This window comes from Streptomyces sediminimaris (assembly GCF_047049295.1).
Taxonomy (GTDB): domain Bacteria; phylum Actinomycetota; class Actinomycetes; order Streptomycetales; family Streptomycetaceae; genus Streptomyces; species Streptomyces sediminimaris.
The window spans coordinates 1,950,001-2,004,761 of the sequence record NZ_JBJWOT010000001.1 but is presented as its reverse complement, the minus strand read 5'-3'; the positions used below and the strand labels follow the sequence as shown (position 1 = coordinate 2,004,761).

Annotated in this window: 56 protein-coding genes and 1 rRNA gene (2 of these 57 only partly in view); 34 read left to right on the top strand and 23 right to left on the bottom strand. The window is 72.4% G+C overall.

The annotated features are described in order from the left end of the window. The 6 genes from ACJ9NR_RS09340 to ACJ9NR_RS09315 all read left to right on the top strand — a co-directional run. Window positions 1-648: the 3' portion of a class II aldolase/adducin family protein gene (locus ACJ9NR_RS09340; protein ID WP_412491776.1), read on the top strand. The gene continues 84 nt to the left of window position 1, outside the view; 648 of the gene's 732 nt are visible here — the last part of the coding sequence; its start codon lies beyond the left edge, outside the window; the stop codon is at window positions 646-648. A gap of 113 nt (window positions 649-761) precedes the next feature. Further along, on the top strand, window positions 762-1,880 hold the full coding sequence (locus ACJ9NR_RS09335; RefSeq protein WP_412491775.1) for an alpha/beta hydrolase: 1,119 nt from the start codon (window positions 762-764) through the stop codon (window positions 1,878-1,880). A 191-nt stretch (window positions 1,881-2,071) separates the two neighbouring features. Next, window positions 2,072-3,469, top strand: coding sequence for a hypothetical protein (locus ACJ9NR_RS09330; protein ID WP_412491774.1), 1,398 nt, complete (start codon window positions 2,072-2,074; stop codon window positions 3,467-3,469). Window positions 3,470-3,656: 187 nt separating this feature from the next. Then, on the top strand, window positions 3,657-5,255 hold the full coding sequence (gene abc-f, locus ACJ9NR_RS09325; RefSeq protein WP_412491773.1) for a ribosomal protection-like ABC-F family protein: 1,599 nt from the start codon (window positions 3,657-3,659) through the stop codon (window positions 5,253-5,255). Between the two features lie 335 nt (window positions 5,256-5,590). Then, window positions 5,591-5,809, top strand: a complete 219-nt coding sequence (locus ACJ9NR_RS09320) for a helix-turn-helix domain-containing protein (protein ID WP_019758351.1) — start codon at window positions 5,591-5,593, stop codon at window positions 5,807-5,809. A 118-nt stretch (window positions 5,810-5,927) separates the two neighbouring features. After that, complete coding sequence (locus ACJ9NR_RS09315) at window positions 5,928-6,731, top strand: enoyl-CoA hydratase/isomerase family protein (RefSeq protein ID WP_412491772.1); 804 nt, start codon at window positions 5,928-5,930, stop codon at window positions 6,729-6,731. Between the two features lie 59 nt (window positions 6,732-6,790). Here ACJ9NR_RS09315 and ACJ9NR_RS09310 read toward each other — a convergent pair whose 3' ends face one another. Further along, on the bottom strand, window positions 6,791-7,495 hold the full coding sequence (locus ACJ9NR_RS09310) for a nucleopolyhedrovirus P10 family protein (protein ID WP_412491771.1): 705 nt from the start codon (window positions 7,493-7,495) through the stop codon (window positions 6,791-6,793). Between the two features lie 87 nt (window positions 7,496-7,582). Between ACJ9NR_RS09310 and ACJ9NR_RS09305 the strand changes: the two genes are divergently transcribed. The 5 genes from ACJ9NR_RS09305 to amaP are packed head-to-tail and all read left to right on the top strand — an operon-like array spanning window position 7,583 to window position 9,959. Further along, complete coding sequence (locus ACJ9NR_RS09305) at window positions 7,583-8,077, top strand: Asp23/Gls24 family envelope stress response protein (RefSeq protein ID WP_412491770.1); 495 nt, start codon at window positions 7,583-7,585, stop codon at window positions 8,075-8,077. Window positions 8,078-8,120: 43 nt separating this feature from the next. Further along, window positions 8,121-8,306 (top strand): hypothetical protein, encoded by a 186-nt coding sequence (locus tag ACJ9NR_RS09300; RefSeq protein ID WP_412491769.1) that lies wholly within the window; start codon window positions 8,121-8,123, stop codon window positions 8,304-8,306. Beyond that, window positions 8,303-8,722 carry an Asp23/Gls24 family envelope stress response protein gene (locus ACJ9NR_RS09295; protein WP_412491768.1) on the top strand — a complete coding sequence of 140 codons (420 nt, stop codon included), beginning with the start codon at window positions 8,303-8,305 and terminating at the stop codon, window positions 8,720-8,722. Before ACJ9NR_RS09300 ends, ACJ9NR_RS09295 begins: the two co-directional genes overlap by 4 nt. Further along, window positions 8,719-9,375: a DUF6286 domain-containing protein gene (locus tag ACJ9NR_RS09290; RefSeq protein WP_412491767.1), complete on the top strand. Its 657-nt coding sequence runs from the start codon at window positions 8,719-8,721 to the stop codon at window positions 9,373-9,375. Before ACJ9NR_RS09295 ends, ACJ9NR_RS09290 begins: the two co-directional genes overlap by 4 nt. Beyond that, window positions 9,372-9,959 (top strand): alkaline shock response membrane anchor protein AmaP, encoded by a 588-nt coding sequence (gene amaP, locus ACJ9NR_RS09285; RefSeq protein ID WP_412491766.1) that lies wholly within the window; start codon window positions 9,372-9,374, stop codon window positions 9,957-9,959. Before ACJ9NR_RS09290 ends, amaP begins: the two co-directional genes overlap by 4 nt. Before the next feature lie 21 nt (window positions 9,960-9,980). Here the strand turns inward: amaP and ACJ9NR_RS09280 are convergent, their stop codons facing one another. From ACJ9NR_RS09280 to ACJ9NR_RS09260, 5 genes are all read right to left on the bottom strand, one after another. Beyond that, a complete protein-coding gene (locus ACJ9NR_RS09280; protein WP_412491765.1) occupies window positions 9,981-10,736 on the bottom strand; it encodes an SDR family oxidoreductase in 756 nt (251 codons plus the stop codon). Between the two features lie 5 nt (window positions 10,737-10,741). Then, window positions 10,742-12,529, bottom strand: coding sequence for a glycoside hydrolase family 15 protein (locus ACJ9NR_RS09275; protein WP_412491764.1), 1,788 nt, complete (start codon window positions 12,527-12,529; stop codon window positions 10,742-10,744). A gap of 83 nt (window positions 12,530-12,612) precedes the next feature. Next, a complete protein-coding gene (locus tag ACJ9NR_RS09270) occupies window positions 12,613-13,401 on the bottom strand; it encodes an SURF1 family cytochrome oxidase biogenesis protein (RefSeq protein ID WP_412491763.1) in 789 nt (262 codons plus the stop codon). 64 nt (window positions 13,402-13,465) lie between these two features. Further along, on the bottom strand, window positions 13,466-13,699 hold the full coding sequence (locus ACJ9NR_RS09265) for a hypothetical protein (protein ID WP_412491762.1): 234 nt from the start codon (window positions 13,697-13,699) through the stop codon (window positions 13,466-13,468). A gap of 64 nt (window positions 13,700-13,763) precedes the next feature. Beyond that, complete coding sequence (locus ACJ9NR_RS09260) at window positions 13,764-14,744, bottom strand: DEDDh family exonuclease (protein ID WP_412491761.1); 981 nt, start codon at window positions 14,742-14,744, stop codon at window positions 13,764-13,766. Window positions 14,745-14,926: 182 nt separating this feature from the next. On the opposite strand from ACJ9NR_RS09260, the gene ACJ9NR_RS09255 reads away from it, so the two are divergent. The 5 genes from ACJ9NR_RS09255 to ACJ9NR_RS09235 are packed head-to-tail and all read left to right on the top strand — an operon-like array spanning window position 14,927 to window position 19,863. Further along, window positions 14,927-15,727, top strand: a complete 801-nt coding sequence (locus ACJ9NR_RS09255) for an acetoacetate decarboxylase family protein (protein ID WP_412491760.1) — start codon at window positions 14,927-14,929, stop codon at window positions 15,725-15,727. Then, window positions 15,727-16,611, top strand: a complete 885-nt coding sequence (locus ACJ9NR_RS09250; RefSeq protein WP_412491759.1) for an SDR family NAD(P)-dependent oxidoreductase — start codon at window positions 15,727-15,729, stop codon at window positions 16,609-16,611. The genes ACJ9NR_RS09255 and ACJ9NR_RS09250 overlap by 1 nt, the downstream gene beginning before the upstream one ends. 10 nt (window positions 16,612-16,621) lie before the next feature. Further along, on the top strand, window positions 16,622-17,905 hold the full coding sequence (locus tag ACJ9NR_RS09245; RefSeq protein ID WP_412491758.1) for an amidohydrolase family protein: 1,284 nt from the start codon (window positions 16,622-16,624) through the stop codon (window positions 17,903-17,905). Then, window positions 17,902-19,128, top strand: coding sequence for an amidohydrolase family protein (locus tag ACJ9NR_RS09240; RefSeq protein WP_412491757.1), 1,227 nt, complete (start codon window positions 17,902-17,904; stop codon window positions 19,126-19,128). The genes ACJ9NR_RS09245 and ACJ9NR_RS09240 overlap by 4 nt, the downstream gene beginning before the upstream one ends. A 24-nt stretch (window positions 19,129-19,152) precedes the next feature. Continuing rightward, window positions 19,153-19,863 (top strand): VIT1/CCC1 transporter family protein, encoded by a 711-nt coding sequence (locus ACJ9NR_RS09235; RefSeq protein WP_412491756.1) that lies wholly within the window; start codon window positions 19,153-19,155, stop codon window positions 19,861-19,863. A 275-nt stretch (window positions 19,864-20,138) separates the two neighbouring features. Here ACJ9NR_RS09235 and ACJ9NR_RS09230 read toward each other — a convergent pair whose 3' ends face one another. Together ACJ9NR_RS09230 and ACJ9NR_RS09225 are read right to left on the bottom strand one after the other, a co-directional pair. Beyond that, on the bottom strand, window positions 20,139-21,146 hold the full coding sequence (locus ACJ9NR_RS09230; RefSeq protein WP_412491755.1) for a CopD family protein: 1,008 nt from the start codon (window positions 21,144-21,146) through the stop codon (window positions 20,139-20,141). 255 nt (window positions 21,147-21,401) lie between these two features. After that, the gene (locus ACJ9NR_RS09225) at window positions 21,402-22,928 is read right to left on the bottom strand and encodes a S8 family peptidase (RefSeq protein ID WP_412491754.1); all 1,527 of its coding nucleotides are present in this window, start codon (window positions 22,926-22,928) and stop codon (window positions 21,402-21,404) included. Between the two features lie 441 nt (window positions 22,929-23,369). Between ACJ9NR_RS09225 and moaA the strand changes: the two genes are divergently transcribed. After that, entirely contained in the window at window positions 23,370-24,359 is a 990-nt protein-coding gene (moaA, locus tag ACJ9NR_RS09220; RefSeq protein ID WP_412491753.1) for a GTP 3',8-cyclase MoaA, read from the top strand. A 75-nt stretch (window positions 24,360-24,434) separates the two neighbouring features. On the opposite strand, the gene ACJ9NR_RS09215 is transcribed toward moaA, so the two are convergent. Beyond that, window positions 24,435-24,653 (bottom strand): hypothetical protein, encoded by a 219-nt coding sequence (locus tag ACJ9NR_RS09215; RefSeq protein ID WP_412491752.1) that lies wholly within the window; start codon window positions 24,651-24,653, stop codon window positions 24,435-24,437. 215 nt (window positions 24,654-24,868) lie between these two features. Continuing rightward, entirely contained in the window at window positions 24,869-25,267 is a 399-nt protein-coding gene (locus tag ACJ9NR_RS09210; RefSeq protein WP_412491751.1) for a DUF3099 domain-containing protein, read from the bottom strand. A 246-nt stretch (window positions 25,268-25,513) separates the two neighbouring features. Here ACJ9NR_RS09210 and ACJ9NR_RS09205 point away from each other — a divergent pair, with 246 nt between their 5' ends. Then, a complete protein-coding gene (locus tag ACJ9NR_RS09205; protein WP_412491750.1) occupies window positions 25,514-25,792 on the top strand; it encodes a GlsB/YeaQ/YmgE family stress response membrane protein in 279 nt (92 codons plus the stop codon). An 88-nt stretch (window positions 25,793-25,880) separates the two neighbouring features. On the opposite strand, the gene tyrS is transcribed toward ACJ9NR_RS09205, so the two are convergent. The 3 genes from tyrS to ACJ9NR_RS09190 are packed head-to-tail and all read right to left on the bottom strand — an operon-like array spanning window position 25,881 to window position 30,138. Continuing rightward, window positions 25,881-27,149 carry a tyrosine--tRNA ligase gene (tyrS, locus tag ACJ9NR_RS09200; RefSeq protein WP_412491749.1) on the bottom strand — a complete coding sequence of 423 codons (1,269 nt, stop codon included), beginning with the start codon at window positions 27,147-27,149 and terminating at the stop codon, window positions 25,881-25,883. A 56-nt stretch (window positions 27,150-27,205) separates the two neighbouring features. Then, window positions 27,206-28,618, bottom strand: coding sequence for a metallopeptidase TldD-related protein (locus ACJ9NR_RS09195; RefSeq protein WP_412491748.1), 1,413 nt, complete (start codon window positions 28,616-28,618; stop codon window positions 27,206-27,208). Beyond that, complete coding sequence (locus tag ACJ9NR_RS09190) at window positions 28,615-30,138, bottom strand: TldD/PmbA family protein (protein ID WP_412491747.1); 1,524 nt, start codon at window positions 30,136-30,138, stop codon at window positions 28,615-28,617. Before ACJ9NR_RS09190 ends, ACJ9NR_RS09195 begins: the two co-directional genes overlap by 4 nt. A gap of 254 nt (window positions 30,139-30,392) precedes the next feature. On the opposite strand from ACJ9NR_RS09190, the gene fabG reads away from it, so the two are divergent. From fabG to ACJ9NR_RS09175, 3 genes are all read left to right on the top strand, one after another. Beyond that, the gene (gene fabG, locus ACJ9NR_RS09185; protein WP_412491746.1) at window positions 30,393-31,097 is read left to right on the top strand and encodes a 3-oxoacyl-[acyl-carrier-protein] reductase; all 705 of its coding nucleotides are present in this window, start codon (window positions 30,393-30,395) and stop codon (window positions 31,095-31,097) included. A 5-nt stretch (window positions 31,098-31,102) separates the two neighbouring features. Continuing rightward, window positions 31,103-31,870, top strand: coding sequence for an enoyl-ACP reductase FabI (gene fabI / locus ACJ9NR_RS09180; protein ID WP_412491745.1), 768 nt, complete (start codon window positions 31,103-31,105; stop codon window positions 31,868-31,870). Between the two features lie 176 nt (window positions 31,871-32,046). Next, the gene (locus ACJ9NR_RS09175; RefSeq protein ID WP_412491744.1) at window positions 32,047-32,394 is read left to right on the top strand and encodes a hypothetical protein; all 348 of its coding nucleotides are present in this window, start codon (window positions 32,047-32,049) and stop codon (window positions 32,392-32,394) included. On the opposite strand, the gene ACJ9NR_RS09170 is transcribed toward ACJ9NR_RS09175, so the two are convergent. Further along, a complete protein-coding gene (locus tag ACJ9NR_RS09170; RefSeq protein ID WP_412491743.1) occupies window positions 32,375-33,064 on the bottom strand; it encodes a FadR/GntR family transcriptional regulator in 690 nt (229 codons plus the stop codon). The genes ACJ9NR_RS09175 and ACJ9NR_RS09170 overlap by 20 nt on opposite strands. 70 nt (window positions 33,065-33,134) lie before the next feature. On the opposite strand from ACJ9NR_RS09170, the gene ACJ9NR_RS09165 reads away from it, so the two are divergent. From ACJ9NR_RS09165 to ACJ9NR_RS09150, 4 genes are all read left to right on the top strand, one after another. Beyond that, complete coding sequence (locus ACJ9NR_RS09165; RefSeq protein WP_412491742.1) at window positions 33,135-34,448, top strand: CynX/NimT family MFS transporter; 1,314 nt, start codon at window positions 33,135-33,137, stop codon at window positions 34,446-34,448. A gap of 52 nt (window positions 34,449-34,500) precedes the next feature. After that, window positions 34,501-34,617 (top strand): SGM_5486 family transporter-associated protein, encoded by a 117-nt coding sequence (locus ACJ9NR_RS09160; RefSeq protein WP_412491741.1) that lies wholly within the window; start codon window positions 34,501-34,503, stop codon window positions 34,615-34,617. A 205-nt stretch (window positions 34,618-34,822) separates the two neighbouring features. Beyond that, window positions 34,823-35,029, top strand: a complete 207-nt coding sequence (locus tag ACJ9NR_RS09155) for a hypothetical protein (protein WP_412491740.1) — start codon at window positions 34,823-34,825, stop codon at window positions 35,027-35,029. A 65-nt stretch (window positions 35,030-35,094) separates the two neighbouring features. Beyond that, on the top strand, window positions 35,095-35,613 hold the full coding sequence (locus ACJ9NR_RS09150) for a SixA phosphatase family protein (protein WP_412491738.1): 519 nt from the start codon (window positions 35,095-35,097) through the stop codon (window positions 35,611-35,613). A gap of 203 nt (window positions 35,614-35,816) precedes the next feature. Here ACJ9NR_RS09150 and serB read toward each other — a convergent pair whose 3' ends face one another. Together serB and ACJ9NR_RS09140 are read right to left on the bottom strand one after the other, a co-directional pair. Beyond that, entirely contained in the window at window positions 35,817-37,031 is a 1,215-nt protein-coding gene (serB, locus tag ACJ9NR_RS09145) for a phosphoserine phosphatase SerB (RefSeq protein ID WP_412491737.1), read from the bottom strand. 285 nt (window positions 37,032-37,316) lie between these two features. Then, the gene (locus ACJ9NR_RS09140; protein ID WP_412491736.1) at window positions 37,317-39,302 is read right to left on the bottom strand and encodes a streptophobe family protein; all 1,986 of its coding nucleotides are present in this window, start codon (window positions 39,300-39,302) and stop codon (window positions 37,317-37,319) included. A 252-nt stretch (window positions 39,303-39,554) separates the two neighbouring features. Here ACJ9NR_RS09140 and ACJ9NR_RS09135 point away from each other — a divergent pair, with 252 nt between their 5' ends. Next, complete coding sequence (locus ACJ9NR_RS09135) at window positions 39,555-42,065, top strand: ABC transporter ATP-binding protein/permease (protein ID WP_412491735.1); 2,511 nt, start codon at window positions 39,555-39,557, stop codon at window positions 42,063-42,065. 85 nt (window positions 42,066-42,150) lie between these two features. Here ACJ9NR_RS09135 and ACJ9NR_RS09130 read toward each other — a convergent pair whose 3' ends face one another. From ACJ9NR_RS09130 to ACJ9NR_RS09120, 3 genes are all read right to left on the bottom strand, one after another. Next, window positions 42,151-42,927: a transglycosylase SLT domain-containing protein gene (locus ACJ9NR_RS09130; protein ID WP_412491734.1), complete on the bottom strand. Its 777-nt coding sequence runs from the start codon at window positions 42,925-42,927 to the stop codon at window positions 42,151-42,153. Between the two features lie 303 nt (window positions 42,928-43,230). Further along, window positions 43,231-44,382 carry an S-adenosylmethionine:tRNA ribosyltransferase-isomerase gene (locus ACJ9NR_RS09125; protein WP_412491732.1) on the bottom strand — a complete coding sequence of 384 codons (1,152 nt, stop codon included), beginning with the start codon at window positions 44,380-44,382 and terminating at the stop codon, window positions 43,231-43,233. Beyond that, complete coding sequence (locus tag ACJ9NR_RS09120; RefSeq protein WP_412491731.1) at window positions 44,379-45,077, bottom strand: SDR family NAD(P)-dependent oxidoreductase; 699 nt, start codon at window positions 45,075-45,077, stop codon at window positions 44,379-44,381. Before ACJ9NR_RS09120 ends, ACJ9NR_RS09125 begins: the two co-directional genes overlap by 4 nt. Before the next feature lie 225 nt (window positions 45,078-45,302). Between ACJ9NR_RS09120 and ACJ9NR_RS09115 the strand changes: the two genes are divergently transcribed. From ACJ9NR_RS09115 to chpE, 3 genes are all read left to right on the top strand, one after another. Next, the gene (locus ACJ9NR_RS09115) at window positions 45,303-46,448 is read left to right on the top strand and encodes a GAF domain-containing sensor histidine kinase (protein WP_412491730.1); all 1,146 of its coding nucleotides are present in this window, start codon (window positions 45,303-45,305) and stop codon (window positions 46,446-46,448) included. Further along, on the top strand, window positions 46,441-47,082 hold the full coding sequence (locus ACJ9NR_RS09110; protein WP_412491729.1) for a response regulator: 642 nt from the start codon (window positions 46,441-46,443) through the stop codon (window positions 47,080-47,082). The genes ACJ9NR_RS09115 and ACJ9NR_RS09110 overlap by 8 nt, the downstream gene beginning before the upstream one ends. A gap of 174 nt (window positions 47,083-47,256) precedes the next feature. Next, window positions 47,257-47,499 carry a chaplin ChpE gene (gene chpE, locus ACJ9NR_RS09105; RefSeq protein WP_412491728.1) on the top strand — a complete coding sequence of 81 codons (243 nt, stop codon included), beginning with the start codon at window positions 47,257-47,259 and terminating at the stop codon, window positions 47,497-47,499. A 341-nt stretch (window positions 47,500-47,840) separates the two neighbouring features. On the opposite strand, the gene ACJ9NR_RS09100 is transcribed toward chpE, so the two are convergent. After that, entirely contained in the window at window positions 47,841-48,629 is a 789-nt protein-coding gene (locus tag ACJ9NR_RS09100) for an Rv1486c family protein (protein ID WP_412491727.1), read from the bottom strand. 147 nt (window positions 48,630-48,776) lie between these two features. Between ACJ9NR_RS09100 and ACJ9NR_RS09095 the strand changes: the two genes are divergently transcribed. The 3 genes from ACJ9NR_RS09095 to ACJ9NR_RS09085 all read left to right on the top strand — a co-directional run bounded on the left by ACJ9NR_RS09095 (window position 48,777) and on the right by ACJ9NR_RS09085 (window position 51,178). After that, window positions 48,777-49,574 (top strand): ABC transporter ATP-binding protein, encoded by a 798-nt coding sequence (locus ACJ9NR_RS09095; protein ID WP_412491726.1) that lies wholly within the window; start codon window positions 48,777-48,779, stop codon window positions 49,572-49,574. Window positions 49,575-49,667: 93 nt separating this feature from the next. Continuing rightward, window positions 49,668-50,099 (top strand): NfeD family protein, encoded by a 432-nt coding sequence (locus ACJ9NR_RS09090; RefSeq protein WP_412491725.1) that lies wholly within the window; start codon window positions 49,668-49,670, stop codon window positions 50,097-50,099. Window positions 50,100-50,230: 131 nt separating this feature from the next. Then, window positions 50,231-51,178, top strand: a complete 948-nt coding sequence (locus ACJ9NR_RS09085) for an SPFH domain-containing protein (protein ID WP_412491724.1) — start codon at window positions 50,231-50,233, stop codon at window positions 51,176-51,178. Window positions 51,179-51,301: 123 nt separating this feature from the next. Here the strand turns inward: ACJ9NR_RS09085 and ACJ9NR_RS09080 are convergent, their stop codons facing one another. From ACJ9NR_RS09080 to ACJ9NR_RS09070, 3 genes are all read right to left on the bottom strand, one after another. Further along, window positions 51,302-51,808, bottom strand: a complete 507-nt coding sequence (locus ACJ9NR_RS09080) for an HNH endonuclease (protein WP_412491723.1) — start codon at window positions 51,806-51,808, stop codon at window positions 51,302-51,304. A 144-nt stretch (window positions 51,809-51,952) separates the two neighbouring features. Then, window positions 51,953-52,492, bottom strand: a complete 540-nt coding sequence (locus ACJ9NR_RS09075) for a YbhB/YbcL family Raf kinase inhibitor-like protein (protein WP_412491722.1) — start codon at window positions 52,490-52,492, stop codon at window positions 51,953-51,955. 42 nt (window positions 52,493-52,534) lie between these two features. After that, window positions 52,535-53,317 (bottom strand): sporulation protein, encoded by a 783-nt coding sequence (locus ACJ9NR_RS09070; protein WP_412491721.1) that lies wholly within the window; start codon window positions 53,315-53,317, stop codon window positions 52,535-52,537. Window positions 53,318-53,455: 138 nt separating this feature from the next. Here ACJ9NR_RS09070 and ACJ9NR_RS09065 point away from each other — a divergent pair, with 138 nt between their 5' ends. Both ACJ9NR_RS09065 and ACJ9NR_RS09060 read left to right on the top strand, forming a co-directional pair. Then, the gene (locus tag ACJ9NR_RS09065; protein ID WP_412491720.1) at window positions 53,456-54,097 is read left to right on the top strand and encodes a DNA-3-methyladenine glycosylase; all 642 of its coding nucleotides are present in this window, start codon (window positions 53,456-53,458) and stop codon (window positions 54,095-54,097) included. Window positions 54,098-54,590: 493 nt separating this feature from the next. Next, window positions 54,591-54,761 (top strand): 16S ribosomal RNA (locus ACJ9NR_RS09060) (it continues 1,355 nt past the right edge of the window).

Genomic DNA, 54,761 nt, shown 5'->3' with positions numbered 1-54,761 from the left:
GTGCTCGCCGAGGAGGCGCAGGCCTGGGCGGACCTCGTCGCCACGGCCCGCCGCACCGTGTCCGACGGACTGGTCGTCGGCACCTCGGGCAACGTCTCGGTGCGGGTCGGCGACACCGTGCTGGTCACGCCGTCGGGCGTGCCCTACGACCGGCTCACGCCCGACGACGTGACCGGCGTCGGGCTCGACGGCCGCCAGGTGCTCGGCACGCTCGTCCCGACCAGCGAACTGCCCATGCACCTCGCCGTCTTCCGCACCACCGACGCCCGCGCCGTCGTCCACACGCACGCCGTGCACGCCACGGCCGTCTCCACGCTCGTCCCCGAGCTCCCGGTGATCCACTACATGACGGCCGCCCTCGGCGGCCCGGTCCGGGTCGCCCCCTATGCGACGTACGGCAGCGAGGAGTTGGCCGAGAACATGCTCCGCGCCCTCGACGGCCGCACCGGCTGCCTGCTGCAGAACCACGGCACCCTCACCCACGGCGCCACCCTGGACCGGGCCTACGACCGCACCGCGCAGCTGGAGTGGATGTGCCGGCTGTGGCTGACGGCGTCGTCCGTGCCCGGCATGTCGCCGTCGCTGCTGTCCGGCGGACAGCTGGCGGAGGTGGCGGAGAAACTGCGGGGCTACGGGCAACGCGGGTGACCGCGCGGGGTACCCGCGAGGGGATGAGCAGACCACAGAACCGCCGGCACCCCGCGTCACCCCACGCCCTCCTCCCGCTGGCCGGTCCCCCGGTCCGCCGGGACACTGGACGGGTGCGCACAGTCAGAGCGACGGCCGCGGCCGTCACCGTAGCCCTGGCGGCCGGCGCGGCGAGCGTGGCGGCCGGCCGGTTCGCGAGCGACGCGGCGCTCAAGGCGCCCCCGGGCGGACCGCTGCCCACCGAGCCACGGCTCACCGTGCACGCCACGGCGGCCGGCCAGATCGCCCTCACCCGTCACCTGGCGGCCCTGCGCCCGGGCGTCTACGGGCTCGTCGGCGACGGCGCGCACGCGGTCGTCGGCCCGGTGCTCGACACCGCCACGCACTCCGCCGACTCCGTCGTGCGCCGCCTGGAGCGGGTCACCCGGGGGACGCTGAGGCCGGGGGACAAGGTGTGGCTGACACCGGCCGTGCACGTCGGCGACCCGCGGTCCGCCCTCGGCCTCGACCACCGCGACGTCGACATCGCCGGGGAACTCGGCCCCCTGCCCGCCTGGTTGCTGCCCGGCGCCCGCGACACCTGGGTCATCACGGTGCACGGCCTCGGCACCACCCGCGAACACCCCATGAACGTCATGGAGTTCCTCAGCCGCCAGCGCTTCCCGGTGCTCGACCTCGCCTACCGGGGCGACCGCGGCGCCCCCCGCTCCCCGGACGGCCTCAGCCATCTGGGCGACACGGAGTGGCGCGACGTGGACGCGGCGATCCGGCACGCCGTCGACAACGGCGCCCGGCAGGTCGTGCTGCACGGCTGGTCCACCGGCGCCACCATGGCGCTGCGCGCCGCCGTGCGCTCCGCGCTGCGCGAGCGGATCTCGGGGCTCGTCCTCGACTCCCCGGTGCTCAGCTGGCCGGCCACGCTGCGCGCCCTCGCGTCGGCGCGCCGCACACCGGGCGCCCTGCTGCCGCTCGCCGTACGGGCCGCCCAGGGGCGCACCGGCCTGGAGCGCGACCGCACCGCCGAGGCGGCGCGGCTGAGGGTGCCGGCGCTGGTCTTCCACGGCCCGGACGACACCCTCGCGCCCTGGGAGCACTCCCGCAGGCTCGCGAACGCCCGCCCCGGCCTGATCGCCCTGCACACCGTCGCGCGGGCCCCGCACGGCGCGATGTGGAACGCCGACCCGCAGGGCTACGAGGAGGCGCTGCGCCGCTTCCTCACCCCGCTCATGTGACCCGCGGCCGGGCCCCGCCCGCGGGGCCCGGCCGCGCGCACCGGTACGGCCGGCGCCGTTCCGTTTGCGGCCCTGCCAGTGGCCTGTTCCCGGCGCCGAGCCGCCCGCCGGACCCCATGCGTTGGCCAGCCCCGTCGCCGCCCGTGACATTCCGTTTGGGTTTTCCGACCGTCAACCGGAAGACTGCACCCGTGACGTCCCGTATCCCGCGCGACTCCAGGCTCCGACTCGTCCGCCCGCGACCCCTGGCCGCCGCCCCCTCAGCCGTGAACCAGCGGCGCCCACGGCGCCCCGCGCCGCGCCCCCCGGAGGGCACACCGGCGCCCGCGGAGCTGGCCAGAATGGCGCGCTCCGGTCTGGCCGCCGCGGCCCGCGTCGCCCGCTGGGCCGACGCCGCGCTCGGCCCGGGCGGCGACGGCGCGACAGCGGACGGCAAGGCGACCCTCTCCGACCGGACCGCCGAACGCGCCGCGGCGGAACTGGGCCTGAGCGTGGCCCAGATCCGCGCCGACTGGGACACCGCCCGCCTCGCCGGCCTCATCGAGGTGCACGGCGACAGCGCCCGCCCCGGCTGGCGGCTGCGCGCCTGGAACCGCGACGACAGCGCCGTGCTGCGCGGCTGGGTCGCCCTCTTCGACGCCTGGTCGCTGGCCCACCCCGAGCCCGCCGACCACGGGCCCGCCGCCGTCGCCGAGGTCGTCTCGGCCATGCCGCAGGTGCTCTCCTTCCTCCAGCTGTCCGCCGGGCCCGTCCCGGTCGACCAGCTGCTCGACCTCCTGGAGCAGCGGGTCACGGAACTGCGCACGGCGCGTTGCGAGATCCCCTACGGCCCGCAGCCGGAGCCCGCCGCGCGGCCGGAGCCCGACGACACCCCGCTGGCCCCGCTCCTCGACTGGGCCCTGTGCGCCCTCGCCGCCGTGGGCGCGCTGACCTACGACGAGGCGCACGCCACCCTCACCCCGCTCGGCAGCTGGGCGGTCTGGGTCAAGCTGGAGCAGATCTGCGTCGCCGCGCAGAGCCCGGCCGGGAACATCGAGCAGGCGGCCGAGGACATGCTGCGCGGCTGCGCCCAGCTGCGCCCGAACGCCGCCCGCGCCGAGTACCGCGCCTGGCTGGCCGCCCGCCCCGTCGGCAGCGCCGTCACCGAGCTCATCGACGCCGCGCGCGGCGACGACGCGCTGCTGCGCGGCCTCGCCTTCGAGGCGCTGCGCGTGGTCGGCGCCCCCGCCGAGGCCGACGTCAGCGCCGTGGTCGACGAGCCCGCGCTGCGGCCGTACGCGCTGCTGTGGCTGGCCGAGCACGACGGCGTCGACCCCGAGGACGCCCACGAGGTGCTCACCCGCGAGGAGGCCACCTGGCTGTGGGTCGACACCGCCGCCGCCGTCGCCGACCACGGCGAGGCCCCGATGCTCGTACGGCACCTGGAGTCGGCCGTGCAGCCGACGGTGCCCTCGCTGCTGGAGGAGGTGCGCGCCGTCGGCCACCCCCGCACCGTGCAGGTGCTGGTCGCGCTCGCCGCGGCGCACCCCGACCCCGCCCTGGCGAAGGCCGTGCGCCGCGCCGCCTTCCAGGTGCACAACGGCGGCTGACGGGCAGGGGCGCACGCGCGCCCGGGCGTGCCGTTCGTCACGCCCGGGCGACCGAACACGCGAACCAAGAAAAAGTGGTTGCACCGCCCCGTTAGACTTGGCCCCATGGCCATTCTCCTCGCGCATTAGACGGCGGGAACGCCCTCAGCCGCCCACCCGCCAACCCTGTCTGCCCTGGAGCCTGTCCGTGATCTCCGCCTCCGGTATCGAGCTGCGCGCCGGTGCCCGTGTCCTCATCGAGTCCGCCACCTTCCGGGTCGCCAAGGGCGACCGCATCGGCCTGGTCGGCCGCAACGGCGCGGGCAAGACCACCCTGACCAAGTGCCTGGCCGGGGAGGGCATCCCGGCGGGCGGCACCATCACCCGCTCCGGTGAGGTCGGCTACCTCCCGCAGGACCCGCGCACCGGCGACCTCGACGTCCTCGCCCGCGACCGCATCCTCTCCGCGCGCGGTCTCGACGTGCTCATCCGCAAGATGCGCGAGAACGAGGAGCGCATCGCGAACGGCAAGGGCAACACCCGCGAGAAGGCGCTCAGGCAGTACGAGCGCCAGGAGACGGAGTTCCTCACCAAGGGCGGGTACGCCGCGGAGGCCGAGGCCGCCACCATCGCCGCCGCGCTCAACCTGCCCGACCGGGTGCTCGGCCAGCCGCTGCACACCCTCTCCGGCGGTCAGCGCCGCCGTATCGAGCTGGCCCGCATCCTCTTCTCGGACGCCGACACGCTGCTGCTCGACGAGCCCACCAACCACCTCGACGCGGACTCGATCATCTGGCTGCGGGACTACCTGAAGAGCTACCGCGGCGGCTTCATCGTGATCTCCCACGACGTGGACCTGGTCGAGACGGTCGTCAACAAGGTGTTCTACCTGGACGCCAACCGCGCCCAGATCGACATCTACAACATGGGCTGGAGGCTCTACCAGCAGCAGCGCGAGGCGGACGAGAAGCGGCGCAGGCGCGAGCGGGCCAACGCGGAGAAGAAGGCCGCCGCGCTGCACTCGCAGGCGGACAAGATGCGCGCCAAGGCCACCAAGACGGTCGCCGCGCAGAACATGGCCCGCCGTGCCGACAAGCTGCTCGCCGGCCTGGAGGCCGTGCGGCAGTCCGACAAGGTCGCCAAGCTGCGCTTCCCGGAGCCCGCGCCCTGCGGCAAGACCCCGCTGATGGCCGAGAGCCTGTCGAAGTCCTACGGCTCGCTGGAGATCTTCACCGATGTCGACCTGGCCATCGACAAGGGCTCCCGCGTCGTCATCCTCGGTCTCAACGGCGCCGGGAAGACGACCCTGTTGAGGCTCCTCGCGGGTGTCGAGCAGCCCGACACCGGCGCGGTCGTCCCCGGCCACGGCCTCAAGCTCGGCTACTACGCGCAGGAGCACGAGACGCTGGACGCCGACCGCACGGTTTTGGAGAACATGCGCTCGGCCGCCCCCGACATGGACCTCGTCGAGGTCCGCAAGGTGCTCGGCTCGTTCCTGTTCTCCGGCGACGACGTCGACAAGCCCGCCGGGGTCCTCTCCGGCGGTGAGAAGACCCGGCTCGCGCTCGCGACCCTCGTGGTCTCCGCCGCCAACGTCCTGCTGCTGGACGAGCCCACCAACAACCTCGACCCGGCCAGCCGCGAGGAGATCCTCGGCGCCCTGCGCACCTACAAGGGAGCGGTCGTTCTCGTCACCCACGACGAGGGCGCCGTCGAGGCGCTGCAGCCGGAGCGCATCATTCTGCTTCCGGACGGGGTCGAGGACCTGTGGGGTTCGGACTACGCGGATCTGGTCGCCCTGGCTTGATCGAAAGCGTGATCCACGGCGTATGGATCATTCGGCCCATCGGTGATCCACCATCTGTGTGAGATCTCCTCGTACCGAGGTGTGTCCTACATCGAATGCGCGGCCGGGCCCTTTATCCACCAGGGTCCGGCCGTCGTACGTCGCTGACCTGGTGCTTCGCGGAACAACCCGTTCGGCGGTACGAACGCCACCGGGTGGAATCCCTGATTCCTCTTGTGGGGACGCGCTCCCGTCGTCACATCCCTGTCTCACGGACCTTGCCGAATGGGTGGCCATGGAGCCCCGGAGGGGTGATCATGAGGAGACCAGAGCGCACTTCCCATGAGGAGGCACGGGTGGCCGAGACTCTGAAGAAGGGCAGCCGGGTGACCGGCGCCGCGCGCGACAAGCTCGCGGCAGACCTGAAGAAGAAGTACGACTCCGGTGCGAGCATTCGGGCGCTGGCCGAGGAAACCGGCCGCTCGTATGGCTTCGTACACCGGATGCTCAGCGAGTCGGGCGTCACGCTTCGTGGGCGTGGCGGGGCGACGCGCGGAAAGAAAGCCGCAGGCTGACCCCCGGGCGGCCCCTCGGCTTCGATGGTGGCCACCCGGTCGGTCGGACGATCGGCCGGGTGGTTACTGTGCAGTCACTTAGCTCTGCTCTGCTGACCGCACCCATCGGAGGCGCCCCATGGCCACGCCCGCCCAGGACAGAGGTCCCGTACTCGACAAGGACGGCGTACGGCTCACCGTCGACGACGCGCTCGCCACGGTGACGCTGACCAATCCGGCCAAGCGCAACGCGCAGAGCCCCGCCATGTGGCGGACGCTCGCCGAGGCCGGGCGGGTCCTGCCGGGGTCGGTCCGTGTCGTCGTGCTGCGCGCCGAGGGCCAGTCCTTCTCGGCCGGGCTCGACCGGCGGATGTTCACGCCCGAGGGAATTCAGGGCGAGCCGACGTTCATCGACCTCGCGCGCAGCAGCGACGGTGAACTCGACGCGAGCATCGCCGGATTCCAGGAGGGCTTCACCTGGTGGCGACGCAGCGACCTCGTGTCCATCGCCGCCGTCCAGGGGCACGCCATCGGAGCGGGCTTCCAGCTCGCCCTCGCCTGTGACCTGCGCGTCGTCACCGACGACGTGCAGTTCGCCATGCGCGAGACCAGCCTCGGGCTGGTGCCGGACCTGACGGGCACGCATCCGCTCGTCGGCCTGGTCGGCTACGCCCGCGCACTCGAGATCTGCGTGACCGGACGCTTCGTGCAGGCCGAGGAGGCCGTCAGCACGGGCCTCGCCAACCTCGCCGTCCCGGCCGACCAGCTCGACGCCACCGTCCACGACCTGGCCTCCGCGATCCTGGCGGCGCCCCGCGACGCCGTGATCGAGACGAAGGCCCTGGTCCGGGGGGCGCGGGGCCGTTCCTACGACGAGCAGCGCACCGCGGAGCGGGCGGCCCAGGCCCGCCGCCTGCGGGACCTGGCCGGACTCGGCGACTGAGCGGACCGGGCGGAGGCCCCGGCGCGGCCCCCGGCCGTCCGGCCGGCGGCCGGCCGTTCTCATCCGGCGGCGGTCACGACCACCGCCACCGTCGGGCGGTCCGGCAGCGCCGCGTGGACCGCCGCACGGACCTGCCGGGCCACGTCCGAGGCCCGGTGGCCCGCGTCCACCGCGAACTCCACGCGCGCGTGGCGGTGGGGCAGGGCGCCGGCCTCGTGCCGCTGCTCCAGATGGACCGCCCGGCCCAGGCAGGCCGTCAGGCGGGTGACACCCGGGACGGACAGGGCGGCCGCCGCCACGCGGCCCTCGTCGCCGGGTCCGGGCCCGGTGGCGTGCGGCGGGTCGGGCCGCCGCGGCGGGGCGGAGTCCGGTTCCGCCTCCAGGAGGGCCGTGACCCGCAGGTCCACCTCCGCCACCCGCAGGCCGAGCCGCTCCCCGGCCGCGGCCGCCAGCGCCGTACGCACCAGGGCCGCCGTCGCCGGCAACGGCACGGCGGCCGTCGCCGCGAACTCCGCCGTCACCCGCAGCGGTCCGGGCGGCAGCGCGCCCGGCGGAGGCGGCACCGGCGGATCGCAGACGTCCTCCGGGTCGGCCAGGGCGACGCGCAGGACGTCCAGCCGTACCCCCCGCGTCTTCCCGGCCGCACCGCGCAGAGCCGCCGCGGCCGCCTCCTCCGAGATCCACGCGCCGTCGCGCGGCCCGCCCAGGGGCAGCAGCCTGCCCGGAGCCGGCCGATGCCGCACAGCCCACCGTTCCGCCGTCATCGCTCCAGCCTGCCGCATCCCCGGCGCGCGGGACCGCAACCCCACATACCGTGGTGCGAGGAGGACGAACCGAAGGGACGTACGGCGATGACCGACATGACGGAGCAGAACCGGACGAGGACCCCCCAAGGAGAGAATGAGGTGCCGGAGACCCCCGCGACCGTGCGCAAGAGCACCCGCCGCGGCGGCGGGGACCCGGCCACCCGGGGACGGACGACGATCGCCGACGGCGTCGTCGAGAAGATCGCGGGTCTTGCCGCGCGGGACGTGGTCGGCGTGCACGCCCTGGGCAGCGGGCTCAGCCGCACCTTCGGGGCCGTGCGCGACCGGGTCCCGGGCAGCTCGAAGTCCGTGACGCGCGGCGTCAAGGCCGAGGTCGGCGAGGTGCAGACGGCGCTGGACCTGGAGATCGTCGTCGACTACGGCGTCTCCATCTCCGACGTCGCCCGCGCGGTGCGCGAGAACGTCATCGTGGCGGTGGAACGCATGGCCGGCCTCGAGGTCGTCGAGGTCAACATCGCGGTGAGTGATGTCAAGCTGCCGGAGGAAGAAGAGGAGGAGCCGGAGCCCCGGATCCAGTGACGCGCCGGCAGACCTGCGACCGCACCGCTGAGGGGAGCGCACGATGAGCATGGCCGTGGTCGGCATGATCGCCGGCATGGCACTGGGCTTCGCCGGATACTTCGGCGGCTTCGGAGCCTTCTTGCTGGTGGCCGCGCTGGGCGCCATCGGTTTCGTCGCCGGCCGGTTCCTGGAGGGGGATCTGGAGGTCGGCGACTTCTTCCGCACGCGTGACGGCCGTCGGCGGTGACCTCGGTGGGCGAGGGCGTCGCCGAGCCGCGCAGACCCCTGGCCGCCGTCGCGCCGGGCGAACGGGGGGCCCTGCGGATCGCCGACCGGGTGGTCGCGAAGATCGCCGCCGAGGCGGCCCGCGAGGTGCTCTCCGACCGGCCCCCGGACGCGGCGCCCCCGTACGCCACCGTCGTGGTGCGCCCCCACTCCGCACCGGGTCCGGGCGGGGCGGCCCCCGTCGCCGCCGCGCACGTCCGCGTCCATGTCGAGCTCGGCTACCCCTGCGACATCGGCGCCCGCTGCGCGCGGGTGCGTCGGCATGTCGCTTCGCGGGTACGCGCGTTGGTGGACATGGAGGTGCCGGAGGTCGCCGTCCACGTGGATCGGCTGCACCTGACCCCGGCGCACGGCGCGGCACAGGGGAGGACGCGATGAGCGAGCCCCAGGGCTCCGAGGGCACCACGCAGCGACTGCCGGTCATCGAGAAGGCGCGGGGGGACGGCCTCGACCAGGGCCCGCCGCCCCCACCGGCCGAGGAGGGCGTCCACGAGGGCCGCTTCTGGTCCGCGCGCCGCGTCCCCGCGGGCATCGTCGCCCTCCTCGTCCTGGCCGTCGCCGGGCTCTTCCTCTACGACATCGCCGCCGTCCGCGCGCACCGTCCGGCGATGAGCTGGCGCCGCGAACTCGCCCGGCAGCTCGCCGAGCGCCACCTCGACGGCACCTGGGTGCTGCTCGGTGCCGGTGTCGCCGCGGCCCTCGGCCTCTGGCTGGTCGTGCTCGCCCTCACGCCGGGCCTGCGCGCCGTCCTGCCGATGCGGCGCCCGCAGGCCGACGTACGCGCCGGACTGCACCGCGAGGCGGCTGCCCTGGTGCTGCGCGACCGCGCCATGGAGGTGGCCGGCGTGCAGACGGCACGGGTGCGTGTGCGCCGCGGGCGCGCCGAGGTCTTCGCGCTCTCGCACTTCCGCGAACTGGACGACGTGCGCGCGGATCTGGACGCCACGCTCGGCGAGGCGGTCGGGGGCATGGGACTCGCCCGGCCGCCCGCGCTGACGGTGCGTGTGCGGCGGCCCGGACGGAAGGGGTGAGTGCGGTGCTCAGGACCGTCAACCGTGTGCTGATCGGAGTCGTCGGGCTGGTGCTGCTGGTGCTGGGCGGCGCCGTCCTGGCCGTGGGGCTCGGGGTGCGGCCGCCCTCCTGGTGGATCCACGACGGCCGGCACGACGTCCTGCTCAGCGACGCCGAACGCACCCACTGGCGGGACGCCGGCTGGTGGTGGCCGACCGTCATCGCCGCGCTGGCCGTGCTGGTCCTGACGGCCCTGTGGTGGCTGGCCGCGGTCCTGCGCCGGCGCCGGCTCACCGAGGTCCTGGTCGACACCGGCGACGGCGAGGGCGCGCTGCTGCGGGGCCGGGCCCTGGAGGGCGTACTGGCGGGCGAGGCGGGCCGGCTGGACGGCGTGGCGCACGCCGGGGCCCGGCTGACCGGCAGCCGGACCGCCCCCGAGTCGCGGCTGCGCCTCGAGCTGGAGCCGCACGTGGACCCGGGGACGGCCCTGTACCACCTGACCACCGAGGCGCTGACGCACGCACGCGACTCGGCCGGCCTCGCGGCCCTCCCCGCGGAGGTGCGGATGACGGCCGTCAAGCACCGGGCGGAGAGGGTCGGTTGAGCGCCGGCCGTCAGCTTAAGGTCAGAAGCCGTGGCGCATCCCGCCGTCGACCGGAACCATGATCCCGGTCAGATAGGAGGCGGCCGGGGACAGCAGGAACGCCGCCGTGCGCCCGAACTCGTCCGGCGTGCCGTAACGGCGCAGCGGGATACGGGACTCGTTCGCGGCGCGCGTCGCCTCCGGGTCGGCGGACATCCCGTCCAGCTCGCGCACGCGATCCGTGTCGATACGGGCCGGCAGCAGGCCGACCACCCGGATGCCGCGCGGCCCCAGCTCGTCCGCGATCGACTTGGCGAAGCCGGCCAGCCCCGGCCGCAGCCCGTTGGAGATGGTCAGCGCCGGGATCGGCTCGTGCACCGACCCCGACAGCACGAACCCGATCACGCCCCCGGCCTCGAGCTCCGCGGCCGCCGCCCGCGCGAGCCGGACCGCGCCCAGGAACACCGACTCGAACGCTGTACGCCACTGCTCGTCGGTGTTGTCCGCCACGAACCCGGCCGCCGGCCCGCCGACGCTGATGAGGATGCCGTCGAAGCCGCCGAACCGCTGCCGCGCGGTCTCGATGAGCCGCCCCGGCGCGTCCGGGTCGGCGTTGTCGACGGCGACTCCGGCCGCGTTCGGCCCCAGTTCGGCCGCGGCGTCCGCGGTCCGCTGCTCGTCCCGTCCCGTGACGACCACCTTCGCGCCGTCCGCGACGAGCTCGCGCGCCGCGGCGTTGCCGAGGCCGCGGGTGGCCCCGGTGACGACGTACACCCGGTCCTTCAGTCCAAGATCCATGGCCCCTATCCTGCCCTCCGGTCCCCGAACAGGGCGAGGGCGGTGTTCACCAGGCCGACGTGGCTGAAGGCCTGGGGGAAGTTCCCGAGCTGCCGGTTCTCCACGGGGTCGTACTCCTCGGACAGCAGGCCCACGTCGTTGGTGAGGCCCACCAGCCGTTCGAACAGCTCCCGTGCCTCCTTGCCGCGGCCCGTCAGGTGCAGGGCCTCCGCGAGCCAGAACGAGCACACCAGGAAGGTGCCCTCGCTGCCGGGCAGCCCGTCGACCGTCGTCCCGTCCGAGCTGTAGCGGCGCAGGAAGCCCCCTTGGCCCAGTTCCTCGCGGACCGCGTCGATGGTGCCGAGCACGCGCGGGTCGTCGGGCGGCAGAAAGCCGACGCGGGGGATGAGCAGGACCGCGGCGTCCAGCTCCCGCGAGCCGTAGGACTGCGTGAAGGTCCTGCGCTCCGGGTCGAAGCCCTTCTCGCACACCTCGCGGTGCACCTCCTCGCGCAGCGCGCGCCAGCCGTCGAGGTCGCCGCACAGCTCCGGGTTCTCCTCCAGGGTGCGGACCGCGCGGTCGGCGGCCACCCACACCATGACCTTGGAGTGGACGAAGTGGCGGCGGCCGCCGCGCACCTCCCACAGCCCCTCGTCGGGCTGCCGCCACTGCTCCCGCAGCCACTCCATCAGGGAGGCCTGGATGTCCCACATGTGCGGCTTGGCGGGCAGGCCCGCGCGCCGGGCCAGGTAGAGGGAGTCCATCACCTCGCCGTACACGTCCAGCTGGAGCTGGTCGACGGCCTCGTTCCCGGTGCGCACCGGCCGCGATCCGGCGAAGCCGGACAGCCAGGGCAGCTCGAGCTCCGGCAGCCGCCGCTCGCCCGCCAGGCCGTACATGATCTGCAGGTCGGCCGGGTCGCCCGCGACCGCGCGCAGCAGCCAGTTCCGCCAGGCCTCGGCCTCCTCCCGGTAGCCCGCCGACAGGCCCACGTTCAGGGTCAGGGTGGAGTCGCGCAGCCAGCAGTAGCGGTAGTCCCAGTTGCGGACGCCGCCCGGCTCCTCGGGGAGCGAGGTGGTGGCCGCGGCGACGATGCCGCCGGTCGGCCGGTAGGTGAGGGCCTTGAGCGTGATCAGGGACCGGACGACGGCGTCGCGGTACGGGCCCTCGTAGCGGCAGCGCCCCGCCCACTCCCGCCAGTCGCGGACGCTCGTGGCGAGCGCGTCGTAGGGGTCGACGAGCGGGGGGCGCGGTTCGTGCGAGGGATGCCAGGTGAGGACGAAAGCGACCTTCTCCCCCTCCTCCACCGTGAACTCCGAGTGCGTGGCGCGGTCCTCGCCCCAGGTCTCGACCGCGGGCTCGCTGCGCAGCCAGACCGCGTCCGGGCCGGCGACGGCCACCCGCTGCCCGCCGGATCCGCGCATCCAGGGGACGATCGAGCCGTAGTCGAAGCGGAGGCGCAGGGTGCTGCGCACGGTGACACGGCCGCGCAGGCCCTCCACGACGCGCACCAGATCGGGTGCGCGGTCGCGTTGCGGCATCAGGTCGGTGACCCGGATCGCGCCCTGGTCGGTCTCCCACTCGGTGTCCAGCACGAGGGTGTCCGGGCGGTAGGCGCGGCGGGTGCAGTGGCCCGGTGCCTGCCGGGGCGCGATGCGCCAGTGGCCGTTGTCCTCCTCGCCGAGCAGCCGGGCGAAGCAGGCCGCGGAGTCGAACCGGGGCAGGCACAGCCAGTCCACGGAGCCGTCCCGGCCGACCAGGGCGGCGGTCTGTTCGTCGCCGATCAAGGCGTAGTCCTCGATGCGGGGGTGCACGCAGGTGCGGATGCCCGGCCGGCCGCCGGGCAATCAGGGCCGGCGCCGCGAAAGTGACGGCCGGGCGGCGCGGGGCGCGCGGTTCAGACGGTGCTCGGTTCCGTCTCGGACTTCGCCCCGGCAGCGGCCTCCGCCCGCTCGCGGCCCTCGCGGCGGACCAGGACCCACCAGCCCACCGGCACGGCGGCGGCGAACAGCCACCACTGGATCATGTACGCGTAGTTCAGCGGGGCGTCCTCGCGGCCGGGGTCGGAGATCTGCTCGGGACTGCCGCCCTTCGCCTTCGGCGCCGTCTGCTCGACGTAGCCGCCGAGGACCGTGGCGCCGAGACGACGCGCCTGCTCCTCGCTGTTGATCAGCATGATCTGCCGGGCGGGCAGGCCCTTGATCTCCTTGATGCCGCTCGCCGCGGTCGTCTCGTCGGCCTTCAGCCGTCCCTCGATGGTGACCTTGCCGGCGGGCGGCGCGGGGATCTCGGGAAAGGTGGTCTGCGCCGCGTCCGCCGGGATCCAGCCGCGGTTGACCAGCAGCACTTTGCCGTCGGTGAGGTCGAGCGGGGTCAGGACGTGGTAGCCGACCTCGCCGTCGGAGTTGGTGCGGCGCCGGACGACGACCTGGTGGGCGGTGTCGAAGGTGCCCGTCGCGGTGACGGTGCGGTACTTCTCGGCGCTGGTCACCGTGTGTCCGGGCGACGTCAGCCGCTCCACGGGTACCGGCTTGGCGTGCAGCGCGGCGGAGACCAGGTCGTTGCGGGCGGTGCGCATCTCGTAGCGGTGCTTCTGCCAGATGCCCAGCCTGATCATGACGGGGATCAGGACGAGGGCGATCAGGGTGAGGATCACCCACTGCCGGGACAACAGGAAGCGGTACACCCCACGACCGTACATCTCGGGCGCGGGGTGTCATCGCGTGGGGTGGCGCCGGGTGGCCGGCGCGTCAGACCTTGTCGACGATCCCCGCCCTGCCGTCCGCCCGGGCGCAGTGCCCGCCGCAGTACCAGTGGCCCTCGGCCTCGACCCCCTGGCCGATGATCGGCACCCGGCACTGCTCGCACTGGGGTGCCATGCGATGGATCGCGCAGGAGAAGCAGTCGAAGACGTGCACCGCTCCCTGGGCGTGCACCTCGAAGGACATTCCGTAGTCATTGCCGCATACTTCACAGGTCGCCATGGGCCACAGGGTGAGCCCTCGGCCGTCGCATGGGCGAGCGGGCGCCGGGCGAGTCGCGCGGCAATCACCCGTCCGAGGGCTCCACGTTGCCCAGCAGCTGACCGAACGCCGCCTCGTCCACCACCGGCGTGCCGTACTGCCGGGCCTTGACCACCTTCGAGGTGCCCGAGTCCGGGTCGTTCGTGACGAGCAGGCTGGTCAGCCGGGACAGGCTCGTCGCGACGTGCAGCCCCGCCTCGGTCGCCCGGTCCTCCAGCAGCTCCCGCTCCACCGACGTGTCGCCGGAGAAGGCGACCCGCATGCCCTGCTTGAGCGGCTTGCCGTCCTCGTAGCGCCCGGGGTTGGGGTAGGGGCACGCCGGCCTCTTGCGGGCGGGGCGCCAACTGCCCGGCCGGTGGCCGCCGTAGCCCCCGGACTGGCGCGGCACGGGCCGGTCCGTCCACTCCGTCAGCGGGCGGCACTCCAGCAGCGGCAGCCGCACGCCCGCCTCCGCCGCGGCCCTGAGGCTCGGGCGGAACGCCTCCGCCAGCACGCGCGCGTCGTCCAGCGCGTGGTGTGCGCGCTGCTGCACGACGCCGAAGTGGGCGGCCAGCGACTCCAGCTTGTGGTTGGGCAGCGGCAGGCCCAGCTCCTTGGACAGGGCGATGGTGCACAGCCGCTGCCGCACCGGCGCCTGAAGCTTCACGCGCGCGTACTCCCGCGCGATCATCTGCCAGTCGAAGACCGCGTTGTGCGCGACGAGCACCCGGCCCTCGAGCCGGGAGGCGAACTCCTCGGCGATGTCCTGGAAGAGGGGCGCGTCCCGGAGCGTCTCGTGCGTCAGACCGTGGATCCACACCGGCCCCGGGTCACGCTCGGGGTTGACCGTCGTGTACCAGTGGTCCTCGACCTCGCCGCGCGCGTCCAGCCGGTAGACGGCCGCGGAGATGATGCGGTCGTCCCGGGCCAGGCCGGTGGTCTCCACGTCAACGACCGCGTATCCCAGCGGATACGCGGCCGGCCACGCTGCGGGGGAGGACGCTGCGGTCGTGCGGTCTTCGAGCATGGTCCATGAGGATACGGGCCGCCACTGACAGCCCTGACCGTCAGGTGGCCCTCCACGCCGGTCCGTTCGGGTGCCGCGAATGGCGCGAATGTCTGTGCCCGTGGCTATGGACCTTTTCGGTCCCGGATGCGACCGTGCTGCCCGCCCGGCGTGTGACCCCCGACGGAAGGGCGGTACGGCGTATGGCACGCGTACGGTACGGCGCACGGACCGAGGCGGAGACCGCCGCCGCGCGCACGGCGAGCGCGCGGCTTCCCGACATCTGGTCCACCGGGGTCGTCGCCCTGTGGGAGACCGACCCGGACGCGCTCGCCGCGGTCCTGCCACCACCGCTGAAACCCGCCGGCCGGCCACTGGTCCGGGTGAACATCAGCGAGGTCGAGCTGCCCGGACACCCCCTCGGCGCGGGCTCGTTCGCGGTCGCCGCCGATCACGCCGGCGTCGACGGCTGGTACCCGCTCGTCATGCCGATGACCCACGAGCGGGCCCTCATCGGCGGCCGCGAGGTCTTCGGGGAGCCGAAGAAGCTGGGCGAGGTGGTGGTCGAGCGGGACGGGCCCCTGGTTCGCGCCTGGATGGCCCGGCACGGCGTCTCGTTCGTCGAGGTGCGCGGCACGGTGGCCGGGGAGCTGCCCGTGCCCGGGCCGAGCCGGAAGACCGACTTCTACTTCAAGTTCCTGCCCGCGGTGGACGGTTCGGGCTTCGACGCCGGCCCGGTGCTGGTGCACTGCCTGCGCCACGAGAAGGTGCGCAGGCTGGAGCGGGTCACCGGTGACGTCGTCCTGCGCGAGTCCGGGCACGACCCGGTGGCCGACCTCCCGGTGGTGAAGCTCCTCGGCATCACCGTCGGCGAGAAGACCAGTGACCAGCGCGGCAGGGTCGTCGAACGGGTCGACGCCGAGGCCCTGTTGCCGTACGTCCACCAGCGGTACGACGACCCGCGGCAGGTCCACGACGCGCCGCCCGCCGAGGGGAGCGCCTGATGGAGCTCGGGGCCGGACAGGTCGCCGTCGTCACCGGCGCCGCGAGCGGGATCGGACTCGCGATGGCCCGGCGGTTCGCGGCCGAGGGGCTGAGGGTCGTCCTCGCGGACGTCGAGGAGGAGGCGCTGGGCAAGGCCGCGTCCTGCCTGCGCGCCGAGGGCGCCGACGTGTACGCGCGCGTGGTCGACGTCGGGGAGCGCCGGCAGGTCCTGGACCTCGCCGAGTCGGCGTACGACACCTACGGCGCCGTCCACGTGCTGTGCAACAACGCCGGCGTCGGCTCGGGCGCCGAGGGCCGGATGTGGGAGCACGAGCCGAACGACTGGAAGTGGGCCTTCTCCGTCAACGTGTGGGGCGTCTTCCACGGTGTCCAGGCATTCGTCCCACGCATGATCGCGTCGGGTCAACCCGGTCATGTCGTCAACACGTCCTCGGGTGACGGCGGCATCGCGCCGCTGCCCACCGCCTCCGTCTACGCCGTCACCAAGGCGGCCGTCGTCACGATGACCGAGTCCCTCTACGCCCACCTCAGGGCCGAGCACGCGCGCGTGGGCGCCTCGGTGCTCTTCCCCGGACCGCACATGCTGCGCACCGGCCTGTGGGAGTCGCACCGCAACCGGCCCGCCCGGTACGCCAAGGAGCGGCCGCGCAGGACGCCGTACCGCAGCCTCGGCCAGTGGGAGACCGCGATGCGCGCCGCGGGCGAGGAGGTGCGCTTCACACCCGTGGAGGAGGTCGCGGAGCTCGTCGTCGACGGCGTCCGCGCCGACCGGTTCTGGCTGCTGCCGCCGAGCGAGCACAGCGACGACCGGATCCGTGCGCGGGCCAGGTCGATGCTGGACCGCGCGAACCCGACCTACCTGGAGAGCTTCATCCTGGACTGAGGGGGCCGATGTGACCGACCAGGAGCCGTACCTGATCATCTCCTCCGACTGCCACGCCGGCCTGCCCACCGAGGAGTACCGGCCCTATCTGGACGCGCGCTTCCACCGGGACTTCGACGGCTTCCTCGCCGGGCGCGACCGCCGCCGTGCGGAGATGACCCGGCTCGGCATCCGCGACGAGGCGTTCGCGGCCAAGTGGTTCGAGGACAACGAGGAAGGGCTGCGGGGCGGTTGGGACGCCGCGCAGCGGCTGAAGGAACTCGACGGCGACGGCGTCGCGGCCGAGGTGGTCTTCCCGGACGCGGACGCGGTGGACAGCCGGACGGCCGCGCCCTTCGGCGTGGGCCTCGGCCTCTCCGGCGATCAGGACCCGGAGCTCGGCATGGCGGGCGCGCGGGCGCACAACAGGTGGCTTGCGGACTTCGTCTCGCAGCACCCCGAACGCCACTGCGGGGTCGCCCTGCTGCCGGTCACGGCCGAGCCGGACCGGGTCGTCGCCGAGGTGCACCGCGCCAGGGAGTCCGGCCTCGGCGCCCTGATGATCCCGTCCATGTGGGTCGACAAGGAGCCGTACCACGACCGCCGTTACGACCCGGTGTGGGCGGCGGCCGCCGAGTGCGCGATGCCGGTGCTGACGCACTCGGGCGCCGCCCCGCGCCACGAGTACGGCGACCACCTCGGCATCTACGTCTCCGAGGTCACCTGGTGGCCCGCCCGCCCGCTCTGGTTCCTGCTGTGGTCCGGTGTCTTCGAGCGCCATCCGGGCCTGCGGTTCGGGGTGGCGGAGTCGGGCTGCTGGTGGCTGCCGAACCTGCTGTGGTTCATGGACCGCCTCTACCTGGGCGCGCACGGCGGCAAGAAGCTCTCGCCCTTCCAGGAGCTGAGCCGCCCGCCGCACGAGTACCTGGACCGCCAGGTGTTCATCTGCGCGACCAACACCAAGCGCCGCGAACTGGCCCAGCGCTACGAGATCGGCGTCGACAACATCCTCTGGGGCAGCGACTTCCCGCACCCCGAGGGCACCTGGCCCGACACGCGCGCGTGGCTGCGGCGCACCTTCCACGACATCCCGGTGACCGAGACCCGCCGCATGCTGGGACTCTCGGCCGCCGAGGTCTTCGGCTTCGACACCGGGCAACTGGCCCCGCTGGCCCGCCGCATCGGCCCCACACCGGCCGACCTCGGCCAGCCGGACGGCCAGGCGGCCGTGGCGGCGTCCTGGGAACGCTCGCGCGAGGTGGGCCGGCACTGGCTGACCGGCCACGACTTCCCGGCCCTGGGGGTGACGCGGTGAGCGACCGGTACACGGTCATCTCGGCCGACTGCCACGCCGGAGCCGACCTGCTGGACTACAAGCCGTACCTGGAGAAGCGCCACCACGACGACTTCGACGTCTGGGCGGCGACGTACGTCAATCCGTACGAGGACCTGCTCGCCGACACGGCCGACAGGAACTGGAACTCCGAGCGCCGCCTGGCGGAACTGGAGCAGGACGGCATCGTCGCGGAGGTGGTCTTCCCCAACACGATCCCGCCGTTCTTCCCCTCCGGGTCCCTGATGGCGCCCGCCCCGGCCGCCGGGGAGCTGGAGCGCCGCTGGGCCGGACTGCGCGCCCACAACCGCTGGCTCGCGGACTTCTGCGCGGCGGCACCCGGCCGGCGGGCCGGCGTCTTCCAGATCCTCCTGAACGACGTGGACGCGGCGGTGCGGGAGATCGAGTGGGCGGCCGGGGCGGGCCTGAAGGGCGGCCTGATGCTGCCCGGCACGCCCCCGGGCTCGGGCCTGCCGGAGCTCCACTCGCAGGTGTACGACCCCATCTGGGCGGTCTGCGAGGACCTGGGCGTCCCGGTGAACCACCACGCGGGCTCGGCGTCCCCGCCGCTGGGCGACGAACCGGCCGCCCGCGCCGTCTTCATGGTCGAGACGACCTGGTTCTCCCACCGCGCGCTGTGGCACCTGGTGTTCGGCGGTGCCTTCCGCCGTCACCCCGGGCTGAAGCTGGTGCTGACCGAGCAGGGCTCGGGCTGGATCCCCGGGGTGCTCGACATGCTGGACTACTACCACGGCCGCCTGGTCGCGGCCGCGGCGCAGGCGGCCACCGCCGAGTCCAGGTTCGGCGCGGGCCTGGCCGCGGGGATGGGCGAACCGCCCTCCGTGGTGTGGCACGAGAACTGTTTCGTCGGCGCCAGCTTCATGCGCCCCCACGAGGTGCCCCTGCGGGACCGCATCGGCGTCGACAAGATCATGTGGGGCAGCGACTACCCGCACGACGAGGGGACCTACCCGTACTCCAGGGAGGGCCTGCGCACCGCCTACGCGGGCGTGCCGCGCGACGAGGTCGCGGCCATGGTCGGCGGGAACGCGGCCCGCGTCTACGGCTTCGACCTGGACCTGCTGGCCCCGGTCGCGGCAAGGGTGGGACCGACGCCGGAGGAACTCGCCGAGCCGCTGGAGAGGCCACCGGCGGACGCGACGAGCCCGGCGTTCGCGCGGGGGGCGTCGGTTCGGGTGTGGTGACACCCGGGATGAGATCCTTCCTGTGTGACGGAATCCACGCACGACGAGGCGCACGGAGGCGCTCTGGGTGAGCGCCTGAACTGGCTGCGGGCGGCCGTCCTCGGCGCGAACGACGGCATCGTCTCCACGGCGGGACTCGTCGTGGGCGTGGCCGGCGCGACCGACAGCCGCTCCGCGCTGCTCACCGCCGGGCTCGCCGGTCTGCTGGCCGGTTCGATGTCGATGGCCGCGGGCGAGTACGTGTCCGTGTCCACCCAGCGGGACTCGGAGATGGCCGCCCTCGCCCTGGAGCGGCGGGAGCTGCGCGAGGAGCCGGAGGCGGAGCTGGAGGAACTGACCCAGCTGCTGGAGCAGCGCGGGATGTCCCGGGAAGTGGCCAGGGACGCGGCCGAGCAGCTGACGGAACGGGACGCGCTCCGAGCGCACGCGCGCGTGGAGCTCGGCATCGACCCCGACGAACTCACCAACCCCTGGCACGCGGCGTGGGCGAGCTTCCTGTCGTTCACCGTGGGGGCGCTGCTGCCCCTGCTGGCGATCGTGCTGCCGCCGCCGGGCTGGCGGCTCGGCGTGACGGTGGTGTCGGTGCTGGCGGCCCTCGTCCTCACGGGCTGGAGCAGCGCGCGCCTGGGCGCCGCGAAGCCAGGGCCGGCCGTCGTCCGCAACGCGGTCGGCGGGGCCCTCGCCATGGGCGTCACGTACGCGGCGGGGGCGTTGCTGGGGGCCGTGGGGGTCTGAGCGGGCCGGGGCGGAGCCCACCACGGTCCGGCAGCGCACCGACCGGCAGCGCCCGGTGTACGGGCGGCCGGGAGCTGCCGCGAGCGTGCCGGGCGGGGTGCTCTGCGGGCCCGGTCGGCCGTCCGGTCCCCGGAACGGGCCTCATGCCCCGCGCGGCACCGATCCCGCCGGCCCTGCCACCCGTGCCGGGCGGCCCGCGGGGGTGGCGGGGCACGACGGATCGCGCCGCGTGCGGCGCGCGCGTGCGGGGCGTGTCCGCGCGCGCCGCACGCGGCTCACCATCTGATCGGCAGCGGCAGTGCGGTCAGCAGCCCCGACACCACGACCACCACTGCCAGCACGGCGACCTCCGCGCGCGCGGGGGAGCAGGCGGTCAGCGGGTCGGCGGCGCGGCTCAGCCGGAGCCGTGCCCACAGGGCGAGCAGAGCGACGCCGGCCACGAGGATCACCTTGGCGAGCAGGACCCGTCCGTACGCCGTCGAGGTCAGCTGGTCGAGGACGGTGTGCGGCGGCATGCGGCGCAGCGAACTCCACACCCCCGTCGCGGTGACGGCGGCGAGCAGCACGGCCGCCGTGCGCGCGTAGAGCCCCAGCAGCGCGGGGCCCGCCGGGGCGGGGCCCCAGCGGCGCAGCGTCCGCAGCGTGTGCAGCAGACCTCCCGCCCACAGGGCGGCGCACGTCAGGTGCACCAGCGTCAGCCCTGACCCGAGGAGCGGGTTGTGCTCGGGGGCGGGGTGTGCGCGCAGGGCCTCCGCCACGATCACCGCGGCCAGGGGCCACATCCGGGCCGCCGGGCGGCGCGAGCGGGCGCACAGGCCGGCTGCGAGGAAGGCATTTACCTCGACCAGCGCGAGCTTGCCGTCCCGGGAGTCGTACAGCCCGCCGACGTCGATCTGGGCGAGGCTGTGCGGCACCAGGTTGCCGGTGGACACCACCGAGGCCAGCCCCAGCGCGGCGAGGAGACCGGCGCCGGCCGCGTACGGGGCCCAGCTGCGGGGCGCGGCCCGCGGGGCCCCGGGCAGCGCGCCGGTCAGCCGGTTGACGAACAGCTCGCCCACCGGGACGCACAGCGCGGTGAACAGCACCGCCCGCAGCAGCGCGATGCCGCCGACGCCGGGTGCGGCGGCCTCACCGGTGCCGTGCAGCGCGGCGGACGGGGCGAGCAGGGGTATGAGCGCGCCCAGCGCCGCCAGAAGGAGGACGGCGACGGCCCGGACCGTACCGGGACGCCGCATCGGCCCGCTCGCGTCGGCCGCCCCGGCCGTGGATCTGGTCAACGTCACCCCGAGATCCTCACCGCCGTCGCAGAACCGGGCAAGTGAAGTCAAACAACTGGCGGTCGGTCATTCCGCCCATGGGTACGTTTTCGGTCGGCCCGCGGCTCAGTGGTCGCGCGGCTCAGCGGGCCCGCGGCCCGGTGGTTTCCGCGGTGGGTGGCCTGGGTGTCCCGGTGGCCTGCGTGTCCCGGTCTCTCCCGTACCGGCCGGGCCGGACGGATACCCTCCGTCCGGCCCGGCCCGATGTCACACGCGCAGTCCCTACTTCACCGCACGCAACGCGTCGACGATGCCGTACCCGTAGAAGCCGTTGACGCGCTTGCCGCCCACGCAGGTCGCGTCGACGACACCGTCGCCGTTGCCGTCGTACGGGTCGCTCGGGCAGCCCGGGTTGTCGGCCTGCGCCTTGAGCAGCGCCCGGAGCATCGCCGGCGTCGCGTGCGGGTGCTCCGACTTCAGCAGCGCCGCCACGGCCGCGACGTGCGGCGAGGCCATCGACGTGCCCTGCAGGAAGCCGTACTGGTTGTTCGGCAGCGTGGAGAGGATGCGGCCGTTGTGCGACGGGGTGTCGGGCACCTGGTACTTGTCACCGCCGGGTGCCGCGACGTCGATGACGCCCTCGCCGTAGCTGGAGTAGTACGACTTGGCCTTCGTGACGCCCGTCGCGCTGACCGTGACCACGCCGGGCAGCTGGGTCGGCACGTCGAAGCACCGGTGCGGGTCGACCGTGCGGGTCACCGCGGTCGAGTCGTCGGGGCTGGAGTCGTCGACGAGGGCGTGCGAGTCGAGGTCGTCGTTGGAGTTGCCCGCCGCGGCGACATTGAGCGTGCCCTTGCGCTGGGCGTACAGCTGCGCCCTGTTGACCGCGTCGACGATGGCGCGCTGGTCGGGGTCGTCCATGCAGTTGTACAGCCACGGATCAACGTAGTAGCTGTTGTTGGTGACCTCGATGCCGTGATCGGCGGCGAACACGAAGGCGCACACGACGCTCTCCGGGAAGAACAGCGAGTTGGCGTCCGGCTGCGCCACCGTGATGCTCGCGACCTTCACCCCGGGTGCGACGCCCGCCACCCCGATGCCGTTGCGCGCGGCGGCGATCTCGCCCGCCACATGCGTGCCGTGGTAGTGGTCGGCGTCCACCGGCCGCCAGGCGCCGTACGTCGTGTCGGCCTTGCCGCTGACGCAGTTCGCGGACTGCGAGGCCGAGAAGTTGGGCGCGATGTCCGGGTGCGTGTCGTCCACACCGGTGTCGATGACGCCGACGGTGACCCTCCTGCTGCCCGGGTCGATCCGGGCCGCCTTGTCGGCGCCGATCGCCCTGAGGTCCCACTGGTCGGCCTCGAGCGGCTCCTGGCCGGCCGCCGAGCCCTGCGCGATCTTCGCGGCCTCGGCCCTGGACAGGCGCTGGACGGATCCCTCGTCCGTGGTGCCCGCCGCGGTCACCGGCGAGGTGCGCGAGGCACCCGCCGACTGCACGCCGCGCACCTTGCGTATCTGCGCGGCGAAATCGGGGTTCGCCGAATGGGCGACGATGACGCCGATCTTCTCGTAGGCGACGACGACGCTGCCGCCGTTCGCGGCGATGGCCCGCTCCACCGACCTGACGGTGTGGTGGTCCGTCCTGGTGTTGACGAGGTACGCGTACGTTCCCGTCCGGGCCGCCTGTGCCGTGGACTCCGCGTGCGGGGCGGCCTGGGCCGCCGCCGGCAGGAAGCCGAGCGAGGCCGTCAGGGACAGCGCGACCGGCACGGCGAGGGCGAGCCGGCGTCTGGAACGCAGATGAGCCATGGGATCTCCACATCATCCGGAAACGGAACCGCCCGAGACACGGTGGCGCTCGGGCAGGTACATGACGGGCGGTGCAGGCCAGAAACTAACCCGCTGACGCGCTGGTCAGCAATGAGTTCACCAAGACGGGTTCGGAAACAGGTCAAGGGAGTTGAACCCGCCCTCGCGCGGCGCCGTGCCCTTCGGCAGGAAGCCCGAGGACACCCGCTCCCGGCCCGCGTCGAAGACGGGCCCGGCTGGTAAGACCCGCCGGGCACCCCGCCCGGGCGGCTAAGACCCGCCGGGCACCCCGCCCGGGCGGCCGCGTCGTAGGGATCTACGACGCGGCCGTGCCGCACCTCGTCGGATCGGGGCCGATGTCGTTGTCAGTCGGGTCACGTAGGCTCGCATGTGACGGGAAATGATTGCCGCGTACCGATCCGCCACGAGGGAGGGGGCCACGTGCTCATCGACACCTACGGCCGGGTGGCCACCGACCTGAGGGTCTCACTGACCGACCGGTGCAACCTGCGGTGCACGTACTGCATGCCCGAGGAGGGCCTGCAGTGGCTGGCCAAGCCCGACCTGCTCACCGACGACGAGATCGTCCGTCTGATCGGCGTCGCCGTCACCTCCCTGGGCATCGAGGAGGTCCGCTTCACCGGCGGTGAGCCCCTGCTCCGCCCGGGACTGGTCGGCATCGTCGAGCGGGTCGCCGCGCTGGACCCCCGCCCCCGGATGTCCCTGACGACCAACGGCATCGGCCTCCGGCGTACCGCCGCCGCCCTGAAGGCGGCGGGCCTGGACCGGGTGAACGTCTCCCTGGACACCCTGCGCCCGGACGTCTTCAAGACCCTCACCCGCCGGGACCGGCACAAGGACGTCCTCGAGGGCCTCGAGGCCGCCCGCGCCGCGGGACTGACCCCGGTCAAGGTCAACTCCGTCCTGATGCCCGGCCTGAACGAGGACGAGGCCCCGGACCTGCTCGCCTGGGCCGTCGAGCACGACTACGAACTGCGCTTCATCGAGCAGATGCCCCTCGACGCCCAGCACGGCTGGAAGCGCGAGGGAATGGTCACCGCGGGCGACATCCTCGCGGCCCTGCGCACCCGTTTCGAGCTGGCACCGGAGGGCTCCCAGGAACGCGGCTCCGCCCCCGCCGAGCGCTGGATCGTGGACGGCGGCCCGCACCGCGTCGGCGTCATCGCCTCCGTGACCCGCCCGTTCTGCGCCGCCTGCGACCGCACCCGCCTCACCGCGGACGGCCAGATACGCACCTGCCTGTTCGCGACGGAGGAGACGGACCTGCGTGCCGCCCTGCGCTCCGGCGCCCCCGACGAGGAGATCGCCCGCATCTGGCGCCTGGCCATGTGGGGCAAGAAGGCCGGCTCGGGCCTGGACGACCCGTCGTTCCTGCAGCCGGAGCGCCCCATGTCGGCCATCGGCGGCTAGGGCGGCCCCGGCCGCCCTCCGGGGGCGCACAGGGCGGACAGACCTGGAAGGCTCACCAAGATCTTCATGAGCCTTCTAGGCGCCCTCGGAGGACTCCCACTCCTTCAGCGGGACGACGTCCTTCAGGAACCCGCGCACTCCGAGGAACCGCGACAGGTGCTCCCGGTGCTCCTCGCAGGCGAGCCACGTCTTCCGGCGGTCCGGGGTGTGGATCTTGGGGTTGTTCCACGCCAGCACCCAGACCGCGTCGGCCCGGCAGCCCTTGGCGGAGCAGATGGGGGTGTCGTCACTCACGGATTTCGTCTCACGATCGCGGCAGACAAGGCGACGCCGAGCAGCCACGGGGGGAGCTGCCCGGCGTCGGTCCGTCGCTCCGACGGGGGATGCGGAGCGCCTACGAAGTATGTCACGGGTAACCCGTCGACCGGCACCGGAACAACATGATTGATCTGAGCTTTCTTTGAGCTTGTCGCGGGGCCCGCGACCGTCTGCCGCGCCGCCCGCCGCGGTCACGCCCGCCCGCGCGGTTCGCTTCCCGAACCCGGCGCCGGCTCGGCCACGACGTCTTCCGTGGCCGGTTGCGCGAACCCCTCGTCCGTCCGCGGGGGCGCGAGCACCTGGCGCACGGGGCCGCCGATGAACGACGACGGCAGCGACGGAGCGTTCTCCCGCCCCGCGTTGGCGATCACGACGGCGACGTAGGGGAGGACGGCCCCGAGCACCAACGCCACGACCGCCACGTACCGTTCGACGTTCCACAGCGAGGCGGCGAGGATCACCGCCACCGTACGGATGGACATCGAGATGACATACCTGCGCTGGCGACCGCGCACGTCCTCGTCGAGCCCCGTTCGGGCACCGGTGATCCGGAACACCTGGCCTTTGCCGCCGCCATGCTGCTTCCGCATCAGACTCCACCATCCGCCCGCATCGGACCCTCCCCGTTCTGCCGTCCGCCACGCCCCTGGTCGAGGGACGACATCCCGGACACGTCCACGTTACGCCGCGCCTGCGCCGCCTACGAGACCGGGTCGCCTCCTGCCTGGGCGGACGGCCTCAGCCACAGTGCGTACCGCCGTCCCCGACATGCGCCGTAGGGTGCACGGCCCGACACTGGGCGTAGTGCTCACGTCGAGCCGTACGAGGAGGCAGCCATGGGCTGGTTGTGGGCGATCATCGTGGGATTGGTACTGGGTCTGGCCGCCAAGGCGGTCATCCCGGGCAAGCAGCACAGTCCCCTCTGGCTGACGACCATCTGCGGCATGCTCGGCGCGACCGTGGGCAACGCGGTCGCCCGCGCCGTCGGCGTCGGGTCCACGCGGGGCATCGACTGGAGCCGCCACGCCTTCCAGCTGGGGGCCGCGGTCGTCATCGTCCTCGTGGCCGACATGCTCTACATGGCGACCCTGGGCAGGCGCGCACAACACGCCTGAGCCCCCGCCGCGGGAGCGCGGGGAACCGCGGGCCGGTCACGACGGACCTGCGGACCGGCGGACCGCGACCCCCGCGCCCCCGCGGCGGCTACGCCCCGGTCACCTCGACGGCGGCCAGGTTCTTCTTGCCGCGCCGCAGCACCAGCCACCGCCCGTGCAGCAGATCCTCCTTCGCCGGCACCGCGTCCTCGGAGGCGACCTTGGCGTTGTTCACGTAGGCCCCGCCCTCCTTGACGGTCCGCCGCGCCGCCGACTTGCTGGCCACCAGCCCGACCTCGGCGAACAGGTCGACGACCGGGCCGAGCTCGGCGACCTGGACGTGCGGCACCTCGGAGAGCGACGCGGTGAGCGTCCGCTCGTCCAGGTCCGCCAGCTCCCCCTGGCCGAACAGCGCCTTCGACGCGGCGACGACGGCGGCCGTCTGGCCGGCGCCGTGCACCATCGTCGTCAGCTCCTCCGCCAGGGCGCGCTGCGCGGCGCGGGCCTGCGGACGCTCCTGGGTCTGCTTCTCCAGCTCCTCGATCTCCTGACGGGACCGGAAGCTGAAGATGCGCAGGAACTTGGAGACGTCCCGGTCGTCCGCGTTCAGCCAGAACTGGTAGAAGGCGTACGGCGTGGTCATCTCGGGGTCGAGCCAGACCGTGCCGGACTCCGTCTTGCCGAACTTGGTGCCGTCGGCCTTGGTGATCAACGGCGTGCCCAGCGCGTGCACCGTGGCGTCGGGCTCGACCTTGTGGATCAGGTCCGTGCCCGAGGTGAGGTTGCCCCACTGGTCGCTGCCGCCGGTCTGCAGGGTGCAGCCGTAGCGCCGGTACAGCTGCAGGAAGTCCATGCCCTGCAGGATCTGGTAGCTGAACTCCGTGTAGCTGATGCCCTCCTGGGACTCCAGGCGGCGGGCGACGGCCTCCTTGGCGATCATCTTGTTCACCCGGAAGTGCTTGCCGACGTCCCGCAGGAACTCGATGGCCGACAGGCCCTGGGTCCAGTCCAGGTTGTTCACCATGACCGCCGCGTTCGGACCCTCGAAGTCCAGCAGCGGGGCGATCTGACCGCGCAGCCGCTCGACCCACTGGGCGACGACCTCGGGGGCGTTGAGCGTGCGCTCGGAGTTGGGCTTGGGGTCGCCGATCAGACCCGTGGCGCCCCCGACCAGGCCCAGCGGCCGGTTGCCGGCCTGCTGGATGCGGCGCATCGTCAGGATCTGCACGAGGTTGCCGAGGTGCAGGCTGGGCGCGGTCGGGTCGAAGCCGCAATAGAACGTGACGGGACCGTCCGCGAACGCCTTGCGCAATGCGTCCTCGTCAGTGGACAGGGCGATCAGCCCGCGCCACTTCAGTTCGTCGACGATGTCCGTCACGGTTCTCGTATCTCCTTGATGGGTCCCGGGCGGTCGCGCGACCGCCGGCTAAGAGGTTATACGCCCCGGCTGACAGAGCTCATGTTGAAGTCGGGCACCCGCAGCGCGGGCATCGCAGCCCTAGTGAACCAGTCGCTCCATTCGCGCGGCAGCGTCTTTTCCGTGCGCCCGGCCTCGGTGGCGCGTCCGAGCAGGTCGACCGGCGACTCGTTGAACCGGAAGTTGTTGACCGCGCCGGTCACCTCGCCGTTCTCGACCAGGTACACGCCGTCCCGGGTCAGGCCGGTCAGCAGCAGCGTCGCCGGGTCGACCTCGCGGATGTACCACAGGCAGGTCAGCAGCAGGCAGGGCCCGTCATGGCCCGTGCCCGCGACCATCTCGTCCAGGGAACGGTCCGTGCCGCCGGTCAGGATCAGGTTGTCGACGGCGGGCGCCACCGGCAGCCCGGTCAGGCCCGCGCTGTGCCGGGTGGTGGTCAGGCGGCTCAGCTCGCCCTCCCGCACCCAGTCGGTGGCCGTCAGCGGCAGGCCGTTGTCGAACACGGACCGGTCGCCGCCGGAGGAGTGCGCGATCACGAAGGGCGCCGACTCCAGACCCGGTTCGTTCGGGTCGCTGCGCAGGGTCAGCGGCAGCTCGCTCAGCCGGTCGCCCACACGCGTGCCGCCGCCCGGCCGGGAGAACACCGTACGGCCCTCGGCCGCGTCCCGCCCCGAGGCCGACCACAGCTGGTAGATCAGCAGGTCGGCGACGGCGGTCGGCGGCAGCAGCGTCTCGTACCGCCCGGCGGGCAGCTCGACGTGCCGCCGGGCCCAGCCCAGGCGCACGGCGAGTTCCGCGTCCAGCGCCGCCGGGTCGACGTCCTTGAAGTCCCGTGTGGAGCGGCCCGCCCACGCCGAGCGGGTGCGGTCCGGGGACTTGGCGTTCAGCTCCAGCGTCCCGTTGGGCTGGTCGTGCCGCAGCCGCAGCCCCGTCGACGTGCCCACATAGCTCGTCACCAGCTCGTGGTTGGCGAACCCGTACAGCTCGCGCCCGCCCGCCCGCGCGCGTGCGAACGCCTCGCCGAGCGCCGGGGCGAAGTCGGCGAACACGGCGGAGGTGGTCTCGGCGGGCGCGTCGGTGAAGTCCGGCGAGTGCGGTACGCCCGTCACCAGCGGCTGCGCGTCCTCGGCCGGCCCGGCGCCGCGCGCCGCGGCCTCGGCGGCCCTGACCAGGGGCTCCAGCTCGTCGGCTGTCACGGCCGAACGCGAGACGACACCGGAGGCCGTCCCCTCCTTGCCGTCGACGGTCGCGACGACCGTGAGCGTACGCCCGCGGGTGACGCCGTTCGTGGTGAGCGTGTTGCCGGCCCAGCGCAGGTTGGCGGTGGAGTGCTCGTCGGCGATGACGACGCAGCCGTCGGCGGCGGACAGCTCCAGGGCCCGCTCGACGACCTCGTGCGGCTTGTGCGCCTTGTCGGTACGCGCGCTCATCGGCCGGCCTCCTGCGTGGTGTTCAGAATGTTGACGCCCTTGAAGAGGGCCGACGGGCAGCCGTGCGAGACGGCGGCGACCTGGCCCGGCTGGGCCTTGCCGCAGTTGAAGGCACCCCCGAGGACATACGTCTGCGGGCCGCCCACCGCGGCCATCGAGCCCCAGAAGTCGGTGGTCGTCGCCTGGTAGGCGACGTCCCGCAGCTGCCCGGTGATCCGCCCGTTCTCGATCCGGAAGAACCGCTGGCCGGTGAACTGGAAGTTGTAGCGCTGCATGTCGATGGACCAGGAGCGGTCCCCGACGACGTAGATCCCGCGGTCGACCCCGCCGATCAGGTCCTCGGTGGACAGACCGGCCGGATCGGGCCGCAGCGACACGTTGGCCATGCGCTGCACGGGCACGTGCCCGGGGGAGTCGGCGAAGGCGCACCCGTTGGAGCGCTCGAAGCCGGTCAGCCGCGCGATGCGGCGGTCCAGCTGGTAACCGACGAGGGTGCCGTCCTTCACCAGGTCCCAGGACTGGCCGGCGACGCCCTCGTCGTCGTAGCCGACGGTCGCGAGGCCGTGCTCGGCGGTGCGGTCACCGGTGACGTTCATCAGCTCGGAGCCGTACCTCAACCTGCCGAGCTGGTCGAAGGTGGCGAAGGAGGTGCCGGCGTAGGCCGCCTCGTAGCCCAGCGCCCGGTCCAGCTCGGTGGCGTGGCCGATGGACTCGTGGATGGTCAGCCAGAGGTTGGACGGGTCGACGACCAGGTCGTACAGGCCCGACTCGACGCTGGGCGCCCGCATCTTCTCGGCGAGCAGCTCCGGGATCCGCTCCAGCTCGCCCTCCCAGTCCCAGCCGGTGCCGGTGAGGTACTCCCAGCCGCGCCCGGCCGGCGGCGCGAGCGTCCGCATCGAGTCGAACTCGCCGCTCGACTCGTCGACCGACACGGCCGTCAGCGACGGATGCAGCCGCACCCGCTGCTGCGTCGTCACGGTCCCCGCGGTGTCGGCGTAGAACTTGTTCTCGTGCACGGTGAGCAGCGAGGCGTCGACGTGGTCCACGCCCTTCGCCGCGAGCAGCCGCGCGCTCCAGTCCGCCAGCAGCGCCGACTTCTCCTCGTCGGGCACGGTGAAGGGGTCGATCTCGTACGACGAGATCCAGGTCCGGTCGGCGTGCACCGGCTCGTCGGCGAGTTCCACCCGCTCGTCCGAGCCCGCGGCCCTGATCACCTGCGCCGACAGCTTCGCCATCGCCACCGCCTGCGAGGCGACCTGGGCGGCGGCGTCGGGACTCAGGTCGACGCCCGACGCGAAACCCCAGGTGCCGCCGTGCACGACCCGCACCGCGTACCCGAGGTCGGTGGTGTCCGAGGAACCGGCGGGCCTTGCGTCCCGCAGCCGCCAGGAGGCGCTGCGCACCCGCTCGAACCGGAAGTCGGCATGCTCGGCGCCCAGCGCACGCGCGCGTGCCAGCGCCGCGTCGGCGAGGGCGCGTAGGGGAAGCGCCGTGAAGGCTTCGTCGATGGAATGAGGCACCGAGGTCTCTCCTTGCTGTCGTGACCCGTCGTGGCCTGTGGCTGCTCCGATCATGTCGCGGCAGCCGCCCGGCGGACCACAGGTTCCGGCCCGGTACGCCGAACTTTCTGTAGGGACCCGACAGCGAGTCCCGTTGGCCACTGTCGGTGCCCGATTGTCCGCCGGAGGCCGCGGACCGATAGGTTTTCGAGGAAGCCGCCTGTCATCCAGGTGTTCGGGCGGAGGCATCAGACCGCTATCGAAAGGGTGATCCGTTGAGCCGCTCGGTTCTCGTCACCGGAGGCAACCGGGGCATCGGCCTCGCCATCGCCCGCGCCTTCGCCGACGCCGGCGACAAGGTCGCGATCACGTACCGCTCGGGAGAGCCGCCGGCCGGTTTCCTCGCCGTCAAGTGCGACATCACCGACACCGAGCAGGTGGAGCAGGCCTACAAGGAGATCGAGGCCGAGCACGGTCCGGTCGAGGTCCTCGTGGCCAACGCCGGCATCACCAAGGACCAGCTCCTGATGCGCATGTCCGAGGAGGACTTCACGTCCGTCCTCGACACCAACCTCACCGGCACCTTCCGCGTGGTCAAGCGGGCCAACCGCGGCATGCTGCGCGCCAAGAAGGGCCGCGTCGTCCTCATCTCGTCGGTCGTCGGGCTGTACGGCGGCCCCGGCCAGGCCAACTACGCCGCCTCCAAGGCCGCCCTCGTCGGCTTCGCGCGTTCCCTCGCCCGTGAGCTGGGCTCGCGCAACATCACCTTCAACGTCGTCGCGCCCGGCTTCGTCGACACCGACATGACCAAGGTGCTCAGCGACGAGCAGCGCGCGAAGATCGTGCAGCAGGTGCCGCTCGGTCGCTACGCGCAGCCGGAGGAGGTGGCCGCGGCGGTGCGGTTCCTCGCCTCCGACGACGCCTCGTACATCACTGGAGCCGTCATTCCCGTTGACGGCGGACTGGGAATGGGTCACTGATCACCATGAGCGGAATCCTCGAGGGCAAGCGCGTCCTGATCACCGGTGTGCTGATGGAGTCCTCCATCGCCTTCCACACCGCCAAGCTGGCCCAGGAGCAGGGCGCCGAGATCATCCTGACCGCGTTCCCGCGGCCCACGCTGACCGAACGCATCGCCAAGAAGCTGCCGAAGCCCACGAAGGTCGTCGAGCTCGACGTCACCGACGACGAGCACCTCGGTCGCCTGGCCGACATCGTCGGCGAGGAGCTCGGCGGCCTGGACGGCGTCGTCCACTCCATCGGCTTCGCGCCGCAGGACGCGCTCGGCGGCAACTTCCTGAACACGCCGTTCGAGTCGGTCGCCACGGCCATGCACGTCTCGGCGTACTCCTTGAAGTCGCTCACCATGGCCTGCCTGCCGCTGATGCAGAACGGCGGCTCGGTCGTCGGCCTCACCTTCGACGCGTCCTTCGCCTGGCCGCAGTACGACTGGATGGGTCCGGCCAAGGCCGCGCTGGAGGCCACCAGCCGCTACCTCGCCCGTGACCTGGGCAAGCAGAACATCCGCTGCAACCTGGTCTCGGCGGGCCCGATCGGCTCGATGGCCGCCAAGTCCATCCCGGGCTTCACCGAGCTGGCCGCGGTGTGGGACACCCGCTCCCCGCTGGAGTGGGACCTGAAGGACCCCGAGCCGGCCGGCAAGGGCGTCGTCGCGCTGCTGAGCGACTGGTTCCCGAAGACCACGGGGGAGATCGTCCACGTGGACGGCGGCCTGCACGCCATCGGCGCCTGACCCCCGGCCACCGCCGTACGACGGCCGTCCAGGGCGCGTGTCCCGCGGGGTGCGCGCCCTGGACCACATCACCCGTTCGGCCCATCCGGCCGGGCGGGGCGGGACCTCGACCGGGCACTCTGGATCACGTGTTCAGCAGGTGATTCCCTCCCGAGCACGGCCGAGGAGGTCCCCTTGTGCGTCTGTTCCGCAGCCTGGCCTCAGCGACCGTAGCCGTAGCCCTCGTGCTGTCCCTGCCGTACGAGGCGGTGCCCCACCCGCGCGTGGAGCCCGGGAAACCGCCCTCCCCGCAGCCCTTCGGCGCGGAGTGCCGCATCCGGATCGCCGGCTCGCACGTGACCGCGTACTGCCACAACCCGTATCCCCAGACCGACGCCGTCAGCCTGCACGTCGAGTGCGCGCGGTGGTGGGACCTCGACACCGACGGCAGTCCGGTCGACACCGCCCCGGCGTTGACCGTGCGGCTCACCGGGCGGTGCTGGAAGGAGGTCCGCTCGGTGTGGATCAGCCACCGGAGGCGGTGAACCGCCCGGGACGGCACAGGAAGGGGTAGCTCGCCGCCGCCGCGCCGGCCGCCTCCGCGTCGCCCGCGCGGACCGCGTCGACCAGGCGCGTGTGCTCCATGTACGTCTCCGGCGTCAGCGCCTGGCCGACGTCCTCGCGCAGCCAGTCCCGCAGCACCTCGCCGAGGTCCGCGTACATCGCGGTCATCACGTCGTTGTGGGACGCCGCCACGACCGACAGGTGGAAGGTCGCGTCCGCCGTCACGAACGCCTCCGTGTCGCCCGACCGCCAGGCCTCCTCGCGCCGCTCCAGCAGCGCGTCGAGCTGCTTGAGGTCCTTCTCCGTGCGCCGCTCGGCGGCCAGCCTGGCGGCGGCCGACTCCAGCGTGGAGCGCAGCTCGGCGATGTGCCGGGGGTCCGCCTCGGCGAAGCGGCGGTGCATCACGCCCGCCAGCTCACTGGTCGCCACGACGTAGGTGCCCGAGCCCTGACGGATGTCCAGCAGGCCGTTGTGCGCGAGCGCGCGGACGGCCTCCCGGACCGTGTTCCGGGCGACGCCGAGCTGCTCGACCAGCTCGGGCTCGGTCGGGACACGCGAGCCGACCGGCCACTCGCCCGAGGTGATCTGCTGCCGGAGCGCGGCGATGACCTGCTCGGACAGGGCCGAGCGACGGGGGTGGCTCAAGGGCATGGCACACCTTCGCACGGGGGTACCCGGAGCGGACGGACCGGGGATGGACAACCAATCATCCCATGATTCTATGATGGGCGTCATGGCAAGCGAGGAATCCAGGACGATCGCGTCCGAGCAGATACGCACCCCGCGGGCGCGGACGAGCACCGGACCCGCCACACGCGCGTGGGCGACCCGCCTGCTGATGGTCGGCATCGTGCTCACCGCCCTGAACCTCCGCCCCGCCATCACCAGCCTGGGCGCGCTGCTCGAGGAGGTCCGCGACGGGCTCGGCATGAGCGGCAGCGTGGCCGGAGTGCTCACCTCCGTGCCCCCGCTCTGCTTCGCCGTCTTCGGCGTCACGGCCCCGCGCCTGGCGCGCCGCTTCGGGCCCGCCGCGGTGATCTGCGTGGGCATGGTCGCCATCGCCGCGGGCCTGCTCGTCCGGCCGTACACGCACAGCACGGCCGGCTTCCTGGCCGCCAGCGCGCTCACCCTCATGGGCATCGCGGTCAGCAACGTCCTGATGCCGGTCATCGTCAAGCGCTGGTTCCCGGACCGGGTCGGCCCCATGACCGGCCTGTACTCGATGGCCCTCGCCCTGGGCACCGCGGCCGCGGCCGCGGTGACGGTGCCCATGACCGAGGCGCTGGGCGGCGGTTGGCAGTCCGGCCTCGCGATCTGGTCGGTCCTCGCGGCGATGGCCGTACTGCCGTGGATCCCCTTCGTGCGGCAGCGCGGCGCGGACCTCACCGAGGAGGCGGCCGCGCCGCGGGAGCCCGCGCGGCGGGAGCCCGCGCGCGGGGACGCCCCCGCAGTGCGGATCGCCCGCAGCCGCACCGCCTGGGCGCTCGCGGTCTACTTCGGGCTGCAGGCCACCGGCGCCTACATCACGATGGGCTGGATGGCGCAGATCTTCCGGGACGCGGGCGTGCACGCCGGCACGGCCGGGCTGCTGCTGGCCGTCACCATGGTGATGGGCGTGCCGCTGGCCTTCGTCATCCCGCGCCTCGCCACCCGGCTGCCCCACCAGGGGCCGATCGTGCTCGCGCTCGGCGCCTGCGGCCTCGTCGGCTACGGCGGCCTCTACCTCGCCCCCGCGGCAGGCTCATGGGCGTGGGCCGTGCTGCTCGGCGTCTCCAACTGCTCGTTCCCGCTGGCCCTCACCATGGTCGGCATGCGGGCCAGGACCAGCGCGGGCGTGGCCCAGCTGTCCGGCTTCGCGCAGAGCACCGGCTATCTGATCTCCATCCCCGGACCGCTCCTGGTGGGTGTGCTCTACCAGCACAGCGGCGGCTGGAGCCTGCCGATCGCCCTCATGACCGCCCTGCTGGTCCCGCAGATGGTGGTCGGCGTCCTGGCGGGGCGCGACCGCACGGTGGAGGACGAGGCGGCGGGCTGAGGGCCGGGCCCCCGGCCGCATCGCCGCGGGCGCGGGGTGCGAGACTTGCCGCATGCCAGTGCTCGACCCGAACCCGCAGAACGGCCAGAAGAAGATGCTGATCGTCTTCGGCTCGTTCTTCGCCATCTTCGTGATCATCGCCGTCATCGCGACGGTCGTCTCACCGTGACGCCTGACATCCGGCCCCCGCGCCCGACGCCCGCGGCGGGGCCCTGAAGCCCGGTGGTGGGGCTAGCCCCACCATCCCCTAGGGGGCGGGTGTCAGGGTCAAGTGGGTGGGTCTCCGGATGGGTTGGGGGCCGCCGGATCCGTACCTTCGAACTGTGACCGCGAGAGGCGGACCACGGACCGTTCGAAGACCAGCGGAGGTACCCATGTCGGCCCGCACGCACCCCCTGTCCCACCCGGAGACCAAGGGCGGCGTCGACATCAGGCTGCCCTGGTGGGCCCTCGCCCTGCCGGCGCTCGCCTTCGTCGTGCTGCTGGCGCTGATGCTGAACCCGACCGACGCGCAGGCCGCGTCGGGCGACCCGGCGATCACCCATCTCTTCGAGCGCGTGCAGCAGCTGATGGCGCGCTGAGCGCCCTTCCGGCCGCCGGTCAACTACCTGCGCCCGTTGGCCTGTTTCATGCGAAGCTGGGTTGCATGAGCGTCGCTGAACCCCGCAGGATCGTCCTCTTCCGGCATGCGAAAGCCGACTGGCCGCAGGTGACCGACCATGAGCGCCCCCTCGCTGAGCGGGGGCGCACGGACGCCGCAGTGGCCGGACGCAGGCTGACCGACACCGGCATCCCCTTCGACCTGGCCCTGTGCTCCACCTCGGTCCGGACCCGCGAGACCTGGAAGCTCGCGGTCCACGAGTTTCCGCAGCGGCCGAAAACCGTCTACGAGGAGCGGATCTACGAGGCCTCGCCCGGCGAGCTGATCGCGCTGCTCAACGAGACCCCGGACGACGCGCAGAACGCCGTACTGATCGGCCACAACCCGGGCGTGCAGGGCCTCGCCGACATCCTGGCCGGCTCGGCCGAGGGCGATGCCCGTGAGCGGATGAACCGCCGCGGCTTCCCGGCCGCCGCCTTCGCCGTCCTGTCCTTCGAGGGCTCCTGGAAGACCCTGGAGCCCTCCGCGGCCACGCTGCTCGAGTACTGGGCACCGTCCGAGTAGCCGCCCCGACCGACGTGTCCGGGCAGCCGGCACGTCGGGTCGAGGGGCCCGGCACCTCCGGGGCCACCGCGGTGCCGGGCCCCTCGCCCCGACGTATGCGGAAGATCTACTCCACAGATCCACTCCGCGCCGTGGCAGATCCACTCCACGTCGTGGCAGCTCTACTCCACGCCGTGACGGCTCCACTCCGCGTCGTGGCAGTTCTACTCCACGTCGTGGGTGTCCGCCGCCTCGACCTCTTCGCGGGTCACGCCCAGCAGGTACAGGACGGTGTCGAGGAAGGGCACGTTCACCGCGGTGTGCGCGGCCTCGCGCACGACCGGCTTGGCGTTGAAGGCGACGCCGAGGCCGGCCGTGTTGAGCATGTCCAGGTCGTTGGCGCCGTCGCCGATCGCCACGGTCTGCGCCAGCGGCACGCCCGCCGCGGCGGCGAACCGGCGCAGCAGGCGCGCCTTGCCCGCGCGGTCGACCATCTCACCGGTGACCCTGCCGGTGAGCCTCCCGTCGACGATCTCCAGGGTGTTGGCCTGGGCGAAGTCCAGCCCGAGCCGTTCCTTGAGGTCGTCGGTGACCTGGGTGAACCCACCGGAGACCACGCCCACTTGGTATCCGAGCCGCTTCAGCGTGCGGATCAGGGTGCGAGCGCCCGGGGTCAGCCGCACCTCGCTGCGCACCTTGTCCACCACGGAGGCGTCGAGCCCCTCCAGGAGCGCCACGCGCGCGTGCAGCGACTGCTCGAAATCCAGCTCGCCGCGCATCGCCGCCGCCGTCACCTCGGCGACCTTGTCCCCGCAGCCCGCGTGCGCGGCGAAGAGCTCGATCACCTCGTCCTGGATGAGCGTGGAGTCGACGTCCATGACCACCAGCCGCTGCGCCCGCCTGTGCAGCCCCGCCGCGACGACCGCCACGTCGACACCGAGTGCCGCCGCGTCCGTCACCAGGGCGGTGCGCAGCGGCTCGGTCTCCACGCCGGAGACCGCGAACTCGACCGCCGTCACGGGGTACTTGGCGAGGCGGAAGATACGGTCGATGTTGCCGCCCGCCTTGGTGATCTTGGCCGCGATCCGGGCGGTCGCCTCCGAGGTGAGCGGGTGACCGAGGACGGTGACCAGCGAGCGCCCGAGGCCGCGTGGCCGGTTGTCGCCGTGGCCGGAGATGATCTCCGCCTGCATCCGCATCGACTCGGCCCAGCTGTGCACGGTCGCGCGCAGGTCGCCCTCCAGCCCGGCGGGCGGCTGGGTCACGAGCGCGCACAGCACCATCCGGCCACGGGTGACGACCTGCTCGATGTCGACCACGTCGACCGAGTAGGCGGCGAGGGTGTCGAAGAGGCCGGCCGTGATGCCGGGCCTGTCCTTGCCGAAGATCTTGACAAGGAGGGTGGGAACGTCGGAGGTCGAGGTCTGCTCAGCGCTCATGGTGCCTCCACCGTATCCGGCACCCAGTGCCTGCCGCCCCCGCGGTCCGCCTGACGGACACGGAACAGTGGGCGGCGAACGGATGACGCCGGACCGAAGGCCCGACCACGGCCGCCTCGGAACCCCGGATCAGGACCGCCCCGTGAGTCCCGGCGAGCCCTGCATCTCACGGGGTACCGGCATCCCCGGGTGGCCGCCTTGTGAGCCCCGGCCGCCCGGATCCTCCAGATCCTCGTGGCGTCCCGGCACCCCCGTGGGATCGGACCGATCACCGGCGCCCTCAGTTCACGGACGCCTCTTCGGCCGCCCGGGCGGCGGAGGCGGCGGTGGCGGCGGGGGCGGCCCGTCGTCCGGCGCGCTCCGTGGCCGTTCGCCGGGCCGTGGCCGTTCACCGGGCCGGGGACGGCGGCGCGGGGACGGCGGAGGCGGGTCCCCGGCCTGCCAGGCCACCGTGGGGGCGCCGTAGATGCCGCTGCCGCTGCCACCGCTGCCGGGCGGCGGCTCCCCGGGATCCTGCGGATCGCGGGACGGCGGCCGGGCGTCCTGCGGTTCGCGGAGTTCGTCGGGCAGCCGCAGATAGGGGTTGGTGGCCGGGTTCGGCGCCCGGTAGGACGCGGCGGGCGTGTACGGCCCTGCCGCGCCTCCGCCCGGCCCTGCCGCGCCTCCGCCCGGTCCTGCCGCGCCTCCGCCCGGTCCTGCCGCGCCTCCGCCCGGTCCTGCCGCGCCTCCGCCCGGCCCTGCCGCGCCTCCGCCCGGTCCTGCCGCGCCTCCGCCCGGCCCTGCCGCGCCCCCGCCCGGCTCACCGCCGCCCGTCCCGGCCTCACGCACGTACTGCGGACGCCCGGCGCCCTCGGCCACGGCCCGCAGCGCGAGCGGAGTCGCCCGCCGCCCCGCCGAACCCGTCCACCGGGCCAGCAGCGCCCCGACGGCCCCCGCCCCCGCGCCCCACAGGGCGCCGAGGACCAGTGCCGCGCCGAGGTTCCCGTGCAGCGTGATCCCCGCGCCGAACGCGTCGAAGCCCAGCACCGCCAGCGAGGCGTCCACCGACACCTCCGTCAGCCAGCCGAGCAGCGGCAGGGCCAGCGCCGTGACGACGCCGAGCCGTACCGCACAGCGCCCCGCGAACGCCGGCGCGCCCGGCCCGCGCGCGCCCTCGGCGGCGACCGGCGTCCGTACCGCCGTCAGCACCCCGGCCAGCAGCATCATCAGGGCCGCCGCGACGGCCAGCAGCCACACCCGTCCGTCCAGGTCCGCAAGCCGCCCCAGCGTCACCGACCGGTCGGTCTTCGCGGTGAGCAGGTCGTCCAGCGGGTTCGGCAGCAGCTTGGCCAGCTCACCCGTCGCCTTGCCGTCGTACGGCACGAACAGCCCGATCGGGACGGCCAGCCAGGTGCCGTTGGGCGCGCCCAGCAGCGCGGCGCCGAAGATCCTCCTGGGGTGGGCGTCGCCGACCGCCGCGTACGCCGCCGCCGCGAGGCCCGCCACCACCGACATCACCAGCACCGTGACGACCGCCGACACCGCGGGCCGCACGACCCGGTGCACGGCCTCCCAGCCGCGCGGCAGGGGGGTGCGGCGCGAGGCCAGCAGGGCGATCAGCAGGACGCCGGCGGACCAGCCGAGACCGCCGAGCAGCGTCGGCGCGGTGTCGACCGTGAAGCCGACCGCCGCCTTCGCGTGGATGAGGTTGCCGATGTTGTCGGGCAGCAGCCCGCCGATGTCCCCGATGTCACCGAGACCGGGGATGCTGACGCCGCCGCCCCCGCCCCCGCCGCCGGGCAGCTTGTCCAGACCCAGCGAACCTCCGTCGATCGTGATGACATCGTGTCCCGCCCAGGCGAGACCGCCCAGCGTGGCCACGAACAGGGCGACCACCGCGCCCGCGCGTGCGAGGAGTTCGGCCGGTTCGACGACAACTCCCGCCGTGCGCAAGGACCTCAGGAAGAACCAGGACAGCAGCAACGCGCCGACCAGGCTCACCCCGAGCGGCGTGAGCGTGACGGCGGTGTGCGCCTGCGCGCCTTTCAGCCCGAACGCGGACACGTCGCCGGACGGCGTGACCGAGCCGCCCGCGCCCAGTGCCACGGCCGCCGCGGTCATCGGCCCGAGCGAGGCCGACGCGTCCGCCCCCAGCAGGTGCAGGCCGAGCGCGGCCGTGCCCGCCATCCCGATCAACGCCCAGCTCACGGAGGCGATCGCGGACAGCGCGACGTCCCCCCACGGCACCCTCGTGCTGCTCCGTACGGACTCGGCACTCGACGACACGCTCATGGCAGACCCCCCGATCCGCGACGCGGCACGGCCACCGCGTCTGTCCCCCCTCGCGTGGATTACCACTCTCCGGGTCGGTTTCAACCCCGTCAACGGAACCAACCGGTGCACACCCGCGTGGTCTTCGGCGTGGTCTTCACAAGGCCCGGCTTTCGGTCAGGGGGGCGAGCCTGAAATAGTTCCCGACGATGTTCGACATCCCTAGACTCCCTGTGATGGGGGCAACTCGGGGGACTACTCATGGGGCATGGAGTGCCTGAACTCGTACTGGAATTGAATGGACGTACCTGGACGCTTGATCCGTCCAGGCCGTACGCCCTCGGACGCGATCCGCAGGGCGACATCGTGATCGACGACGCCAGGGTGTCCTGGCGGCACGCCACGATCAGCTTCGACGGACGCAGCTGGGTCATCGAGGACCACGGCAGCACCAACGGCACCTTCGCGCAGGGGCAGCGGGTCCATCGGCTGGAGATCGGCCCGGGCGCCGCCGTGCACCTCGGCAACGCGACCGACGGCCCGTGTGTGACCGTGACCGGCGCGGCGGCCGCCGTCGCCCAGCCCCAGCAGCAGCCGTACGCCGCTCAGGGCGCGGGCCCGGGCTGGGCGCAGCAGGCGCCGCCGCAGCAGGCCCCGCAGACCGGCCGGCCGCAGCAGGCCGCACCCCAGCAGGCCGCGGCGTACGTACCGGCGCAGCAGGGCCCCGGTGGTGGCGCGGGGGCGCCGCCGGTCTACGGCGACCGCAGCCCGACCACGTTCCACCAGTTCTCCCTCGGCCGGGTCATGCGCATCGGCCGCGCGCTGGAGAACGAACTGGTCGTCTCGGACCTGCAGGTCTCCCGCCACCACGCCGAGTTCCACGCGACGCCCGACGGCCGCTTCGAGATCCGCGACCTGGGCTCGCACAACGGCACGTACGTCAACGGCCAGCCGATCCCCAAGGGCGGCACGCAGCTCCTCGGCCCGAACGACATCGTCGGCGTCGGCCACTCCACCTTCCGCCTGGTCGGCGACCGCCTCGAGGAGTTCGTCGACACCGGTGAGGTCTCCTTCTCGGCCCGCCATCTGACCGTCACGGTCGACGGCGGCAAGCAGATCCTGAAGGACGTCTCCTTCGGTGTGCCGGAGAAGTCCCTGATCGCGGTCATCGGTCCGTCCGGCTCCGGCAAGTCGACCCTGCTCAAGGCGCTCACCGGCTACCGGCCCGCCAACCAGGGCGACGTCCTCTACGACAACCGCAACCTCTACAAGCAGTTCGCCGAGCTGCGCCAGCGCATCGGTCTGGTCCCGCAGGACGACATCCTGCACAAGGAGCTGAGCGTCAAGAAGGCCCTGAAGTACGCGGCCAAGCTGCGCTTCCCGGCCGACACCACGGCCGCCGAGCGCGAGGCCCGTATCGACGAGGTGCTGCGCGAGCTGAAGCTGGACGTCCACAAGGAGAAGAAGGTCACCTCCCTCTCCGGCGGCCAGCGCAAGCGCGTCTCGGTGGCCCTGGAGCTGCTCACCAAGCCGTCCCTGATCTTCCTGGACGAGCCCACGTCGGGCCTCGACCCGGGCATGGACCGCGACGTCATGCAGTTGCTGCGCGGCCTCGCCGACGACGGCCGCACGGTCCTCGTCGTCACCCACTCGGTGGCCGAGCTGGCGATCTGCGACAAGCTCCTGGTGATGGCCCCGGGCGGCGCGGTGGCCTACTTCGGCCCGCCCGAGGAGGCGCTGAACTTCTTCGGCTACGACACCTGGGCCGACGTCTTCTCCGCCTTCGAGAACTACCGCGACTACGACTGGGCGGGCCGCTGGAAGGGCTCGCAGCACTACCAGATGTACGCCGCGGACATCGACGCCGTCGCGCCGCAGTCCGTACAGATGCCGCCGATGCAGGCGATGAAGCCGCCGAAGCCGCAGGGCTGGATGTCGCAGTGGGTCACGCTGGTGCGCCGCTACGTCTCGGTCATCGCCTCCGACAAGGGCTTCCTGGCCCTGACGGTGATCCTGCCGCTGGTCCTCGGGGCGGTGAGCCTGCTCATCGACTCCGGCAAGGGCCTGCTGCCGAACCCGATGATCAACCGGGCCACCGGCCAGCCCGTCCCGAACGGCACGGCCACCACCGTCCTGCTGATCCTCGCGGTCGGCGCCTGCTTCGCCGGCGCCGCGAACTCCGTCCGCGAACTGATCAAGGAACGGGTCATCTACGAGCGCGAACGCGCGACCGGTCTGTCCCGCTCCGCCTACCTGATGTCCAAGGTCTTCGTGCTCGGCGTGGTGACCGCGGTGCAGGGCCTGATGGTCGGCGTCATCGGCTTCGCCAGCCGGGAGATCCCCAAGGAGGGGCTCGTCCTCGGGCACGCCACGCTCCTGGAGCTCACCCTGCCGATCATGGGCCTCGGCTTCACGTCGATGATGTTCGGCCTGGTCATGTCCGCACTGGTGAAGACCGCCGAGAAGACCATGCCGCTGCTGGTCATGTTCGCGATCATCCAGGTCGTCTTCACCGGCTGCCTGTTCGCGCTCAACGGCTCGATCGGCGCCAACCAGATCTCGTACCTGATGCCCTCGCGCTGGGCCGTCGCCGCGGCCGGCGCCACGCTGGACTTCAACAAGATCTCGCCGCCCGGCAAGGGCAAGAGCAACGACCCGCTGTGGGAGCACACGGTCGGCGCCTGGGGCATGGACATGTTCGCCCTGATCGTCCTCGGCGTCGTCTGCGGCTTCTTCGTGGCCCGCTTCCTGCGCCGCCACGAGCCGGAGGTCATGCGCAAGTAGTCGCCGTTGCCGGCGACGTGCGAAGGGCGGCACCCGGCAGGGGGTGCCGCCCTTCGGCGTTCGCGTGAAGAGGTCCGCGCCGACCTCAGTACGCGCTGTTGACGTTGTCGATCGAGCCGTACTTGTCGGCCGCGTAGTTGGCGGCGGCGGTGATGTTGGCGACCGGGTCGTAGATGTTCCAGGACGTGCCGGCCACGTGGTACGCGTTGAAGGTCGGCGGGATGACCTGCAGCAGCCCCTTCGACGGGATGCCGTTGATGGCGTTGATGTCCCAGCCGTTGATCGCGTGGGGGTTGCCCGAGGACTCCCGCATGATGTTGCGGTACAGGCCGTTGTAGCTGCCCGGAATGCCCTTCTTGTGCATGATGTCCAGGGCGTGGTCGATCCAGCCGTTGAGGTTGTCGGCGTACAGCCTCGGAGCGGCCTTCTTGATCGCGGGCCGCCTGGCGGACCGGCTCGCGGCCTCCCTGGCCTTGTGCGCGGCCGCGGCCTTCTTCCTGGCGGCGGCCGCGGCGGCCGCCTTCTTCCTCGCCAGGGCCTTCTTCTTCGCGGCGGCCTCGGCGGCGGCCTTCTTCTCAGCCGCGGCCTTCTTGGCGGCGACCTTCTTCGCGGCGGCCTCGGCCTTCAGGTCGGCGCGGGCGAGCCGGTCGGTGACACTCGCCCTGACGTCCTTGATCGGCTTGTTGCTGTACTCCACCTTGGCCGTGGAGACGGCGGCCTCGTTTGTCGTCGTCCCGGCGCTGCTGGGCACCGCGGAGAAGGCGAGGGTGGCGGCGCCGAGGGCGGCGACACCGGCTGTCGCGATCTTCTGATGACGGTTGAGCGAGCGACTGAGTCGGCGAATCCAGATGTTTTCGGGCATGGCAGACGGACCTCTTCGAATAGCGCGGAGGTCGCTCTACGCCGGCGGGGGCCACGGGGCCCTTCCGCACAAAAGCCGCGGCGAGAACCGCGGCGCTGAGCGACGGGAGCAATTCTTAGCGGCCGCAAAACATCGAGGCAAAGATGTGACGTACGAACCTGCATAGTGGAGGAGGGAAGGGCAAAGCGGGGCAGACCGGACCGTCTGCCCCGCTCAAAAGGGGATGCTGTGTCTCCTACCGGGCTTCGTACGTGATGTGGACCCTATGCGCGGGCTCACACGGAAGGCGCGCCGTTCTCACCATCAGTTGCTGGCGCAATGCGCTGCGTGAGGGTCTCGCTCCGGCAGGATGAGATGGACGTCCCCGAACTCGTGCCACAGGTAGAGCCCGCGCAGCGCCTCCTGGTAGCTGCGGTCGACCGCGGCCCGTCCGGCGATCGCCTCCAGCATCAGCAGGTGCGAGGCCTCCGGCTCGTGCAGCCCGGTCAGCAGCCCGTCCACCACCCGCACCCCGCGCTCGGGGGTGACCACGAGGTCCGTCCACCCCTCACGCGCGCGTACGACGCCGTCGGAGCCGGCTGCCGACTCCACGGCCCGTACGGCGGTCGTCCCGACGGCGAGGACCCCGCGGCCGTCGGCCTTCGCCGCGTTGATCAGCCGCGCCGACGCCCGCGGCACCGAGAACCGCTCCGGATACGGCGGCTCGTGCGCCTCCACCGAGGCCACCCCGGTGTGCAGCGTGACCGGCGCGAACTGCACACCCCGGCTCACCAGCTCCGTGACCAGCCGCGCGGTGAAGGGCCGCGCGGCACTCGGCATCTCCGCACTGCCCGTCCCGTCGGGGGAGGGGAGCGCGAACACCGTCTGGTGGACCGACAGCGGCTGGTCCCGCTCCGTGTACGCGTACCGGATGGGCCGCCCGTACTCCCGCAGCATGCCGAGGACATCCGCGCCGGACACGTATGCCCACCGCAGACGGTCCGCACCCGCGCTCAGCGGCTCCTCCAGAACCAGCCGCACACCGCCGGGCAACCGCACCCGCGTACCCGCGGCCCCGCAGCCACCGCTGCGGGCGGCGCCTCGCGCGCCCTGTTCTCCCAGCGGACGCGTGGTGCCCGCTCCGTCGGGGGCCCGCAGCTCGACCGCCCACCGTCCGTCGTCGCCGCGCGTGGAGAAATGCACCACCACGCGCGCGTGCCCGACCCGCCCGTCCACCGCGGCGGCCAGCGTGGAGGAGGTGTTCACCACGAGCAGATCCCCGGCCCGCAGCAGCCGGGGCAGGTCCCGGAAGGCGTGGTGCGACACCTCCGTGCCGCGCGACACGAGCAGCCGTACGGCGTCCCGGTCGAGCCCGGCCCCGCGCTGCTCGACCGGGACGCGCGCCGACAACTCCTCCGGCACCTTCCCCCACTCCCGAACGGGCCGGAGCGCGGGAGCCCCCGCCGCCACCGTCATCGCCGTTCCCCCAGCAGCGCCGGGGCCGCGTAGCGGCCGCTCACCGGCCGCTCGTCCAGCAGCCTGAGGAAACCCGGCACCACACTCGCGGGCGCCGGCCGTGGCTCCCCGTCGTCCGGTACGGCCGCCGCGTACAGGTCGGTGGCCATGTCACCCGGGTCGACCGCCCACACCCGCAGCCCCGGCTCCTCCGCGCCGAGCACCGCGGCGAGGTGGTCCAGTGCCGCCTTCGACGCCCCGTACCCGCCCCAGGTCTCGTAGGCCTCGGCGGCCGCGTCCGAGCTGATCGCCACCACCGTGCCCGCCCCGGACGCCCGCAGCAGCGGCAGCGCCTCCTGGACCAGGCCCAGCGCGGCCACCACGTTCACCTCCAGCGCCCGCCGCAGCCCTTCCGGATCGAGCGCCTCCAGCCGTACGAGCGGCTCGGCACCCAGCGCGCTCGCGTTGCTCACCAGCAGATCGAGCCCGCCCAGCTTCCGCGCGGCCGCCACCAGCTCCGCCCGATGCCCGGGGTCGGTGACGTCCCCGGGCAGGGCCGTCACGCGGGTGCCGAGCGCCTCGATCCGGTCCGCCGCCCGCTGGAGCACCCCGGCCGTCCTGGCGTCGAGCACCAGGTCCCAGCCGCGCGCGGCCAGCGCCTCGGCGAGCGCCCGCCCCAGTCCTTTCGAGGCCCCCGTGATGATCGCTACCGGCATGACATCTCTCCTCGTCTCGCCCGCCCTCGATCGGCGGTGACCTCAACGTAGGAACCGCCCGGCCCACCCCGCCTCGGACGCGGGCCGCAAACAGCCGGGGCCCTTCGCCCTAAGCCGCCGGCCCGGGTCCACCGGCCCTGGTCCCCTGGACCTAGGGCCACCGGCGCAGTCCACGCCGCCACCGGACCGATCCGTGCTGTCACACCCCGCCGGTACCTTGAGGACATGAGTCAAGGACCCCGGTCGGGCCTGGTCGCGGTGAGTTCCGCGCTGCTGGCCATGAGCAGGCACCTGGAGGTGCGCGACGTCCTCAAGACGATCGTCGCCTCGGCCCGCGAACTGCTCGGCGCGCGGTACGCCGCGCTCGGGGTCCCCGACGACCACGGCGGCTTCGCCCAGTTCGTGGTGGACGGCGTCAGCGACGCCCAGTGGAGGGCCATCGGCCCCCTTCCGCGCCAGCACGGCATCCTCGCCTCGATGCTGCAGGAGGCGAGGACCGAGCGCCTCGCCGACGTCCGCAAGGACCCCCGCTTCGAGGGCTGGCCCTCCGCCCACCCCGACATGTCCGACTTCCTCGGCCTGCCCATCAGGGACGGCGACGAGGTCATCGGCGCGCTCTTCCTCGCCAACAAGGACTGCCCCCGGCAGGAGGGCCGCTGCGGCTTCACCGAGGACGACGAGGAACTGCTCGAGATCCTCGCCCAGCACGCGGCGATCGCCCTCACCAACGCCCGCCTGTACGAGCGCAGCCGGGAGCTGACGATCGCCGAGGAGCGCTCCCGCCTCGCGCACGAACTGCATGACGCGGTCAGCCAGAAGCTCTTCTCCCTGCGCCTGACCGCCCAGGCCGCCGCCGCCCTGGTCGACCGCGACCCGTCCCGGGCCAAGGGAGAGCTGCAGCAGGTCGCCGCGCTCGCCGCCGAAGCCGCCGACGAACTGCGCGCCGCCGTGGTGGAGCTGCGCCCCGCGGCCCTCGACGAGGACGGCCTGGTCGCCACCCTGCGCACCCAGATCCAGGTCCTCGACCGCGCCCACACCGCACGCGTGAGCTTCGACTGCTGCGGGGTGCGCGCCCTGCCCTCCGCCCAGGAGGAGGCCGTCCTGCGCGTCGCCCAGGAGGCCCTGCACAACGCTCTGCGGCACTCCGGCGCGGAGTGCGTGGACGTGACCCTGGCCCGCCGCGGCACGGCCGCGGTCCTGCGCGTGACCGACGACGGCAGCGGCTTCGACCCGCAGGCGATCCGACGGGCGGGCCGCCACCTGGGCCTGGTTTCCATGCGCGACCGCGCGAGCGGCGTCGGCGGCACCCTGACGGTGGAGTCGGCGCCCGGGAAGGGCACCACGATCGAGATGGAGGTCCCCGGTGGCTGACGCAATCAAGGTGCTGCTCGTCGACGACCACCAGGTGGTCCGCCGCGGCCTGCGCACGTTCCTCGAGGTGCAGGACGACATCGAGGTCGTGGGCGAGGCGGCCGACGGTGCCGAAGGCATCGCCCGCGCCGAGGAGTTGCAGCCCGACGTCGTCCTGATGGACGTCAAGATGCCGGGCATGGACGGCGTGGCCGCCCTGCGCGAGCTCCGCGAACTCAAGAACCCCGCGCGCGTGCTCATCGTCACCAGCTTCACCGAACAGCGCACGGTGGTGCCGGCCCTGCGCGCGGGCGCCGCCGGTTACGTCTACAAGGACGTGGACCCCGACGCCCTCGCCGGCGCCATCCGCTCCGTCCACGCCGGGCACATCCTGCTCCAACCCGAGGTCGCGGGCGCGCTCCTGTCCCAGGAGGAGGCCAACGCCGGCCAGGGCAGAGGGGGTTCGCTCACGGACCGGGAGCGCGAGGTGCTCGGCCTGATAGCGGACGGCCGTTCCAACCGCGAGATCGCGCGGGCCCTGGTCCTCTCCGAGAAGACGGTGAAGACCCACGTCTCGAACATCCTCATGAAGCTCGACCTCGCGGACCGCACCCAGGCCGCGCTCTGGGCCGTACGCCACGGCATGGCGGGCTGACACGCGCCGCGCACGCCGGTGCGCCCGACGGCAATACGGAAGGTTCCATTCCAGGCTGAGATTCATACCGTCGTGGGAATGTCCCCCGGATGGCGCATCCTTCGGGGGATCCCCGCCGTTCTCCAGTGCGTGCTGCGGCGAACGCCGTGGCAGTCGCTAGGGAGGGCTCAGAAAGTGAAGAACCTGAAGAAGGCAGTGGCCGTGACGATGGTGGCCGGCGGAATGATCGCCGCGGGCGCCGGAATGGCCTCCGCCACCGACGCCCACGCCGACGGCACCGCCGCGGGCTCGCCCGGCATCATCTCGGGCAACCTCGTCCAGGCCCCCGTGCACGTCCCGGTGAACGCGGTGGGCAACAGCGTGAACGTCGTGGGCGTCCTCAACCCCGCCTTCGGCAACCTGGGCGTCAACCGCTGACACCCTCCCCACACGCAGTGACCACCGGCCTCCCGGGCGCCCCCGGGAGGCCGGTCAGTTCTTTCTGGGGCCACTCCGCTCCCTCTGAGGGCCACTCCGCTCGCTCTCAGAGTCGCTCCGCTTCCTCTGGGGGGTCTCTCCTCCGGGCGAGGGTCTCGCCGCCGATCTCGCCGCCGGTCCTTCCACCGGAACCTCATCGGCCCGAGCCGGGAGTCCCGGCCCGTCCGGCACCCGAGGGCGAGGCCGTCCAGGCCGGAGCCTCGGGTCAGGGGCCCGAGCCACGGGTCAGGGGCCCGAGCCCCGGGGCGGCGACACCACCGCCCCCACACGGCAACCACCGCTCACCGCGCCCCCCGCTCCCGCTCCTCCACGACCGAGTTGTACGCCGCGACCTGAGCGCGCCGCCCCACCCGCTCCACCGGCCGCAGGGCCTCGGCCCGGGCGGCCATCTCGGCGGAGCTCACCGCGCCGCCGTGCCCGTTCTCCCGCGCGAGCGAGACCAGCAGCCCGATCCGCCGCGCCAGCTCCAGTACCCGCACCGCCCGCTGCGGATACCCCGGAGCCAGCACCTCCTGCCCCCGCTCGGCCCGCGACCGGTAGGCGTCGATGGCCGCCTCCGCCACCGGCCCCGACGCGGCGACGTCCAGTCGCGACAGCGCCTCGGTGGCCTCCCGCAGGGCCTCCGCCAGCTCCCGCTCGGCCTCGCCCAGCGAGGGCACGTCGGCCGGCGGGGCCTCCCGCACCGGCAGACAGTGCCAGACGACCTCGACATGGACATCACCCTCCGGCCCGGCCCCGTGGACCTCGGGCACCAGCCCGAAGGGCGCGCCGTAGCAGAGGACGGCCTCCCCGGCCTCCATCGCCCGCGCGTTGAACTCGGGCGGGCCGCTCAGCCCCAGCGGATGACCCGGCGCCGGCAGCGCGACCCGCAGCCCGGTCACCCCCAGGGCCCGCAGCCGTCCCAGCGCGAGCGTGAGCCCGACCGGCCCCGACTCGCCGGGCAGCCCCTCCATCCGGTGCACGGCGTCGTCCCCGACGATCGTGAGTACGGCGTCGTCGGGTGAGACAAGTCCGGCAAAAAGGGCATTTCCCCAAGCCGCAAGGCGTCCTGAACGCGGTTCCGAGAGCATGCCTCCACCCTAAGGACCGGACCGATGGAATCGCCGGGCCGACCAGTGGCGTAGATTTCGTCGAGGGCAGCGCCCACAACGCGCACGCGACAGCCGAGACGCCGAGACGCCGAGACCGGTCACACTGCAAGGGGAGACAACGCGCACATGAGCGATGTTCTGGAGCTTCAGGACGTATCCGTGGTCCGGGAGGGCCGGGCTCTGGTGGACCAGGTCTCCTGGTCGGTCAAGGAGGGCGAGCGCTGGGTCATCCTCGGACCGAACGGCGCCGGCAAGACCACCCTCCTCAACGTCGCCTCCAGCTACCTCTACCCCAGCAAGGGCACCGCGACCATCCTCGGCGAGACCCTCGGCAGGCCCGGCACCGACGTCTTCGAACTGCGCCCGCGCATCGGCGTGGCCGGCATCGCCATGGCCGACAAGCTCCCCAAGCGCCAGACGGTCCTGCAGACCGTGCTGACCGCCGCGTACGGCATGACGGCGGGCTGGCAGGAGGAGTACGAGGAGGTCGACGAGCAGCGCGCCCGCGCCTTCCTCGACCGCCTCGGCATGAGCGACTTCCTCGACCGGAAGTTCGGCACCCTCTCCGAGGGCGAGCGCAAGCGCACTCTCATCGCCCGCGCCCTGATGACCGACCCCGAGCTGCTCCTCCTCGACGAGCCCGCCGCCGGCCTCGACCTCGGCGGCCGCGAGGACCTGGTCCGCCGTCTCGGCCGGCTCGCGCGCGACCCGATCGCCCCCTCCATGATCATGGTCACCCACCATGTCGAGGAGATCGCCCCCGGCTTCACCCACGTGCTGATGATCCGTCAGGGCAAGGTCCTCGCCGCCGGCCCGCTGGAACTCGAACTCACCTCGCGCAACCTCTCCCTCTGCTTCGGCCTCCCGCTCGTCGTCGAACAGGTGGGCGACCGCTGGACCGCTCAGGGCCTGCCGCTGTCCTGACGGTGTGAAGTACCCGCGAAAACAAGGGCGAGAAGCCCTTCCGCCCCCATCGCGCCCTGTCCGAGGCGGGACCCGCGGTCCTACCATGACCATGTGAACGACATCGACGTATGGGTGTGGTGGCTCGTCGGCGCGGCTGCGCTCGGAATCCCTCTCGTGGTCACCGCGATGCCGGAGTTCGGCATGCTCGCGGTGGGCGCCGTCGCCGCCGCGGTCATCGCCGGACTCGGCTTCGGCGTCGTGGCCCAGGTGCTCTCCTTCGTCGTCGTCTCGGTCGCCCTCATCGCCGTCGTACGGCCCATCGCGGCCCGCCACAGCGCCCAGCGCCCCCGACTGGCCACGGGCGTGGACGCGTTGAAGGGGAAGCAGGCCGTCGTCCTGGAGCGTGTCGACGGCTCCGGAGGCCGGATCAAGCTGGCCGGCGAGATCTGGTCCGCACGTTCGCTCGACGCCGACAGCGCCTACGAGGTGGGCCAGGAAGTCGACGTCGTGGAGATCGAGGGAGCCACCGCGATCGTCATCTGACCTCGCAGGACTCAACTGAACCGAACAGCCCACGAGTTGTGCGACGGTCTGACAGACTCGACCAGCAAGATCTTCAACAACCATAAGATCTTCCGAAAGCGCCGAGGCGGAGAAGGGTACGGGGTCCGACGATGGAACCGGTCATCATCGTCCTGATCATTCTGGTGGTGTTGGTCTTCATCGCCCTGATCAGGACGATCCAAGTCATCCCGCAGGCCAGCGCCGCCATCGTCGAGCGCTTCGGCCGCTACACGCGGACTCTCAACGCGGGCCTCAACATCGTCGTGCCGTTCATCGACACGATCCGCAACCGCATCGACCTGCGCGAGCAGGTCGTGCCGTTCCCGCCGCAGCCGGTCATCACCCAGGACAACCTGGTCGTCAACATCGACACCGTCATCTACTACCAGGTGACCGACGCCCGGGCCGCCACCTACGAAGTCGCCAGCTATATCCAGGCGATCGAGCAGCTCACCGTCACCACGCTCCGCAACATCATCGGCGGCATGGACCTCGAGCGGACCCTGACCTCCCGCGAGGAGATCAACGCGGCCCTGCGCGGCGTCCTCGACGAGGCCACCGGCAAGTGGGGCATCCGCGTCAACCGCGTCGAGCTCAAGGCGATCGAGCCGCCCACCTCCATCCAGGACTCGATGGAGAAGCAGATGCGCGCCGACCGTGACAAGCGCGCCGCGATCCTCACCGCCGAAGGTACGCGCCAGGCCGCGATCCTCACCGCCGAGGGTGAGAAGCAGTCCCAGATCCTGCGCGCCGAGGGTGAGGCGAAGGCCGCCGCCCTGCGCGCCGAGGGCGAAGCCCAGGCGATCCGCACGGTCTTCGAGTCCATCCACGCCGGAGACCCCGACCAGAAGCTGCTCAGCTACCAGTACCTCCAGATGCTCCCGAAGATCGCCGAGGGCGACGCCAACAAGCTCTGGATCGTCCCCAGCGAGATCGGCGACGCCCTCAAGGGTCTCTCCGGAGCCATGGGCAACTTCGGCCTCGGCGGCCCTCCCGGAGGCGGCGCCCCCACCCCCGAGAAGGCCGCGGAACGCCGAGAGAAGCCGTCCATAGACTGACGCACGACGACAGCGGGGCCCGCCTTCTCCAGGAAGGCGGGCCCAAGTCCCTTCAGGGGGGCGGGGAACTGCGCGACCGGCCACAGAACACCCGCACCCGCCGTATGGCCGGCAGCCCCACGGTCAGGCGGCGTCCCGTGCAAGCCAGGACGGCAGCGCCCGAAACTCCTCCGCCCCCAGCGTCAGCAACATCGCATCCTGCGGAGTCGGCTCGAACGGCTCCCGCAACAGCGGCATCCCCGCCTGCTCCGGAGTCCGGTCGGCCTTGCGGTGATTGTCCTCCGCGCACGAGGCGACGGTGTTCAGCCACGAGTCCCGGCCCCCCTGCGACCGCGGCACCACGTGGTCCACGGTCGTCGCCCGCCGACCGCAGTACGCGCACCGGTGCCGGTCCCTGACCAGCACACCCCGCCTCGACCACGGCGCTTGTCTTCGGAACGGCACCTTCACGTACCTGCACAGCCGGATCACCCGGGGCACGGGTATGTCGACCGCGGCGCCGCGCATGCGCAGTGCGGGGTGGGCCTGCTCGACGACGGCCTTGTCCTGCAGCACCAGAACGACGGCTCGGTTCAACGTCACCGTCGACAGTGGCTCGAAGCTCGCGTTCAGCACCAGCGTGTCCCGCATCCGGCCCACCTCCCATGCGCACCGGCCCACCCCCTGGCGGGCTTGGATCAACTCTGGCCGGGCACGCCGAGATGGACAACGCAATAAAAAATGCCCGCCCCCGATCACTTCCATGACCGGGGGCGGGCAAACGTTCCATGAACGTCAGGCTTCGGCGGGCACCTCGTACTCGCCGATCAGCCGGGCGCGGCCGATCGTGTGGAACCGCAGGTTGAAGCCGACGAAGGCGGGACTGGCGTCCGAGTCCGGGCCGAGCTTCTCCTGGTCCACCGCGTACACCGTGAACACGTACCGGTGCGGCCCGTCCCCGGCGGGCGGAGCGGCACCGCCGAAGTCCTTGGACCCGAAGTCGTTACGAGCCTGAACCGCGCCCTCGGGCAGCCCCTCGAACTTGCCGGTGCCCGCACCGACCGGAAGCTCGGTCACCGAGGCCGGGATGTCGAACACCACCCAGTGCCAGAACCCGCTGCCGGTCGGGGCATCGGGGTCGTAGCAGGTCACCGCGAAGCTCTTGGTCTCGGCAGGGAAACCCTCCCACCGCAGATGCGGCGAGGTGTTGCCGGCCGCGTAGACCTGCGCGTCCTTGAGCGTGGCGCCCTCCTGGACGTTCTCACTCGTCACCGTGAACGCGGGGACGGGCGGGTGGAAGTCGTGGGGGAGCGGCCGCCGCTTGAGCTCGGTCACCTCGGTACCTCCTGATCGATTACGGAATCAGCAGTTCCGAGCCTAGAACCAGTTCCGCTTGCTGCCGACCTCGGACAGCCACTGGTTGAGGTACGCCGCCCAGTCGGTCCCGTGGAAGTCGTGCTGACCCACCTGGAACGAACGGTAGGTGTCGCTGCCCTCGCTGAACAGACCGGGCTTCTTGTCCATCTCCAGCACGACGTCCATGGCGTGCTCGTCGGCCACGAAGCTCAACTCGACCTGGTTGAGGCCCCGGTACTGCGACGGCGGGTAGAACTCGATCTCCTGGTAGAACGGCAGTGTCTGCCGCGTGCCCCTGATGTGCCCGCGCTCCATGTCCGCGCTCTTGAAGCGGAAGCCCAGCTGGATGAAGGCGTCCAGGATCGCCTTCTGCGCCGGCAGCGGGTGCACGTTGATCGGGTCGAGGTCACCGGAGTCGATGGCACGGGCGATCGCCAGCTCGGTGGTGACACCGATGTTCATCCCGCGCAGCGCCTGCCCGTCGATCATGGTGACCGGCGTCTCCCACGGGACCTCGATCCCGAACGGCACGGCGTGCACGGCCCCCGCCTGCAGCTCGAAGGCCCCACCGAGGCGCACCTTGGTGAACTCGATGTTCTGCTTGTACTCCTCGTCGCCGCTCTCGACCTCGACCTTCGCCTGCAGCCCCACGGACAGACCCTCGATGTCCTGGTTCACGGACCCGCCCTGGATCCGCACCTCCCCCTGGACGACGCCACCCGGAACGACGTTGACCTCGGTCAGTACCGTCTCGACCGAAGCCCCGCCGGCCCCCAGACTCGCGAGCAGCTTCTTGAACGCCATGACTCTCCCTTTACGTATGGTTCCTTGATCCCTACAAACGCGACGCGGGCCCGTCCGGTTCCGCGCCCTCACCCTGGCAAGCGGACGAAGCCTTGACCAGCCCTTGGCCTCCACCCGTCTGGACTAGGCTCGGGCCGCATGATCACGTCCCCGGACCGTACGCCACTCCCCAGGGAGTTCTTCGACCGCCCTGTCCTGGAGGTCGCCCCCGACCTCCTGGGCCGAATCCTGGTGCGTACGACACCCGACGGTCCGATCGCCCTGCGCCTCACGGAGGTCGAGGCCTACGACGGCCAGAACGACCCCGGCTCCCACGCCTATCGCGGCCGCACCGCCCGCAACGGCGTGATGTTCGGACCGCCCGGTCACGTGTACGTCTACTTCACCTACGGCATGTGGTTCTGCATGAACCTCGTGTGCGGGGCCCCGGGGCGGGCCAGTGCCGTCCTGCTCCGCGCCGGCGAGGTGATCGAAGGCGTCGAACAGGCTCGTAAACGTCGACTCTCGGCCCGAAACGACAAGGAACTGGCCAAAGGCCCGGCACGCCTCGCCACGGCTATGGACGTGGACCGCGCCCTGGACGGCACGGACGCGTGCGCCCCGGGACAGACCCCTCTGCGCGTCCTGAGCGGTACCGGGGTCCCTTCCGACCAGGTGCGCAACGGCCCGCGCACGGGTGTGTCCGGCGACGGAGCCGTACATCCATGGCGCTTCTGGGTCGCCGACGACCCCACGGTGAGCCCTTATCGGGCCCATGTCCCGAGGCGCCGCCGAAGTTGACGCACCCTTGGAAGGTGCGTAATGTAGCCCGAGCCGCTTGAACCGGGTACGGCGATCGCCAGCAGCCGGAAGCGGCCAAACCACTACCTACGATCACCCTCAGCGGGGGCGAATTCGGCGTGCCTGCATGCCAGAATTCAAACTCGCGGTACTCGATTATGAGTTGCCGAGGGAATCGGCTAACGTAGTGAATGTCGAAAGGCCCCGCCGACAGGGAATCAGGCCCGAAAGGTTCTGATAGAGTCGGAAACGTAAGATCGAAGGGAAGCGCCCGGAGGAAAGCCCGAGAGGGTGAGTACGAAGGAAGCGTCCGTTCCTTGAGAACTCAACAGCGTGCCAAAAGTCAACGCCAGATATGTTGATAACCCGTCTCCGGCCATACGGTCGGGGCGAGGTTCCTTTGAAAAAATACACAGCGAGGACGCTGTGTGCGGGGGGATTATTCCTCCTCTCGCACCGCTCTCGTGTGTGTCGCCCCGATGACGGGGAAGCATTCACGGAGAGTTTGATCCTGGCTCAGGACGAACGCTGGCGGCGTGCTTAACACATGCAAGTCGAACGATGAACCACTTCGGTGGGGAAGAGTGGCGAACGGGTGAGTAACACGTGGGCAATCTGCCCTGCACTCTGGGACAAGCCCTGGAAACGGGGTCTAATACCGGAT

Excerpts from the sequence above, each read along its gene's own strand:
- ACJ9NR_RS09315 (WP_412491772.1), top strand. The coding sequence starts at position 5,928 with ATGGCCACGCCCGCCCAGGACAGAGGTCCCGTACTCGACAAGGACGGC.
- ACJ9NR_RS09310 (WP_412491771.1), bottom strand. The coding sequence starts at position 7,495 with ATGACGGCGGAACGGTGGGCTGTGCGGCATCGGCCGGCTCCGGGCAGG.
- ACJ9NR_RS09305 (WP_412491770.1), top strand. The coding sequence starts at position 7,583 with ATGACCGACATGACGGAGCAGAACCGGACGAGGACCCCCCAAGGAGAG.
- ACJ9NR_RS09300 (WP_412491769.1), top strand. The coding sequence starts at position 8,121 with ATGAGCATGGCCGTGGTCGGCATGATCGCCGGCATGGCACTGGGCTTC.
- ACJ9NR_RS09290 (WP_412491767.1), top strand. The coding sequence starts at position 8,719 with ATGAGCGAGCCCCAGGGCTCCGAGGGCACCACGCAGCGACTGCCGGTC.
- ACJ9NR_RS09280 (WP_412491765.1), bottom strand. The coding sequence starts at position 10,736 with ATGGATCTTGGACTGAAGGACCGGGTGTACGTCGTCACCGGGGCCACC.
- ACJ9NR_RS09265 (WP_412491762.1), bottom strand. The coding sequence starts at position 13,699 with ATGGCGACCTGTGAAGTATGCGGCAATGACTACGGAATGTCCTTCGAG.
- ACJ9NR_RS09260 (WP_412491761.1), bottom strand. The coding sequence starts at position 14,744 with ATGCTCGAAGACCGCACGACCGCAGCGTCCTCCCCCGCAGCGTGGCCG.
- ACJ9NR_RS09255 (WP_412491760.1), top strand. The coding sequence starts at position 14,927 with ATGGCACGCGTACGGTACGGCGCACGGACCGAGGCGGAGACCGCCGCC.
- ACJ9NR_RS09250 (WP_412491759.1), top strand. The coding sequence starts at position 15,727 with ATGGAGCTCGGGGCCGGACAGGTCGCCGTCGTCACCGGCGCCGCGAGC.
- ACJ9NR_RS09225 (WP_412491754.1), bottom strand. The coding sequence starts at position 22,928 with ATGGCTCATCTGCGTTCCAGACGCCGGCTCGCCCTCGCCGTGCCGGTC.
- ACJ9NR_RS09210 (WP_412491751.1), bottom strand. The coding sequence starts at position 25,267 with ATGCGGAAGCAGCATGGCGGCGGCAAAGGCCAGGTGTTCCGGATCACC.
- ACJ9NR_RS09205 (WP_412491750.1), top strand. The coding sequence starts at position 25,514 with ATGGGCTGGTTGTGGGCGATCATCGTGGGATTGGTACTGGGTCTGGCC.
- ACJ9NR_RS09195 (WP_412491748.1), bottom strand. The coding sequence starts at position 28,618 with ATGAGCGCGCGTACCGACAAGGCGCACAAGCCGCACGAGGTCGTCGAG.
- fabI (WP_412491745.1), top strand. The coding sequence starts at position 31,103 with ATGAGCGGAATCCTCGAGGGCAAGCGCGTCCTGATCACCGGTGTGCTG.
- ACJ9NR_RS09170 (WP_412491743.1), bottom strand. The coding sequence starts at position 33,064 with ATGCCCTTGAGCCACCCCCGTCGCTCGGCCCTGTCCGAGCAGGTCATC.
- ACJ9NR_RS09165 (WP_412491742.1), top strand. The coding sequence starts at position 33,135 with ATGATGGGCGTCATGGCAAGCGAGGAATCCAGGACGATCGCGTCCGAG.
- ACJ9NR_RS09160 (WP_412491741.1), top strand. The coding sequence starts at position 34,501 with ATGCCAGTGCTCGACCCGAACCCGCAGAACGGCCAGAAGAAGATGCTG.
- ACJ9NR_RS09155 (WP_412491740.1), top strand. The coding sequence starts at position 34,823 with ATGTCGGCCCGCACGCACCCCCTGTCCCACCCGGAGACCAAGGGCGGC.
- ACJ9NR_RS09150 (WP_412491738.1), top strand. The coding sequence starts at position 35,095 with ATGAGCGTCGCTGAACCCCGCAGGATCGTCCTCTTCCGGCATGCGAAA.
- serB (WP_412491737.1), bottom strand. The coding sequence starts at position 37,031 with ATGAGCGCTGAGCAGACCTCGACCTCCGACGTTCCCACCCTCCTTGTC.
- ACJ9NR_RS09140 (WP_412491736.1), bottom strand. The coding sequence starts at position 39,302 with ATGAGCGTGTCGTCGAGTGCCGAGTCCGTACGGAGCAGCACGAGGGTG.
- ACJ9NR_RS09130 (WP_412491734.1), bottom strand. The coding sequence starts at position 42,927 with ATGCCCGAAAACATCTGGATTCGCCGACTCAGTCGCTCGCTCAACCGT.
- ACJ9NR_RS09125 (WP_412491732.1), bottom strand. The coding sequence starts at position 44,382 with ATGACGGTGGCGGCGGGGGCTCCCGCGCTCCGGCCCGTTCGGGAGTGG.
- ACJ9NR_RS09120 (WP_412491731.1), bottom strand. The coding sequence starts at position 45,077 with ATGCCGGTAGCGATCATCACGGGGGCCTCGAAAGGACTGGGGCGGGCG.
- ACJ9NR_RS09115 (WP_412491730.1), top strand. The coding sequence starts at position 45,303 with ATGAGTCAAGGACCCCGGTCGGGCCTGGTCGCGGTGAGTTCCGCGCTG.
- ACJ9NR_RS09100 (WP_412491727.1), bottom strand. The coding sequence starts at position 48,629 with ATGCTCTCGGAACCGCGTTCAGGACGCCTTGCGGCTTGGGGAAATGCC.
- ACJ9NR_RS09095 (WP_412491726.1), top strand. The coding sequence starts at position 48,777 with ATGAGCGATGTTCTGGAGCTTCAGGACGTATCCGTGGTCCGGGAGGGC.
- ACJ9NR_RS09085 (WP_412491724.1), top strand. The coding sequence starts at position 50,231 with ATGGAACCGGTCATCATCGTCCTGATCATTCTGGTGGTGTTGGTCTTC.
- ACJ9NR_RS09080 (WP_412491723.1), bottom strand. The coding sequence starts at position 51,808 with ATGCGGGACACGCTGGTGCTGAACGCGAGCTTCGAGCCACTGTCGACG.
- ACJ9NR_RS09070 (WP_412491721.1), bottom strand. The coding sequence starts at position 53,317 with ATGGCGTTCAAGAAGCTGCTCGCGAGTCTGGGGGCCGGCGGGGCTTCG.
- ACJ9NR_RS09065 (WP_412491720.1), top strand. The coding sequence starts at position 53,456 with ATGATCACGTCCCCGGACCGTACGCCACTCCCCAGGGAGTTCTTCGAC.